The 55,949-nt window shown below is 73.0% G+C and carries 59 protein-coding genes (1 of these 59 running past the window's edge); 15 read left to right on the top strand and 44 right to left on the bottom strand.

What is annotated here, in order from left to right; translation table 11 throughout:
- The 24 genes from GC722_RS12680 to GC722_RS19320 all read right to left on the bottom strand — a co-directional run.
- Positions 1-22 carry the beginning of an adenylate kinase gene (locus tag GC722_RS12680; RefSeq protein ID WP_331714790.1) on the bottom strand. It extends 545 nt beyond the left edge of the window, so 22 of the gene's 567 nt are visible here — the first part of the coding sequence; the start codon lies at positions 20-22; its stop codon lies beyond the left edge, outside the window.
- Positions 23-35: 13 nt separating this feature from the next.
- Complete coding sequence (gene secY / locus GC722_RS12675; protein WP_331714775.1) at positions 36-1,343, bottom strand: preprotein translocase subunit SecY; 1,308 nt, start codon at positions 1,341-1,343, stop codon at positions 36-38.
- A gap of 198 nt (positions 1,344-1,541) precedes the next feature.
- Entirely contained in the window at positions 1,542-1,982 is a 441-nt protein-coding gene (gene rplO / locus GC722_RS12670; protein WP_156610748.1) for a 50S ribosomal protein L15, read from the bottom strand.
- A gap of 1 nt (position 1,983) precedes the next feature.
- Positions 1,984-2,166: a 50S ribosomal protein L30 gene (gene rpmD, locus GC722_RS12665; protein WP_156610747.1), complete on the bottom strand. Its 183-nt coding sequence runs from the start codon at positions 2,164-2,166 to the stop codon at positions 1,984-1,986.
- The gene (gene rpsE, locus GC722_RS12660; RefSeq protein ID WP_156610745.1) at positions 2,166-2,759 is read right to left on the bottom strand and encodes a 30S ribosomal protein S5; all 594 of its coding nucleotides are present in this window, start codon (positions 2,757-2,759) and stop codon (positions 2,166-2,168) included. Before rpsE ends, rpmD begins: the two co-directional genes overlap by 1 nt.
- 28 nt (positions 2,760-2,787) lie before the next feature.
- Positions 2,788-3,171, bottom strand: coding sequence for a 50S ribosomal protein L18 (rplR, locus tag GC722_RS12655; protein WP_156610743.1), 384 nt, complete (start codon positions 3,169-3,171; stop codon positions 2,788-2,790).
- A 2-nt stretch (positions 3,172-3,173) separates the two neighbouring features.
- A complete protein-coding gene (rplF, locus tag GC722_RS12650) occupies positions 3,174-3,716 on the bottom strand; it encodes a 50S ribosomal protein L6 (protein WP_156610742.1) in 543 nt (180 codons plus the stop codon).
- Positions 3,717-3,757: 41 nt separating this feature from the next.
- A complete protein-coding gene (gene rpsH, locus GC722_RS12645; RefSeq protein WP_156610740.1) occupies positions 3,758-4,165 on the bottom strand; it encodes a 30S ribosomal protein S8 in 408 nt (135 codons plus the stop codon).
- A gap of 142 nt (positions 4,166-4,307) precedes the next feature.
- Positions 4,308-4,493, bottom strand: a complete 186-nt coding sequence (locus tag GC722_RS12640; protein ID WP_156610738.1) for a type Z 30S ribosomal protein S14 — start codon at positions 4,491-4,493, stop codon at positions 4,308-4,310.
- A gap of 7 nt (positions 4,494-4,500) precedes the next feature.
- Positions 4,501-5,130 (bottom strand): 50S ribosomal protein L5, encoded by a 630-nt coding sequence (gene rplE / locus GC722_RS12635; protein WP_156610736.1) that lies wholly within the window; start codon positions 5,128-5,130, stop codon positions 4,501-4,503.
- A gap of 1 nt (position 5,131) precedes the next feature.
- Positions 5,132-5,512: a 50S ribosomal protein L24 gene (gene rplX, locus GC722_RS12630; protein ID WP_156610734.1), complete on the bottom strand. Its 381-nt coding sequence runs from the start codon at positions 5,510-5,512 to the stop codon at positions 5,132-5,134.
- A complete protein-coding gene (rplN, locus tag GC722_RS12625) occupies positions 5,513-5,881 on the bottom strand; it encodes a 50S ribosomal protein L14 (protein ID WP_156610732.1) in 369 nt (122 codons plus the stop codon).
- Between the two features lie 78 nt (positions 5,882-5,959).
- Positions 5,960-6,247 (bottom strand): 30S ribosomal protein S17, encoded by a 288-nt coding sequence (rpsQ, locus tag GC722_RS12620; RefSeq protein ID WP_156610730.1) that lies wholly within the window; start codon positions 6,245-6,247, stop codon positions 5,960-5,962.
- Positions 6,248-6,249: 2 nt separating this feature from the next.
- Positions 6,250-6,507, bottom strand: a complete 258-nt coding sequence (rpmC, locus tag GC722_RS12615) for a 50S ribosomal protein L29 (RefSeq protein WP_156610729.1) — start codon at positions 6,505-6,507, stop codon at positions 6,250-6,252.
- Positions 6,507-6,926, bottom strand: coding sequence for a 50S ribosomal protein L16 (gene rplP, locus GC722_RS12610; protein ID WP_156610726.1), 420 nt, complete (start codon positions 6,924-6,926; stop codon positions 6,507-6,509). Before rplP ends, rpmC begins: the two co-directional genes overlap by 1 nt.
- 4 nt (positions 6,927-6,930) lie before the next feature.
- Positions 6,931-7,737 carry a 30S ribosomal protein S3 gene (gene rpsC, locus GC722_RS12605; RefSeq protein ID WP_156610724.1) on the bottom strand — a complete coding sequence of 269 codons (807 nt, stop codon included), beginning with the start codon at positions 7,735-7,737 and terminating at the stop codon, positions 6,931-6,933.
- A 2-nt stretch (positions 7,738-7,739) separates the two neighbouring features.
- The gene (rplV, locus tag GC722_RS12600; protein ID WP_156610722.1) at positions 7,740-8,165 is read right to left on the bottom strand and encodes a 50S ribosomal protein L22; all 426 of its coding nucleotides are present in this window, start codon (positions 8,163-8,165) and stop codon (positions 7,740-7,742) included.
- A 30-nt stretch (positions 8,166-8,195) separates the two neighbouring features.
- Complete coding sequence (rpsS, locus tag GC722_RS12595) at positions 8,196-8,477, bottom strand: 30S ribosomal protein S19 (protein WP_156610720.1); 282 nt, start codon at positions 8,475-8,477, stop codon at positions 8,196-8,198.
- Between the two features lie 16 nt (positions 8,478-8,493).
- Positions 8,494-9,330 (bottom strand): 50S ribosomal protein L2, encoded by an 837-nt coding sequence (rplB, locus tag GC722_RS12590; RefSeq protein ID WP_156610718.1) that lies wholly within the window; start codon positions 9,328-9,330, stop codon positions 8,494-8,496.
- Between the two features lie 70 nt (positions 9,331-9,400).
- Complete coding sequence (gene rplW / locus GC722_RS12585) at positions 9,401-9,712, bottom strand: 50S ribosomal protein L23 (protein WP_331714774.1); 312 nt, start codon at positions 9,710-9,712, stop codon at positions 9,401-9,403.
- Positions 9,709-10,398, bottom strand: coding sequence for a 50S ribosomal protein L4 (gene rplD / locus GC722_RS12580; protein WP_156610716.1), 690 nt, complete (start codon positions 10,396-10,398; stop codon positions 9,709-9,711). Before rplD ends, rplW begins: the two co-directional genes overlap by 4 nt.
- On the bottom strand, positions 10,395-11,051 hold the full coding sequence (gene rplC, locus GC722_RS12575; protein WP_156610714.1) for a 50S ribosomal protein L3: 657 nt from the start codon (positions 11,049-11,051) through the stop codon (positions 10,395-10,397). Before rplC ends, rplD begins: the two co-directional genes overlap by 4 nt.
- Positions 11,052-11,064: 13 nt before the next feature.
- Complete coding sequence (gene rpsJ, locus GC722_RS12570; protein WP_331714773.1) at positions 11,065-11,373, bottom strand: 30S ribosomal protein S10; 309 nt, start codon at positions 11,371-11,373, stop codon at positions 11,065-11,067.
- Positions 11,374-11,655: 282 nt separating this feature from the next.
- Positions 11,656-12,714 carry an RNase H family protein gene (locus GC722_RS19320; RefSeq protein WP_156610712.1) on the bottom strand — a complete coding sequence of 353 codons (1,059 nt, stop codon included), beginning with the start codon at positions 12,712-12,714 and terminating at the stop codon, positions 11,656-11,658.
- A 66-nt stretch (positions 12,715-12,780) separates the two neighbouring features.
- Here GC722_RS19320 and serB point away from each other — a divergent pair, with 66 nt between their 5' ends.
- From serB to GC722_RS12550, 3 genes are read left to right on the top strand one after another with little or no spacing between them, the layout of a single operon-like run.
- A complete protein-coding gene (serB, locus tag GC722_RS12560; RefSeq protein ID WP_331714772.1) occupies positions 12,781-13,656 on the top strand; it encodes a phosphoserine phosphatase SerB in 876 nt (291 codons plus the stop codon).
- Positions 13,653-15,092, top strand: coding sequence for a gamma-glutamyltransferase (locus tag GC722_RS12555; RefSeq protein WP_156610709.1), 1,440 nt, complete (start codon positions 13,653-13,655; stop codon positions 15,090-15,092). Before serB ends, GC722_RS12555 begins: the two co-directional genes overlap by 4 nt.
- 37 nt (positions 15,093-15,129) lie before the next feature.
- Positions 15,130-16,164 (top strand): Gfo/Idh/MocA family protein, encoded by a 1,035-nt coding sequence (locus GC722_RS12550; RefSeq protein ID WP_197430133.1) that lies wholly within the window; start codon positions 15,130-15,132, stop codon positions 16,162-16,164.
- A 4-nt stretch (positions 16,165-16,168) separates the two neighbouring features.
- Here the strand turns inward: GC722_RS12550 and GC722_RS12545 are convergent, their stop codons facing one another.
- On the bottom strand, positions 16,169-19,258 hold the full coding sequence (locus GC722_RS12545) for a glycoside hydrolase family 2 TIM barrel-domain containing protein (RefSeq protein WP_331714771.1): 3,090 nt from the start codon (positions 19,256-19,258) through the stop codon (positions 16,169-16,171).
- A gap of 480 nt (positions 19,259-19,738) precedes the next feature.
- On the opposite strand from GC722_RS12545, the gene GC722_RS17815 reads away from it, so the two are divergent.
- The gene (locus tag GC722_RS17815) at positions 19,739-20,500 is read left to right on the top strand and encodes a TetR/AcrR family transcriptional regulator (RefSeq protein ID WP_197430132.1); all 762 of its coding nucleotides are present in this window, start codon (positions 19,739-19,741) and stop codon (positions 20,498-20,500) included.
- A gap of 33 nt (positions 20,501-20,533) precedes the next feature.
- Positions 20,534-22,837 (top strand): malto-oligosyltrehalose synthase, encoded by a 2,304-nt coding sequence (treY, locus tag GC722_RS12530; RefSeq protein WP_331714770.1) that lies wholly within the window; start codon positions 20,534-20,536, stop codon positions 22,835-22,837.
- 40 nt (positions 22,838-22,877) lie between these two features.
- Here the strand turns inward: treY and GC722_RS12525 are convergent, their stop codons facing one another.
- Both GC722_RS12525 and GC722_RS19315 read right to left on the bottom strand, forming a co-directional pair.
- Complete coding sequence (locus GC722_RS12525) at positions 22,878-23,393, bottom strand: GNAT family N-acetyltransferase (RefSeq protein ID WP_156610706.1); 516 nt, start codon at positions 23,391-23,393, stop codon at positions 22,878-22,880.
- Between the two features lie 52 nt (positions 23,394-23,445).
- Complete coding sequence (locus GC722_RS19315) at positions 23,446-24,129, bottom strand: GNAT family N-acetyltransferase (RefSeq protein WP_197430131.1); 684 nt, start codon at positions 24,127-24,129, stop codon at positions 23,446-23,448.
- Positions 24,130-24,186: 57 nt separating this feature from the next.
- Here GC722_RS19315 and GC722_RS12515 point away from each other — a divergent pair, with 57 nt between their 5' ends.
- Complete coding sequence (locus GC722_RS12515; RefSeq protein ID WP_197430130.1) at positions 24,187-24,618, top strand: MOSC domain-containing protein; 432 nt, start codon at positions 24,187-24,189, stop codon at positions 24,616-24,618.
- 6 nt (positions 24,619-24,624) lie between these two features.
- Here the strand turns inward: GC722_RS12515 and GC722_RS12510 are convergent, their stop codons facing one another.
- The 6 genes from GC722_RS12510 to rpsL all read right to left on the bottom strand — a co-directional run bounded on the left by GC722_RS12510 (position 24,625) and on the right by rpsL (position 31,631).
- The gene (locus GC722_RS12510; protein ID WP_156610702.1) at positions 24,625-25,470 is read right to left on the bottom strand and encodes a polysaccharide lyase family protein; all 846 of its coding nucleotides are present in this window, start codon (positions 25,468-25,470) and stop codon (positions 24,625-24,627) included.
- A gap of 10 nt (positions 25,471-25,480) precedes the next feature.
- Entirely contained in the window at positions 25,481-26,971 is a 1,491-nt protein-coding gene (locus tag GC722_RS12505) for an alkaline phosphatase D family protein (RefSeq protein WP_331714769.1), read from the bottom strand.
- A gap of 245 nt (positions 26,972-27,216) precedes the next feature.
- Complete coding sequence (tuf, locus tag GC722_RS12500; protein ID WP_331714768.1) at positions 27,217-28,410, bottom strand: elongation factor Tu; 1,194 nt, start codon at positions 28,408-28,410, stop codon at positions 27,217-27,219.
- A gap of 203 nt (positions 28,411-28,613) precedes the next feature.
- Entirely contained in the window at positions 28,614-30,710 is a 2,097-nt protein-coding gene (gene fusA, locus GC722_RS12495; protein WP_331714767.1) for an elongation factor G, read from the bottom strand.
- A gap of 79 nt (positions 30,711-30,789) precedes the next feature.
- Positions 30,790-31,260: a 30S ribosomal protein S7 gene (gene rpsG, locus GC722_RS12490; protein WP_156610697.1), complete on the bottom strand. Its 471-nt coding sequence runs from the start codon at positions 31,258-31,260 to the stop codon at positions 30,790-30,792.
- Positions 31,260-31,631, bottom strand: a complete 372-nt coding sequence (gene rpsL / locus GC722_RS12485) for a 30S ribosomal protein S12 (protein ID WP_331714765.1) — start codon at positions 31,629-31,631, stop codon at positions 31,260-31,262. Before rpsL ends, rpsG begins: the two co-directional genes overlap by 1 nt.
- A 475-nt stretch (positions 31,632-32,106) precedes the next feature.
- Between rpsL and GC722_RS12480 the strand changes: the two genes are divergently transcribed.
- Positions 32,107-32,610: a hypothetical protein gene (locus GC722_RS12480; protein ID WP_156610695.1), complete on the top strand. Its 504-nt coding sequence runs from the start codon at positions 32,107-32,109 to the stop codon at positions 32,608-32,610.
- A gap of 10 nt (positions 32,611-32,620) precedes the next feature.
- Here GC722_RS12480 and GC722_RS12475 read toward each other — a convergent pair whose 3' ends face one another.
- The 4 genes from GC722_RS12475 to modA are packed head-to-tail and all read right to left on the bottom strand — an operon-like array spanning position 32,621 to position 35,915.
- On the bottom strand, positions 32,621-33,292 hold the full coding sequence (locus GC722_RS12475) for an MOSC domain-containing protein (protein WP_331714764.1): 672 nt from the start codon (positions 33,290-33,292) through the stop codon (positions 32,621-32,623).
- A gap of 10 nt (positions 33,293-33,302) precedes the next feature.
- Positions 33,303-34,358: an ABC transporter ATP-binding protein gene (locus tag GC722_RS12470; RefSeq protein ID WP_331714763.1), complete on the bottom strand. Its 1,056-nt coding sequence runs from the start codon at positions 34,356-34,358 to the stop codon at positions 33,303-33,305.
- Positions 34,355-35,185, bottom strand: coding sequence for an ABC transporter permease (locus GC722_RS12465; protein WP_331714762.1), 831 nt, complete (start codon positions 35,183-35,185; stop codon positions 34,355-34,357). Before GC722_RS12465 ends, GC722_RS12470 begins: the two co-directional genes overlap by 4 nt.
- Positions 35,175-35,915, bottom strand: a complete 741-nt coding sequence (modA, locus tag GC722_RS12460) for a molybdate ABC transporter substrate-binding protein (RefSeq protein ID WP_197430129.1) — start codon at positions 35,913-35,915, stop codon at positions 35,175-35,177. Before modA ends, GC722_RS12465 begins: the two co-directional genes overlap by 11 nt.
- Before the next feature lie 125 nt (positions 35,916-36,040).
- Between modA and GC722_RS12455 the strand changes: the two genes are divergently transcribed.
- A complete protein-coding gene (locus tag GC722_RS12455) occupies positions 36,041-36,580 on the top strand; it encodes an AAA family ATPase (protein ID WP_156610689.1) in 540 nt (179 codons plus the stop codon).
- A 19-nt stretch (positions 36,581-36,599) separates the two neighbouring features.
- On the opposite strand, the gene GC722_RS12450 is transcribed toward GC722_RS12455, so the two are convergent.
- Positions 36,600-37,049, bottom strand: a complete 450-nt coding sequence (locus GC722_RS12450; protein ID WP_197430128.1) for a hypothetical protein — start codon at positions 37,047-37,049, stop codon at positions 36,600-36,602.
- 183 nt (positions 37,050-37,232) lie between these two features.
- On the opposite strand from GC722_RS12450, the gene GC722_RS12445 reads away from it, so the two are divergent.
- Positions 37,233-37,844, top strand: a complete 612-nt coding sequence (locus GC722_RS12445; RefSeq protein WP_156610687.1) for a GNAT family N-acetyltransferase — start codon at positions 37,233-37,235, stop codon at positions 37,842-37,844.
- 3 nt (positions 37,845-37,847) lie between these two features.
- Here the strand turns inward: GC722_RS12445 and GC722_RS12440 are convergent, their stop codons facing one another.
- From GC722_RS12440 to GC722_RS12430, 3 genes are all read right to left on the bottom strand, one after another.
- A complete protein-coding gene (locus tag GC722_RS12440; RefSeq protein ID WP_156610685.1) occupies positions 37,848-38,525 on the bottom strand; it encodes a response regulator in 678 nt (225 codons plus the stop codon).
- Positions 38,526-38,588: 63 nt separating this feature from the next.
- On the bottom strand, positions 38,589-40,175 hold the full coding sequence (locus tag GC722_RS12435; RefSeq protein ID WP_156610683.1) for a multicopper oxidase family protein: 1,587 nt from the start codon (positions 40,173-40,175) through the stop codon (positions 38,589-38,591).
- A 118-nt stretch (positions 40,176-40,293) separates the two neighbouring features.
- Positions 40,294-41,463 carry a sensor histidine kinase gene (locus tag GC722_RS12430; protein ID WP_156610681.1) on the bottom strand — a complete coding sequence of 390 codons (1,170 nt, stop codon included), beginning with the start codon at positions 41,461-41,463 and terminating at the stop codon, positions 40,294-40,296.
- A 186-nt stretch (positions 41,464-41,649) separates the two neighbouring features.
- Here GC722_RS12430 and GC722_RS12425 point away from each other — a divergent pair, with 186 nt between their 5' ends.
- The 3 genes from GC722_RS12425 (at position 41,650) to GC722_RS12415 (ending at position 44,602) form a co-directional block, all read left to right on the top strand.
- A complete protein-coding gene (locus GC722_RS12425; RefSeq protein ID WP_156610679.1) occupies positions 41,650-42,987 on the top strand; it encodes a Dyp-type peroxidase in 1,338 nt (445 codons plus the stop codon).
- Positions 42,988-43,003: 16 nt separating this feature from the next.
- Positions 43,004-43,861 carry a phosphotransferase family protein gene (locus tag GC722_RS12420; protein WP_156610677.1) on the top strand — a complete coding sequence of 286 codons (858 nt, stop codon included), beginning with the start codon at positions 43,004-43,006 and terminating at the stop codon, positions 43,859-43,861.
- Positions 43,862-44,041: 180 nt separating this feature from the next.
- Positions 44,042-44,602, top strand: coding sequence for a copper resistance CopC family protein (locus tag GC722_RS12415; RefSeq protein WP_197430127.1), 561 nt, complete (start codon positions 44,042-44,044; stop codon positions 44,600-44,602).
- 22 nt (positions 44,603-44,624) lie between these two features.
- Here the strand turns inward: GC722_RS12415 and GC722_RS12410 are convergent, their stop codons facing one another.
- Complete coding sequence (locus GC722_RS12410) at positions 44,625-45,410, bottom strand: DinB family protein (protein ID WP_156610672.1); 786 nt, start codon at positions 45,408-45,410, stop codon at positions 44,625-44,627.
- Between the two features lie 195 nt (positions 45,411-45,605).
- Between GC722_RS12410 and GC722_RS12405 the strand changes: the two genes are divergently transcribed.
- The 3 genes from GC722_RS12405 (at position 45,606) to GC722_RS12395 (ending at position 47,879) form a co-directional block, all read left to right on the top strand.
- Positions 45,606-46,379: a pseudouridine synthase gene (locus GC722_RS12405; RefSeq protein WP_197430140.1), complete on the top strand. Its 774-nt coding sequence runs from the start codon at positions 45,606-45,608 to the stop codon at positions 46,377-46,379.
- A 71-nt stretch (positions 46,380-46,450) separates the two neighbouring features.
- Positions 46,451-46,915, top strand: a complete 465-nt coding sequence (locus GC722_RS12400) for a tRNA (cytidine(34)-2'-O)-methyltransferase (RefSeq protein ID WP_156610670.1) — start codon at positions 46,451-46,453, stop codon at positions 46,913-46,915.
- A gap of 16 nt (positions 46,916-46,931) precedes the next feature.
- Positions 46,932-47,879, top strand: a complete 948-nt coding sequence (locus GC722_RS12395) for a phosphotransferase (protein ID WP_331714761.1) — start codon at positions 46,932-46,934, stop codon at positions 47,877-47,879.
- A 111-nt stretch (positions 47,880-47,990) separates the two neighbouring features.
- Here GC722_RS12395 and GC722_RS12390 read toward each other — a convergent pair whose 3' ends face one another.
- Together GC722_RS12390 and rpoB are read right to left on the bottom strand one after the other, a co-directional pair.
- Positions 47,991-51,839, bottom strand: a complete 3,849-nt coding sequence (locus GC722_RS12390) for a DNA-directed RNA polymerase subunit beta' (RefSeq protein WP_331714760.1) — start codon at positions 51,837-51,839, stop codon at positions 47,991-47,993.
- A gap of 71 nt (positions 51,840-51,910) precedes the next feature.
- A complete protein-coding gene (gene rpoB, locus GC722_RS12385; protein ID WP_156610666.1) occupies positions 51,911-55,408 on the bottom strand; it encodes a DNA-directed RNA polymerase subunit beta in 3,498 nt (1,165 codons plus the stop codon).
- Between the last annotated feature and the right edge of the window lie 541 nt (positions 55,409-55,949).

Below are 55,949 nucleotides of genomic sequence, written 5' to 3'. Positions count from 1 at the left end.
GACCCATGATCAGCATCCTCACTGGCACGACCCTCTCATCTCAGGAATCCCTCGTAGTTGCGTTGCTGCAGCTGGCTCTCGATCTGCTTCACGGTGTCGAGGCCGACGCCGACGATGATGAGCAGCGAGGTGCCGCCGAAGGGGAAGTTCTGGTTGGCGTTGAGCAGGATGAACGCCAGCGACGGGATCAGCGCGATCAGCCCCAGGTAGATCGAGCCCGGCAGCGTGAGCCGGCTCAGCACGAAGGACAGGTAGCGCTCGGTCGGCCGGCCGGCGCGGATGCCGGGGATGAACCCGCCGTACTTGGCCATGTTCTCGGCGACGTCCTGGGGGTTGAACGTGATCGCCACGTAGAAGTAGGCGAAGAACACGATCAGCAGGAACTGGGTGACCATGTAGATCGGGTGCCCGCCGGTGACGAAGTACTGCTGCACCCAGCCGGAGAACTCGCTCTCGGGACGGAACTGGGAGTACAGCACCGGGATGTACATCATCGAGGAGGCGAAGATCACCGGGATGACGCCGGCCTGGTTCACCTTGAGCGGGATGTAGGTGGTGGTCCCGCCGAGCATCCGCCCGCCGACCATCTTCTTGGCGTACTGCACCGGGATGCGGCGCTGGCCCTGCTCCATGAAGATGACCGCGGCCATCACGACCAGACCGACGGCGAGCACCATCAGCAGCACGATCCAGCCGCTGGCGCCGGGGCGGGCGGTCTTGATCGACCACAGCGCGGTCGGGAAGGTGGCCGCGATCTGGGTGAAGATCATCACCGACATGCCGTTGCCGACGCCGCGCTCGGTGATCAGCTCGCCCAGCCACATCACCAGCGCGGTGCCGGCGGTCATCGTCAGCACCATCACGACGACCGGGAAGACGTCCTTGCTGTAGACGATGCCGGGGCAGCCCTGGAAGAGCTGGTCGTTGACGGCCAGGGTGACGAAGGCGGTCGAGTTCAGCACCGCCAGCACCAGCGTCAGGTAGCGCGTGTACTGGGTGATCTTCGCCGTGCCGCTCTGTCCCTCCTTCTTGAGGGCCTCCAGCCGCGGGATCACCACCGTCAGCAGCTGCAGGATGATGCTCGCGGTGATGTAGGGCATGATCCCCAGCGCGAAGATGGCCAGCTGCAGCAGCGCGCCGCCGGAGAACAGGTTGATGAGGGAGTACAGCCCCGCCTGCTCACCCGTCTCGGCCAGCCGCCGGCAGGTGTCGACCTGCTGGATGTTGACGTTGGGCACCGGGACGACCGAGCCCAGCCGGAAGACCGCGATGATCATCAGGGTGAAGAAGATCTTCTTGCGCAGGTCGGCGGTCCTGAACGCGTTGACGAAGGCGGAAAGCACGCGCCTGCCCTCTCTCTCGCTGGTGGTTGGCCATCGGTCGCCCTCCGGCAACCGTCGAACCCTATCAAGGTGGGCCCGCACCGGGGCACCGTGAGCCGGCGGCGCCGGCTCGGGTCCGCAGGTGCACGAAGCGGGGACGGCTCCTGGTGGAGCACGCCCCCGCTCGTGCCGTGCAGTTCCTGGCTGGACGCCTCGGCGTCAGGCCTGGCTGGTGCTGCCGCCCGCGGCGGCGATCTTGTCCCGGGCCGAGGCGGAGAACGCGTGCGCGCTCACCTGGACGGCGACCGAGATCTCGCCGGTGCCGAGCACCTTGACGAGCTGTCCGTCACGGACCGCTCCCTTGGCGACCAGGTCGGCCACGCCGACCTGCCCGCCCTCGGGGAACAGCGTCTGGATCCGGTCCAGGTTGACCACCTGGTACTCGGTGCGGAACGGGTTCTTGAACCCGCGCAGCTTGGGGGTGCGCATGTGCAGCGGCATCTGCCCACCCTCGAAGTTCTCGCCGACGCCCTTGCGCGCGCCGGTGCCCTTGGTGCCGCGGCCGGCGGTCTTGCCCTTGGAGCCCTCACCGCGGCCGACGCGGGTCTTGGCGGTCTTGGCGCCCGGGGCGGGGCGCAGGTGGTGCACCTTCAGTGCCATGTCAGTTGACCTCCTCGACGGTGACCAGGTGGCTCACCGTGCTGATCATCCCGCGGATCTCGGGACGGTCCTGCTGCTCGACCGAGTCGCCGATGCGCTTCAGCCCGAGGCTGCGCAGGGTCTGCCGCTGGTTCTGCTTGCACCCGATCTCGGACCGGGTCTGGGTGACCTTCAGGGTGGACATCAGGACGCCACCTCCTGACGGGCCCGCAGCAGCGCGGCCGGGGCCACGTCCTCGACCCGCTTGCCACGGCGCGCGGCCACGGCCTCGGGCTGCTCCAGCGTCTTCAGGGCCGCCACGGTCGCGTGCACCACGTTGATGGAGTTCGACGAGCCGAGCGACTTGGCGAGCACGTCGTGCACGCCGGCGCACTCCAGCACCGCGCGGCAGGCGCCACCGGCGATCACACCGGTACCCGGGGAGGCCGGGCGCAGCATGACCACGCCGGCCGCCTTCTCGCCCTGCACGGGGTGCGGGATGGTGCCCTGGATGCGGGGGACGCGGAAGAAGTTCTTCTTCGCCTCCTCCACGCCCTTGGCGATCGCGGCGGGGACCTCCTTGGCCTTGCCGTAGCCCACGCCCACCATGCCCTCGCCGTCACCGACGACGACCAGCGCGGTGAAGCTGAACCGGCGGCCACCCTTCACGACCTTGGCGACGCGGTTGATGTCCACCACGCGCTCGAGGTACTGGTTCTTGTCCTGCGCCTGGCCACGACGGTCGTCACGGCCGCGACGCTCACCGCCACCGCTCCCGCGGCGCTGTGTTCCACTCATCGCTCTACCTTCCGTATGTCTGTCGTGGTCAGAGACCGAGGCCGGCCTCGCGGGCCCCGTCGGCCAGCGCGGCGACCCGGCCGTGGTACTTGTTGCCGGCCCGGTCGAAGACGACCTGGCTGACGCCGGCGGCCTTGGCGCGCTCGGCGACCAGCGCACCGACCTGGCGGGCCTTGGCCGACTTGTCGCCCTCGGCGCTGCGCAGCTCGGGCTCCATGGTCGAGGCCGAGGCCAGGGTGTGACCCCGGACGTCGTCGATGACCTGGACGAAGAGGTGCTTCGAGGAGCGGGAGACGACCATCCGGGGACGGTCGGCCGCACCGAAGACCTTCTTGCGGCCACGGACCTGGCGCCGCAGGCGCGAGGCGCGCTTGGGCGCGGTGCCCCGGGGGGCGGACAGGGAGATGCCCATCGTCACTTACCAGCCTTTCCGACCTTGCGGCGGACCTGCTCGCCCGCGTACCGCACGCCCTTGCCCTTGTACGGCTCGGGCTTGCGGATCTTACGAATACGTGCGGCCGTCTCGCCGACGGCCTGCTTGTCGATGCCGACCACGGTGAACCGCGTCGGCGCCTCCACGGTGAAGGTGATGCCCTCGGGGGCGTCGACCGTGACCGGGTGGCTGAAGCCGAGGTTGAACTCCAGCTGGTTCGGGCCCTTGCTGATCACGCGGTAGCCGACGCCGACGATCTCGAGCTTCTTCTCGTAGCCGTCGGTCACGCCGGTGACCATGTTGGCGACCAGGGTCCGGGTCAGGCCGTGCAGCGAGCGGCTCTCGCGCTCGTCGTCGGGCCGGCTGACCTCGATCTCGCCGGACTCGGCGCGGCTGACGGTGATGGGGGCGGCCACCGTGTGCGACAGCGTGCCCTTGGGGCCCTTGACCTGCACCACCTGGCCGTCGAGGGTGACCTCGACGCCGCTGGGGACGGGGATCGGGAGCTTACCGATGCGGGACATGTGCGTTCTCCTTCAGAACTCTGCTCGACAGTCCGGTGCGATCACCAGACGTAGGCGAGCACTTCGCCGCCGACGCTCTTGGACTTGGCCGCGCGATCGGTCAGCAGACCCTGCGAGGTCGAGATGATCGCGATGCCCAGACCACCCAGGACCTTCGGCAGGCCGGTGGACTTGGCGTAGACGCGCAGACCGGGCTTGGAGATGCGGCGCACACCAGCGAGCGAGCGCTCCCGGTTCTGGCCGTACTTCAGCGTCAGGGTGAGGGTCTTGCCCACCTCGCCCTCGGCCGGCTCGGTGACCTCGAAGGAGGAGATGTAGCCCTCCTCGGCCAGGATCTGGGCGATCCCCACCTTGATCTTGCTGTGCGGCATCGAGGTGGTCTCGTGGTACGCCTGGTTGGCGTTGCGCAGACGGGTCAGCATGTCTGCGATCGGGTCGGTCATGGTCATGGCTGATGAGCTTCTTTCTCGCCGTGGTTTCCCTCGGGGACCTTCAGCGGTGCGGTGAAGAAGTGGAGGCGGTGGGCACCCGGACGCCGCTCCCCCTCAGCCGGCCGGGTGGCCGGTGAGGACGGGGCGGACGTCGGCGCACTCACCAGGAGGACTTGGTGATACCGGGCAGCTGACCGGCGTGGGCGAGCTGGCGCACGCAGATCCGGCACAGGTTGAACTTGCGGAACACGGCGCGGGGCCGGCCGCAGCGCTGGCACCGGGTGTAGGCCCGGACGGCGAACTTCTGCTTCCGGGACTGCTTGACCTTCAGAGCTGTCTTGGCCATCTCCTGCTCACTTCTTCCGTGCGTAGGCCGGACCCTTGGCGCGGACCTTGGCCGGCTTCGGGTTGTCGTTGAACGGGAAGCCGAGGTGCTTGAGCAGCGCCCGGCCCTCCGCGTCGTTGGTGGCACTGGTCACGAAGGTGATGTCCATGCCGCGGACCCGGTCGATGCGGTCCTGGTCGATCTCGTGGAACATCACCTGCTCGTTCAGGCCGAAGGTGTAGTTCCCCTGACCGTCGAACTGGTGGGCGTTCAGACCGCGGAAGTCGCGGATGCGCGGCAGCGCCAGCGACAGCAGCCGGTCGGCGAACTCCCACATCCGGCGGTTGCGCAGGGTGACGTGGCAGCCGATCGCCTGCCCCTCGCGCAGCTTGAACTGCGCGATGGACTTGCGGGCCTTGGTCACCTGCGGCTTCTGGCCGGTGATGGTGGTGAGGTCCCGGATGGCGCCGTCGATCACCTTGGAGTCCCGGGCGGCGTCGCCGACACCCATGTTCACCACGACCTTGACCAGGCCGGGGATCTGCATCGGGTTGGCGTAGGAGAACTCCTCCTGCAGCGCGGGCACGATCACCTCGCGGTACCGCTGCTGCAGACGCGGGAGCGCCTGGACGCTCGAGTCCGTCGTCGTGGTCGACATCTCAGATCTCCTTGCCGGTCTTGCGGGCGATCCGCACGGAGCGGAAGCCCTGGTACTCGGTGCCGTCGGGACGACGCTTGGTGACCTCGTCGCGGCGGTGGCCCACCCGGGTCACGACCTCGTTGCCCTCGTCGTCCTTGACCACGAGCTGCACGTTCGAGGCGTGGATCGGGGCCTCGGAGGCGATGATCCCGCCCTCGGTGCGGCGCCCGGCCTGGGTCTGGGTCTCACGGCGGTGACGCTTCACCACGTTGACGCCCTCGACGGTCACCCGCTGGTTGGCCGGGTCGACGGCGATGATCTCGCCGACGGTGCCCTTGTCCTTGCCGGCCACGACCTTGACCCGGTCGCCCTTGCGGACGTGGAGCTTGTGCTGTGCCATTCAGATCACCTCCGGTGCGAGCGACACGATGCGCATGAACTTCTTCTCCCGCAGCTCGCGCCCCACCGGACCGAAGATGCGGGTGCCCCGGGGCTCCCCGTCGGCGCGGAGGATCACCGCGGCGTTCTCGTCGAACTTGATGTACGAGCCGTCCGGACGCCGGCGCTCCTTGACGGTGCGCACGACGACCGCCTTGACGACGTCGCCCTTCTTGACGTTGCCGCCGGGGATGGCGTCCTTGACGGTGGCAACGATGGTGTCACCGATGCCGGCGTAGCGGCGGCCGGAGCCACCGAGCACGCGGATGCAGAGGATCTCCTTCGCACCCGTGTTGTCGGCGACCTTGAGCCGCGCCTCCTGCTGGATCATTGTCTGTCTCCTGGTTGTCTCACCGGTTCCCGGTCACCCCGGACCGGGCCTGGTGGAACGGATGGGTCTGGTGGTGGCTTACTTGGCCCGCTCGATGATCTTCGTCAGCCGCCAGCGCTTGGTCGCCGACAGCGGACGGGTCTCCATCACCTGCACGCGGTCGCCCACGCCGGCGGTGTTCTCCTCGTCGTGGGCCTTCAGCCGCTCGGAGGTCCGCAGGACCTTGCCGTACAGCTTGTGCTTGACGCGGTCCTCGACCAGCACGGTGATGGTCTTGTCCATCTTGTCGCTGACGACGATGCCCTCACGCACCTTGCGCGCGCTGCGCGCGGTGGCGGTCTGGGTGTTCTCGGTGGTCTCGCTCATGCTCAGGCCTTCTCGGTCTCGGTCTCGACGGCAGCATCGACCTCGGGGTCGCTGACGATGCCGAGGTTGCGCTCCTGGATCACGGTGTAGATCCGGGCGATGTCCTTGCGGACCTCGCGCAGCCGGCCGTGCGACTCCAGCTGGCCGGTGGCGGCCTGGAAGCGGAGCGTGAACAGCTCCTCCTTCAGCTCGCGCACCTGCTTGTCCAGCGCCTCACGGCTCAGACCGCGCAGCTCGGTGGCGTTCAGGGCGTTCGCCATCAGTTCTCACCTGCCTCACGCCGGATGAAGCGGGCCTTCATCGGCAACTTGTGGATAGCCAGTCGCATGGCCTCGCGGGCCACGCTCTCCTCGACGCCGGAGAGCTCGAAGAGCACCCGGCCCGGCTTGACGTTGGCCACCCACCACTCGGGGGAGCCCTTGCCCGAACCCATCCGGGTCTCGGCGGGCTTCTTGGTCAGCGGACGGTCGGGGTAGATGTTGATCCACACCTTCCCGCCTCGCTTGATGTGACGGGTCATCGCGATACGCGCCGACTCGATCTGGCGGTTGGTGACGTAGGCGCCCTCGAGGGCCTGGATGCCGAAGTCACCGAAGGCCAGCGTCGTCCCGCCCTTGGCCGCACCGCTCCGCTTGGGGTGGTGCTGCTTGCGGAACTTGACCCTGCGTGGGATCAGCATCTGCTCACGCTCCTGCGTTCTCGGTGGCGGGGGCAGCCTGGGTACCCTCGGCTGCCTCGGCGCGACGACGTCCGCCGCGCTCGGGACGGTCGCCGCGGGCGGGGCGGCGGTCGCCGGCACGCTGGGTGCGCGGACGGCCCGGCGCCTTCTGGCGGGCGGCCTTCTGGGCGGCGCGCTCGGCGCGGGTGCCCGAGACGTCGCCCTTGTAGATCCAGACCTTCACACCGATCCGGCCGAAGGTCGTGCGGGCCTCGAAGAAGCCGTAGTCGATGTCGGCGCGCAGCGTGTGCAGCGGCACCTGGCCGTCGTGGTAGGACTCCGACCGGCTCATCTCGGCGCCACCCAGACGACCCGAGCAGCGGACCCGGATCCCCTTCACGCCGGAGCGCATGGTGGTCTGCAGCGCCTTGCGCATGGCGCGGCGGAACGCCACCCGGGAGGTGAGCTGCTCGGCCACGCCCTGGGCGACCAGCTGGGCGTCGGTCTCGGGGCTCTTCACCTCGAGGATGTTGAGCTGGACCTGCTTGCCGGTCAGCTTCTCCAGGTGGTTGCGGACCCGCTCCGCCTCGGCGCCGTTGCGGCCGATGACGATGCCCGGACGCGCGGCGTAGAGGAAGATCGTGACCCGCTCCGAGCGGCGCTCCACCTCGACCGAGGAGATGCCGGCGCGCTCGAGCGTCTTGGTCAGGTAGTCGCGGATCTTCGCGTCCTCCCCGACCTGGCCGGCGTACTGCTTGTCGGCGTACCAGCGGGTGGTGTGGTCGGTCGTGATGCCCAGCCGGAAGCCGTTGGGGTTGACCTTCTGGCCCATGCTCAGGCCTCCTTGCTGCGGGGCTCGGTGTTCGACTGCGAACGCGGTTCGACGACGACGGTGATGTGGCTGCCGCGCTTGAGGATCCGCGAGGCGGAGCCCTTGGCGCGGGGGCGGATGCGGCGCATGGTGACGCCCTCGTCCACGAACGCCTGGCTGACGTAGAGGTCGTCGGCGCGCAGGTCCGCGGTGCTCTCCGCGTTGGCGGCGGCGCTGGCCACCACCTTGTAGACGGGCTCGCTGGCCGCCTGCGGCGCGAACCGCAGCACGGTCAGGGCCTCGTTCACGTCCAGGCCACGGACCATGTCCACGACGCGGCGGACCTTGGTCGGCGACATCCGGACGTGGCGGGCGATCGCGTACGAACCAGGACGGTCACCGAGCAGGGCCGCGCGCCGCGAGGGGCGCTGCTTCTCCGAGGTGCTCATTCTCTTCCTTATCTGTCGGCTCGCCGCGCGTCAGCGCCGGCGGGCCTTCCGGTCGTCCTTCACGTGGCCCCTGAAGGTCCGCGTGGGCGCGAACTCCCCGAGCTTGTGACCCACCATGGCCTCGCTGACGAAGACCGGGACGTGCTTGCGGCCGTCGTGCACGGCGATGGTGTGGCCGATCATGTCCGGCACGATCATCGAGCGGCGCGACCAGGTCTTGATGACGTTCTTGGTGCCCTTGTCGTTCTGCACCTCGACCTTCTTGGCGAGGTGGTCGTCCACGAAGGGACCCTTCTTCAAGCTGCGTGGCATCTTCCAGAACTCCTGATCAGCGCTTCTTGCCGGACTTGCGGCGACGGACGATGAGGCGGCTGCTCGCCTTGTTGACGTCGCGGGTGCGCCCCTCGGGCTTGCCCCACGGGCTCACCGGGTGACGACCACCGGAGGTCTTGCCCTCACCACCACCGTGCGGGTGGTCGATCGGGTTCATGGCCACGCCGCGGACCGTCGGGCGCTTGCCCTTCCAGCGGTTGCGGCCGGCCTTGCCCCAGTTGATGTTCGACTGCTCGGCGTTGCCGACGGCGCCGATGGTGGCGCGGCAGCGGACGTCGACCATGCGCATCTCGCCCGAGGGCATCCGCAGCGTGGCGTGACGGCCCTCGCGGGCCACCAGCTGGATCGACGCCCCGGCCGAGCGGCCCATCTTGGCCCCGCCGCCCGGGCGCAGCTCCACGGCGTGCACCGTGGTGCCGACCGGGATGTTGCGCAGCGGCAGGTTGTTGCCGGGCTTGATGTCGGCGCCCTCGCCGGAGACGACCACGGTGCCCTGCGCGACCTGCAGCGGCGCCACGATGTAGCGCTTCTCGCCGTCGGCGTAGTGCAGCAGCGCGATCCGCGCGGTGCGGTTGGGGTCGTACTCGATGTGCGCGACCTTGGCCGGCACGCCGTCCTTGTCGTAGCGCTTGAAGTCGATCACCCGGTAGGCCTGCTTGTGGCCACCGCCGATGTGTCGGGTCGTGATGCGGCCGGTGTTGTTGCGGCCCCCGGTCTTGGTGCTGGGGCGCAACAGGGACTTCTCCGGCGTCGACCGGGTCAGCTCGACGAAGTCGGCAACCGACGAGCCACGACGGCCCGGCGTTGTCGGCTTGTGCTTACGGATACCCATAGGTCTTTTCGTCCTTGTCTTCTGTGGTGTCGCGCACCGGGTCCAGACCCGGTGCCGGCAGCCGGTCCGCTCAGGCGGCCGATCCGCCGAAGATGTCGATGCGCTGGCCCTCGGCGACCGTGACGATCGCCCGCTTGGTGTCGGCGCGCTTGCCGGTCCCGAACCGGGTGCGACGGGTCTTGCCGCGCCGGTTCATCGTGTTCACGCTGGTGACCTTGACGCCCCACACCTTCTCGACCGCGATCTTGATCTCGGTCTTGTTGGCGCGCGGGTCGACCAGGAACGTGTACTTGTTCTGGTCCAGCAGCGCGTAGCTCTTCTCGCTCACCACGGGTGCCAGCAGCACGTCGCGGTGGTCGCGGATCTTCAGGCTCTCGGTCACTTCTCGTCCTCTCCGGCCTCGAGCTCGCCCTCACGGGCGACGGCCTTGGCGCCGCGGCCGGCCGAGGGGCCGTCCACGAAGCTCTCCAGGGCGGCGGCGGTGAAGACCACCGCCTCGGCGCACAGCACGTCGTAGGCGTTCAGCTGGTCGACGGCCAGCGTGTGCACGTGCGGGACGTTGCGCAGGCTCAGCCAGGCGGCGTCCTCGTCGCGGTGCAGCACCACCAGGGTGCTGACCGCACCGGCGGCGGCGGTCACCGCGGCCAGCGCCTGCTTGGTGCTGGGGGTCTCCCCCGTCACCAGCTCGCTGACCACGTGCACGCGGCCCTCACGGGCCCGGTCGCTGAGCGCACCGCGCAGCGCGGCGGCGATCATCTTCTTGGGGGTGCGCTGGGCGTACCCGTGCGGCACCGGCCCGTGGACGATGCCACCACCGGTCCACTGCGGGGCGCGGCGCGAGCCCTGGCGGGCGCGGCCGGTGCCCTTCTGGCGCCACGGCTTGGCCCCACCGCCGCGGACCTCGCCGCGGGTCTTGGTGGAGTGGGTGCCCTGGCGGGCGGCGGCCAGCTGGGCCACCACGACCTGGTGGATCAGCGGGACGTTGACCTGGACGTCGAACAGCTCGCCCGGCAGCTCGGTGGTGCCGGACTTGTTGCCGCTGGCGTCGATGACGTCGACGGTGCTCATGCGGCGTCTCCCTTCTTGGCGGCGCTGCGCAGCACGACCAGCCCGCCCTTGGCCCCGGGCACGGCGCCCTTGACCAGGATCAGGCCGCGCTCGGCGTCGACAGCGTGGACGGAGAGGTTCTGCACGGTGACCTTCTCCAGGCCCATCCGGCCGGCCATCCGCATGCCCTTGAAGACACGGCCGGGGGTGGCGCAGCCACCGATGGAGCCGGGCGAGCGGTGCTTGCGGTGCACACCGTGGCTGGCGCGCAGACCGTGGAAGCCGTGGCGCTTCATGACACCGGCGGTGCCCTTGCCCCGGCTCACGCCGGTCACGTCGACCACGTCCGCGGCGGCGAAGACGTCGGCGCCGAGCTCCTGGCCCAGGGTGTACTCAGCGGCGTCGTTCGTGCGCAGCTCGACCAGGTGCTTGCGCGGGGTGACACCGGCCTGGGCGAAGTGCCCGGCGGCGGGCTTGGTGACCTTCTTGGCCTTGACGGCCCCGAAGCCGAGCTGCACGGCGGAGTAGCCGTCCTTCTCGGGGGTGCGGACCTGGGTCACGACGCAGGGGCCGGCCTGGATCACGGTCACCGGGACCACGCGGTTGTTCTCGTCCCAGAGTTGGGTCATGCCGAGCTTGGTGCCCAGCAGCCCCTTCAGCTTGCGGTTGCTCATTGTTCGTCAGTCCTCAGAGCTTGATCTCGATGTCGACACCCGCGGGCAGGTCGAGACGCATGAGCGAGTCGACGGTCTTCGGGGTGGGGTCGATGATGTCGATCAGCCGCTTGTGCGTGCGCATCTCGAAGTGCTCGCGGCTGTCCTTGTACTTGTGGGGCGAACGAATGACGCAGTACACGTTCTTCTCCGTGGGGAGCGGCACCGGGCCGGCCACGCGGGCCCCGGTGCGGGTGACCGTGTCGACGATCGTGCGCGCCGAGGTGTCGATGACCTCGTGGTCATAGGCCTTCAGCCTGATGCGGATCTTTTGTCCCGCCACAGTTCGTCCTAACTATCCGTCCTGCAGTGCCGGCCGCCCACGGCGGGCGACCGTTCGTCCCGTCCCCGACCCACGCGGTCGGGCGTGTCGCGCACTTCGGGCACACAGCGAGGCGGAGTCTTCCCTGCCTGAGCTGAGGCACCCGGCGCAACGCGCCCGGCCTCGATCGGGTCTCTCGGTGCGGTGGCCGGTACCCTGAGGGCACAGCACACCCCGGCGACCACGTCGGAGCAACCCGGCAATACTGTCAGAGATCGCCCTCGAAACCAAATCCCCCGGGGGTCACGCCTCCGGGGTGCCCTGGTGGTGGCGCTGCCGCCAGCCGGAGGGGGTCAGCACCCACAGCGAGCTGCGCAGCGCGGGGGCCGCCGGGCCGCTGCTGCGCCACAGCAGCAGGATCGTCGCTGCGTCCACGCGGGCCACCTCGAGCACCTCCAGCGAGGTCCGGCCCGTCCCGGTCTGGGCCCCCAGGTGCTCGATCATCTCCGCCCGCGTCCACAGCCGGCCCGAGGCGCCGATCTCGCGCCAGTGCGGGTGCAGCAGCTGCTCCAGCCGCTCGGGGTCGGCCCTGACGCGGGGGTCGAGGAGCTCGCGCTCGAGGGCGACCACCACCTCCTCGTCCGTGGGCTCGGTGACGGCGAAGAGGGCGTCCTCGACACCCTCCTCCGCGTCGGACGGCAGCCCGTCCCCCGCCGACCCGTCCACCGCCGGCCCGTCCCCCGCCGACCCGTCCACCGCCGGCCCGTCCACCGTCGCCCCGTCCCCCGCCGCCGCGTCCCCCGTCGCCTGGTCCACGGGTGCGACGTCCTCGGGCTCGCCGTCGTCGACGGTGGCCACCACGGGCGGGCGCCAGTGCGCCAGCCCGGGGCCGGTGTCGGGCTCGGTGCCGCGCTGGTAGGCGGTGGCGGCGGCCCGCGCCCGGGCGTCCGCGGCCTCGTTCATGGCGTGCCCGGCGTGGCCCTTGACCCACTCCAGCTCGACGGTGCGCCCCTGCAGGGCGGCGTCCAGCTCGCGCAGCAGGTCCTGGTTGAGCACCGGCTTGCCGTCGGCGCGACGCCAGCCGCGCCGCTTCCAGCCCGGCATCCACTCGGTGACGGCCTTGATGACGTAGGTGCTGTCGCACAGCACCCGCAGCGGGACGCCCAGCGGCTCGGTGGCCCGCAGCAGGTCCAGCACGGCCATCAGCTCACCCATGTTGTTGGTGCCGTGCGGCCAGCCGCCGGCGGCCCAGGTGTCGTCGTCGACGTACCAGGCCCAGCCGGCCGGGCCGGGGTTGCCCAGGGCGGAGCCGTCGGCGGCGGCGACCAGGGTGGCGCCCCGGCTGCGGGCGTCGCGGCTCATCGGGTCTCCTCGGGTTCGGCGGCTGCGCGCAGGACCCTACCGCCTGTGCGCCCCTAGGATCGGTGCGTGGAACTCGTGCGCATCAGCCTCGTCCGTCCCGAGCCAGCCGGAGGAGCCGCCGCGGTGGCCGAGGCCGCCGCCGCCCTGGTCGCCGACCTGCGGGTCGGCGAGCCGGTGGCCGAGGACGGTCTGGTGGCCGTCGAGCTCGAGGGGCGCACGGACGCCGACCGGGCCGCCGTGCGGGCCGCGGTGGTACCCGCCGCGCGCGCCGCCGGCTGGGAGGTCGCGGTGCTGGACGGCGCCCTGCTGGGCCCGGTCGGGCTGCTGGTGATGGACGTCGACTCCACCCTCATCACCGGCGAGGTGATCGAGATGCTCGCCGAGCACGCCGGCACCCGTGCGGAGGTCGCGGCCGTCACCGAGCGCGCGATGCGCGGTGAGATCGACTTCGCCGAGAGCCTGCGGGCGCGGGTCGCCACCCTGACCGGGGTGCCGGCGACCGCGCTGGCCGAGGTGCTGCAGCGGGTGGAGCTCTCTCCCGGCGCCAGCGCGCTGGTGGCCCGGGCCCGCGAGCACGGGGCCACCGTCGGCCTGGTCTCGGGCGGGTTCGCCGAGGTGGTCAACCCGCTGGCCGCCCTGCTCGGCATCTCCCACGTGCGGGCCAACAGCCTCGAGATCGCCGACGGCCGGCTCACCGGCCGGGTGCTCGGCCCGGTGGTCGACCGGGCGGCCAAGGCGGCCGCGCTGCTGGAGTGGGCGGGGCAGCTCGGCGTGGACCCCGCGGCGACGGTGGCCGTGGGCGACGGCGCCAACGACCTGGACATGCTCGCCGCGGCCGGCCTGGGCGTGGCCTACCGCGCCAAGCCGGTGGTCGCCGCCGCGGCCGACGTCTCGATCGAGGTGCCCCGGCTGGACGTGGTCGCGGGACTGCTGCGGTGGTGAGCGCCGCCGGGTCGCCGGCCGCGGTCGCGCCGGTGCGGCCCGGTGTGGCGGCGGCCCACCCCACCACCGCAGGCGCCGGCGCCAACGTGCTGCGGCACGGCGGCCACGCCGTGGACGCCGCGGTGGCCATGGTGCTGGTCAGCTGCGCGGCCGAGACGCTGTTCACCGGTCTCAGCGGAGGCGGGTTCGCCGTCGTGCACGACGCGGGCACCGGCGAGACCACCTGCGTGGACTTCTTCGTCGCCGTGCCGGGGCTGGGCGAGCGCCGCGCCGGCCGCGGCGTGCCCATCGAGGTCTACCTGGGCGGCCACCCGGTCCCCTACGAGATCGGTCCCGCCACGGTGGCCGTCCCCGGGGTGCCCGCCGGGGTGCGTCACCTGTGGCAGCGCTGGGGGCGGACGGACTGGGCCAGCCTGGTCGAGCCGGCGCTGCTGGCCTCCTACGGCACGCCCTTCCCGCTGACCCACGCCCAGCTGCTGCCCTCGATCACCGAGGCGATGTGCGCCGGGGAGGGGGCGAAGGTCTTCTGCCGCCCCGACGGGACGCTGCTGCAGGCCGGCGACCCGCTGGTCCACCCCGAGCACTGGCGGGCCTTCGAGCTGCTCAAGGACTCCCCCGAGGCCTTCTACTCCGGGCCCTACGCCGACGCCGTGCTGGCGGCGGTGGCCGACGGCGGCGGGCTCAGCGCCACCGACCTGGCCGCGTACCGGGTGCGGGAGTCGCCGGCGGCCGAGGTGGCGCTGGACCTGCCCGACGGCCGGGTCCGCGCGCTCGCCCGTGGCGACGACATGGACGACGTGCTGGCCACCCTCGCCTCCGCCGCCCGGACCAGCCACGGCGACCCGGTCACCGACCCGGCGGCGGCCTGCGCCCTGGTCGAGGCGCTGCGCGCCCACCCGCGGCTGTCCGACACCACCAACGTCTGCGCCGTGGACGCCGACGGCAACGCCTGCGTCGCCACCACCAGCCTGGGCCTGGGCTCCTCGGTCTACGTCCCCGGCTACGGGGTGCACCTGAACTCCATGCTCGGCGAGGGCGAGCTGGTCCGCGGCGAGCCGGTGCCGGGGCAGCGGGTCAACTCCATGATGTCGCCGATGGTGGTGCTCGACGACGCCGGCAGGCTGCGGCTGGTGGCCGGCGCCGCCGGCGGCAGCCGGATCCGTCCGGCGCTGGTGCAGACCGTGCTGCGGATGCTGCGCGGCACGCCGCCGCAGGAGGCCATCGACCGGCCCCGGCTGGCGGCGCTCCCCGGCGGCCACGTCCGGCTCGAGCCAGGCTTCTCCCCGGAGGTGCTGGAGGCGCTGGTCGCCGCCGGCAGCACCGTCTTCGAGACCGAGCGCCAATTGCCCTTCTTCGGCGGGGTGAGCGCGATCAGCCCGCTGGGCGCCGGTGCCGACCCCCGCCGCAGCGGGGAGTGGGTGCTGGTCGAGGACTAGCGCGCCCTCCGGCGACCGGGCTGGCTACCGTGTCCGCGTGGAGACGGTGCGGTGGGGGATCATCGGGGTCGGCGACGTGACCGAGCGCAAGAGCGGACCGGCCTTCCAGCAGGCCGAGCGCTCGGAGCTGGTGGCGGTGATGCGCCGCGACGCCGCGCGGGCCGAGGACTGGGCCCGCCGCCACGGGGTCGGACGGTGGTACGCCGACGCCGACGCGCTGATCGAGGACCCGGAGGTGGACGCGGTCTACGTGGCCACCCCGCCGGACTCCCACGCCGACTACGCGGTGCGGGTGGCCGCCGCGGGCAAGCCGGTCTACGTCGAGAAGCCGATGGCCCGCACCACCGAGGAGTGCCAGGCCATGGTCGAGGCGGCCGAGCGGGCCGGGGTGCCCCTGTTCGTGGCCTACTACCGGCGGGCGCTGCCGCGCTTCCGGGCGGTGGCCGAGCTGCTGGCCGCCGGCCGGATCGGCACACCGCGCTCGGTGCTGGTCCGCACCCAGCAGCCGGCCCGCACCGGGGGCGAGCTGCCCTGGCGGGAGCGGCCCGAGGTGTCCGGCGGCGGCTACTTCGTCGACCTCGGCTCGCACACCCTGGACCTGCTGGACTGGTTGTTCGGCCCCGTCACCCGGGTCAGCGGCTCGGCCAGCAGCCGTGCCGACCGCGACGCCGACCGTCCCGGCCCGCGCGCGGAGGACCTGGTCACCGCCACCTTCGACCTCGCCGGCGGGGTCCGCGGCGTGGGGCTGTGGGACTTCGACGCGGCCGAGCCGCTGGACCTGGTCGAGGTGGTCGGCGACGGCGGGAGCCTCGCCTTCTCCTGCTTCGGCAGCGAGCCCCTGCGGTTGATCGAGCACGGGCGACTCGTCGAGCGCGGGCGGACGGTGGAGATCGGGACACCGCACCCCGCCACCGTCCAGCTGCCGCTGGTGCAGTCGGTGGTGGACGAGCTGACCGGGCACGGGACGTGCCCGAGCACCGGCCGCACGGCGATCCGCACCGCCCAGGTGGTCGACGCCGTGCTGGCCGGGCACCGGGAGGCCGAGGCCGCCCGGCTGGCGGCCTCGGCCTGAGCGCTCAGAGCAGCAGCCGCAGCGTGCGGGCCTCGGGCCGCAGCTGGGAGCTGGGCCACACGTCGGGACCGCAGGCGCGCGAGCCGAGGCCGTGCTGGGCGGCGTCCAGGTAGAGGTAGCTGTGGCCGGAGTCCGGCAGCAGGTGCGGGTGGCTGGCCTCGGACAGCTGCTGGGCGGTGTGCCGCGACAGCGTGAAGCCGGGACGCCGGCCCTGCTCGTCGGCGAGCGCCTCCAGCTTCAGCACCGGACGCCCGGAGCGGGTGAGCACCAGACGCCGCAGACCCGAGCGGTGGCCGTTCTCCTGCGGACGGGCGTAGCGGGTGCCGAGCTCGTCGATACCCAGCTCCCAGCTGCCCACCCGGGCGGCGCGCCGGCTGTCGGGGTAGGACTCGAGCGGGCCGAGCCCGAACCACTCGGCGCCGTCGACCTCGGCGGGCAGGTCGAGGCGGACGCCGAGGCGCGGCCAGTGGGTGCGCCAGCCGCGCGAGGGCACCAGCTCCACGGTCAGCGCCAGCCGCTGCCCCTGCCCGGTCTCGACCAGCCGCCAGCTCGTCCGGCACTCGAGCCGGGCGCGGCCCTGGGCCGCCATGGTGACGGTGCGGGTGACCAGCTGGTCCTCCCCGGCCTCGACCGAGACCACCCGGGTGACCAGGCGGTGCAGACCCTGCTCGCGCCAGACCACCTCCGAGGAGGGGGCGGGACGCCCGGTCCGCTCCTGCCACGGGTCGACGTCGGAGTAGCTGCCGAAGCCCTTGCCCCGGTCGTTGTCGGTGGGCGCCCGCCACAGCTCCGGCAGCGGGCCGGCCACCGCGAGGTCGCCGAGGGCCACCAGCCGGCCGTGCTCGAAGCGGGCCGGGCCCAGCTGCAGCGTGTCCGGCACCGCGGTGGAGGCCGCGACCGGCGCCGGGGCGAACAGCGCCCGACGGGTCTCGGCCGGGGTGACGACCGGGAACTGCGCCCGGGCGACCACGTGCCCGGCGGGAGCCCACGCCGTCGCCTCGACCGTCTCGGCCTGCACGGTCAGCCAGGCCTCGCCGGGCATCGGCGGCGTGCCCGGGTCCAGGGTGACCCGGCTGGTCTTGCCGGGCTGCACGACCGGGACCTTCACCTCGCCGCGGGTGACCACGTCGCCCTCGACCTCCAGCCGCCAGCGCAGCCGCAGGTCGGAGGTGTCGGCGCTGTGGCGCAGGTTCTCCACCGAGAGCCGGTTGGACGCCCAGCTGAGCGCCAGCGGCTGCACCACCGCGGCGTACTCGTGGAGGCCCGGGGACGGCGTGTCGTCGCTGAGGACCATGCCGTCCATCACGAAGTTGCCGTCGTGCAGCACCTCGCCGAAGTCCCCGCCGTAGGCCAGGAAGCGGGTGCCGTCGGGCGCGGTGTGCCACAGCCCGTGGTCGCGCCACTCCCAGATGAAGCCGCCCTGCAGCCGCGGGTGGGTGCGGAACAGCTCCTCGTACTGGTCGATGGCGCCGGGGCCGTTGCCCATGGCGTGCACGTACTCGCAGAGCAGGAAGGGCTTGGTCCGCTGCCGGGCGCCCTCGCTGCTGGTGCAGCCCAGCAGCGGGCTGAGGTCGCCGTCGGTGCCGATGGCGGTCGTCTCGGGGATCGAGGAGTACATCCGCGAGTACACGTCGGTGTAGGCACCGGTGTAGTCGCCCTCGTAGTGCACCGGGCGCTCCGGGTCGCGGGCGTGCACCCAGGCGGCCATCGCCGCCAGGTTGGCGCCGGTGCCGGACTCGTTGCCGAGCGACCACAGGATCACGCTGGGGTGGTTCTTGTCCCGCTCGACGGTCTTGGCGATGCGCTCCAGCAGGGCCGGGCGCCAGGCCGGGTCGTCGCTGGGGTTGCCCTGCCAGTCCTCGGCCCCGAAGCCGTGGGTCTCCAGGTCGCACTCGTCGATCACCCAGAAGCCGAGCTCGTCGGCGAGGTCGAGCACGCGCGGGTGCGGCGGGTAGTGGCTGGTGCGGATGGCGTTGATGTTGAACTGCTTCATCATCGCCATGTCCGCGCGGGCGTGCTCCTCGTCGAAGACGCGGCCGCGCTCGGGGTGGGTCTCGTGGCGGTTCACGCCGTGGAAGAGCACCCGGGAGCCGTTGACCAGCAGCAGGCCGTCGCGGATCTCGATCCGCCGGAAGCCGACCCGCTGGGTGATGGTCTCGGCGGCGTTGCCGACCTGCACCGTGTACAGCCGCGGCTTCTCCGCCGACCAGGGCTCGACCTCCGCCACCGTCAGCGGCGCCACCTGGCCGGCGTCCTGCCAGGTCTCGTCCACGCCGAGCTCCTCGATGCGGACCCGCACCGGGAAGGCGTCGGGGGCCGCGTCCAGCTCGACGGTCAGGGTGCCGGCGCCGGTGCCGGTCGCGGTGCCGTCGTAGCCCGCCCGCAGCCAGACGTCGGTGATCCCGCCGGCGGGGCGGGCGATCAGCGTGACGTCGCGGAAGATCCCGGGCAGCCACCACTGGTCCTGGTCCTCCAGGTAGGTGGCCGCCGACCACTGGTGGACGCGGACGGCCACCAGGTTGGGCTCGCCCGGGCGGACGTGGTCGGTGACGTCGAACTCGGTGGCCAGCCGGCTGCCGGTGCTGACGCCGACCTCGGCGCCGTTGACCCACACCCGGTACATCGACTCCACGCCGTCGAAGCGCAGCACGACCCGCTCGGCCTCGGACCACCCGGCCGGGACGTCCACCCAGCGCCGGTGGTCACCGGTGGGGTTCTCGTCGGGGACGTGCGGCGGGTCCACCGGGATCGGGTACTGCACGTTGGTGTAGATGGGACGGCCCCAGGCGCCGTCGGGGCGCAGCACCCAGTGGGTGGGCAGGGTGATGGTCTCCCAGTCCTCGTCGGGGTGCTCGGGCGAGGCGAAGTCGCAGGGCCCCTCCCCCGCGGGCAGCACGCCGCCGGCGCCGGGCGTCCCGGGTGCGGCCGGCAGCCAGCGGAACCGCCACTCCCCGTCCAGGGAGATGGTGGGGGCGTCGCTGTGCAGCCAGGAGCGGGGAGCGAGCCGCGCCCCGCGACCCGGCGACGGGTCGCTGAGGTAGCCGGCGTCGTCGGGGCCGGCGGGGGCGGCAGGGACGGGGTGGGTCTGGGTCACTTCACGGGTCCTTCGGTCAGGCCGCGGCGCCGGTGGCGCTGCAGCACGATGATGGCGACGGCGGGCGGGAGCACCGGGAGCAGCACGTCCCCGGTGGTGGGCTGGGAGAGCTCGGGCAGCTGGTCGGTCCGACCGTCGGCTGTCGAGCCCCGGGATGATCGGGTGGAGGTCCTGGCCCGACAGCATGGCCACTGGACGCCAGCAGCTGCACCAGGTGCCCACGAGCTGGAACAGGAGCTGCGGGGCCCCCTCCAGCCGGTGGCCGGCGAGCAGCCGACCGAGGTGGTCACGGCTGCGGCGCAGGCAGACGTCGGCGTCCCTGCCGCCCCGAGCGCTCCGAGCCGCGGCAGGTCGCGTCGAGTGATCGCAGGCATCGCACCCCACCTCGTCGTGATCCGGACGCCGACGACCGTACCACTTGAATCTCGTGCGTCTGCACGACATTGGGACCGGCTGTGCCAGACTCGGTCCCGGAGCACCATGACCGAGACCCAGCCCCAGCCGGCACCGCAGCCGGCCCCCCGACGTCGGCGCGGCCGCTACGCCAAGAGCGCCGAGCGGCAGCGTGTCATCGTGGCGGCCGCGATGCGGGTGTTCGCCAGCCGGGGCTACCGGGCGACGTCGCTGCGGGAGGTGGCGGCCGCGGCCGGGATCAGCCTGTCCACCCTGGTGCACCACTTCCCCACCAAGGAGGAGCTGCTGCTGGCCACCCTGCGCGGCCGCGACGAGGCCGGCACCGACGTCGGCGCCGGGAAGCGCGCGGAGGCCGACGCGGGCATCCCGGGAAGCGCGGAGGCCGACGCGAGCACCCTCGAGCGCGCGGAGGCCGACGCGAGCACCCCCCAGAGCGCGGAGGCCGACGCGGGCACCCTCGAGCGCGCGGAGGCCGACGCGGGGCGCTTCCTCGAGCTGGTGCTCGAGCAGGCCCGCGGCAACGAGTCCGTCCGCGGCCTGATCGAGCTGTACACCGTGGTCTGCGCCGAGGCCACCACCGAGGGCCACCCGGGGGCCGACTACTTCCGCGGCCGCTTCGCCCGGCTCCGCGCCGGGTACGCCGCCCACTTCACCGCCCTGGCCGCCTGCGGCCGGCTCCGTCCCGGCGTGGACCCCCGCCGGGCGGCCACCTCGCTGGTCGCGCTGTGGGACGGTCTGCAGCTGCAGTGGCTGCTCGAGCCCGAGGAGGTCGACGTGGCCCAGCACCTCTCCGACTTCCTGCGCCTGGTCACCGGGGAACCTGCCTGAGGGCCGCCGCAGCCCGCCGGTTAGCGTGGTCGCGTGAGCAGCCCAGCAGCGACCACCGTCCCGACCTCCACCTACCGTCTGCAGATCCGTCCCCAGCTGAGCCTGGACGACGCCGCGGCCCTGGTCGACTACCTGGTGGAGCTGGGGGTGGGCGCGGTGTACCTGTCCCCCCTGCTGACCTCCACCCGCGGCAGCGACCACGGCTACGACGTCACCGACCCCACCACCATCGACGTCCCCCGCGGCGGCGAGGAGGGCTGGCGGCACCTGGTCGAGGCGGCGCAGCAGGCCGGGCTCGGGGTCGTGCTGGACATCGTCCCCAACCACCTCGGCGTCGCGGCGCCGGCGGAGAACCCGGCCTGGTGGAGCGTGCTCGCCGAGGGCCAGGACTCCCCCTACGCCCACTGGTTCGACATCGACTGGTCCACCGCGCCGCTGCGCATCCCCGTGCTCGGCGACGAGGTGGGCGCCGACGAGCTGGAGCTGGTGGAGGTGCCCGGCGGGCACGAGATCCGCTACCACGAGCACCGCTACCCGGTCGCCGCCGGCACGGTGACGGAGGGCGCGGGCGTCGAGCAGGTGCTGGAGCGCCAGCACTACCGGCTGGTGAACTGGCGCCGGGCGGCCACCGAGCTCAACTACCGCCGCTTCTTCGCCGTCGCCGACCTGGCCGGGCTGCGGGTCGAGGACGAGCGCGTGTTCACCGCCACCCACGAGCGGGTGGCCCGGATGGTGGCCGAGGGCCAGCTCACCGGCATCCGGGTGGACCACCCCGACGGCCTGGTCGACCCCCGGCAGTACTTCGAGCGGCTGCGCGAGCTGGCCCCGACCGCCTGGCTGGTGGCGGAGAAGATCCTCGAGCCCGGTGAGGAGCTGCCGGACTGGCCGGTGCAGGGCACCTCCGGCTACGACGCGATGACCGAGGTGAACCAGGTCTTCGTGGACCGCGCCGCCGAGGAGGAGATGACCCGGCTCTACACCGACCTCACCGGCGACACCCGGACGATGCACGACGCGGTCCGCGAGGGCAAGCGCCACGTGGTGGCCACCCTGTTCGGCTCCGAGCTGGCCAGGATCGCCGCGCTGGTCCCCGAGCTCGACACCGACCGGGTGCGCACCGCGCTCGGCGAGCTGGCGGTGCACTTCCGGGTCTACCGCTCCTACCTGCCGGACGGGGCTGCCGACCTCGACGCCGCGATCGAGGGCGCCTCGGCCGACCCCGAGGTCGCCGCCACCCTGGCCGAGCTTTCGCCGCGGCTGCACGACGCCGGCGACGAGCTGGCCCGGCGGGTGCAGCAGCTCTCCGGTGCGGTGATGGCCAAGGGCACCGAGGACACCGCCTACTACCGCCAGGCGCGGTTCGTCGCGCTGAACGAGGTGGGCGGCGACCCCGACTCCTTCGGCATCCCGGTGCAGGAGTTCCACCGGGCCCAGCAGCGGCGCCAGCAGCGGCTGCCGCAGTCCATGACGGCGCTGTCGACCCACGACACCAAGCGCGGCGAGGACGTGCGCGCCCGGCTGGCCGTGCTGGCCGAGGTGCCCGGCACCTGGGCCCGCTTCGCCCGCCGCTTCCTCGACCACGCCGGCGTCCCCGGCGACGACGTCGCCGGCCGCGCCTTCGGCTACCTGCTCGCCCAGACGCTGGTCGGGGTCGGCCGGGCCGACCGGGAACGGCTGCACGCCTACGCCGAGAAGGCGATGCGCGAGGCGTCGGCCTCCACCAGCTGGGACGCCCCCGACGAGGCCTTCGAGGCGGCGGTGCACGCGGCCGTCGACCGCGCCCACGACGACCCGTCGCTGGCCGACGACCTCGCCCGCGTCCTCACCGTGGTCGAGCAGCCGGGCTGGTCGAACGCGCTGGGGCAGAAGCTGGTGCAGCTCACCATGCCGGGCGTCCCGGACGTGTACCAGGGCACCGAGCTGTGGGAGGACTCCCTCGTCGACCCCGACAACCGTCGTCCGGTCGACTTCGCCCTGCGCCGGCGGCTGCTCGCCGAGGACCCCTCCCCCGTGGTGGACGCCTCGGGCACGGCCAAGCTGCGGGTCGTGCGCGAGGCCCTGCGGCTGCGTCGGGACCGCCCCGAGCTGTTCACCGGCTACACCCCGGTGCTCGCCGACGGGCCGGCCGCGGACCACCTGCTCGCCTTCGACCGCGGCGGCGCCGTCACCTGCGTGACCCGGCTGCCGCTGACCCTGGCCGAGGCCGGCGGCTGGCGGGACACCGCGATCGAGGTCGGGGCCGTGGTCGACGTGCTGAGCGGACGCCAGCACTCCGGACGCGTGCCGGCCGCGGACCTGTTCGCGAGCCTGCCCGTGGCGCTGCTCGCCCCCCGCTGAGCCGGGCCGGGGACGGCCTGCGCGTCAGCCGACCTCGGCGTCAGCCGGCCTCGGTGAAGCCCAGCGAGCGGCAGAGGCTGACCGCCGCGCCGTCGGCGTCGTCGACGCGCAGACCGATCCGGTCCGCGGACGCGGCGGCGGCACGCATCGACTCGACCAGCAGCGCCCGTCCCAGCCCGCGCCCGCGCCACGGCGGTGCGGTGAACAGGTCGAGCACGCAGGGCGACCCGGCCAGCTCGGGCCAGGGCGAGGAGGCGACCGCCAGCACGCAGGCGACCACCCCGCCCTGCTCGTCGACGGCGACCTGGCACCCGCCCTCCAGCGGCGGGCCGTACCCGCCGCCGAGGCGGGAGCGGACCTCCGAGGTGGCCGTGGCCAGGTCGGCGGCCCCGCCCCCCGACGGGTGGCACTCGAGACGGAGCCGTGCGACCTCCGCGGCGTCGTCCTCCGCCGCGGCCCGAAGCTGCACGCCCAGCGGCAGCGCCGAGGGCGCCAGCCGGGTGGTCAGGGTGATCGGGTCGCCGGAGAGGTCGGCGACGAGGGTCAGCTGGGCCATCTCGGTCCTCCGGCTCGGGTGGTGTGCCGGCTCATCCTGCCACCCCCGGGTCTCACCGCCCGGGCACCGCCACGGTGGTCTGCGCCCCGAAGGGCACGAACCCCAGCCGCTGCGCGAGCCGCTCGCTGACTGCGCTCCCCCGCCGCGCCCGCCACACCGGGACCAGACCCGAGTCGAGGGCGTCGTTGACGGCGATGCCGGCCAGCAGCCGGCCGAGCCCACCGCGACGGGCGTCGGGGGCCGTCAGCACGCCGATGTCGGCGACCAGCCCGGCCCAGGCGCTGTGGCCGGAGCCGGCCAGCGGCGTCCCGTCGGGGGCCGCGTGCACGAACACCTGCTCCATCTCCGAGAGCCCGACCTCGGTGACGTCGTCGGGCGGGCACCGCCGCTCCAGGGCGACCGCGGCCCCCGGGTCCGGCTCGATCTCGAGGCGCCGGAGCTCGGGGTGGGAGTCGAAGTCGACCGCCACCGACAGCTGCGCCTCGCCGAGCAGCCGACCGCCGCCGGAGCGGGCCAGCAGCGCCGAGGGGTCGGTCACCGCCCGGTCGTCCAGCTCGGCGAGCCCCCGCTGGAGGTCCGCCGGCGCGACCACCACCACCGTGCGCCACAGCCGCAGCGTCATCAGCAGGTCGTCGCGGACGACCGCGACCCGGCCCTCTCCCTCGAGGGCGTCGTCGGCCAGCCCCAGCTGGCGGGCGAAGCAGAGCCGGACGATGGCCTCGGTGTTGGCGTCCACCCGCGGGAGCCTAACGACCGCACCCGAACCCGGAGGCGGCAGGAGGAGGATGGGGGCGTGAGCCCCACCGTGCACGCCATCCACATCGCCCCCGCCTCCCGCCTGCCCACCCGCCCGGTGGCGTCGGTGGAGGCCGAGGCCGGCCGGGGGCTGGTCGGCGACCGCTACCACGGCACCCGCCACCGCCACGTCACGGTGCAGACGCTGCCCGACCTCGCCGCGGCCGCGGCCGACCTGGGCTCGCCGGTGGAGCCCGGCGCGACCCGGCGCAACATCACCACCACCGAGGGGCCGCTGCCCACCCGCCCCGGCGAGCGGATCCGGATCGCCGGTGTCGAGCTGGAGGTGGTGCGGATCGCGGCCCCCTGCCGGCTGCTCGACGACTGGATCGGCGACGGCGCCCGCCGGGCGATGCACGCCCGGGGCGGCACCGTCTTCCGGCTGCTGGGGTCGGGGACGATCCGCGTCGGCGACCCGGTGCTGCTCTAGGTGGCCTCAGCGGCGGGCGAACAGACCCACCGCGTCCCAGGCCACCCAGCCGCCGTCGGCGAGCACCAGCTCGACGGTGTTGCGGCCGGCCCGCAGCCGCCCGGCGGGCACCGCCAGCTCGTGGTAGGCGCGGACGAGCGTCGAGCCGGGCAGCGTGGCGTCGCCCTCGCGGGAGCCGCGGGTGGCGCCCACGGCCAGCCGGACCGCCTGCAGCGGCGTGCCGTTGACCGAGACCTCCAGCGTCCCGCCGAGACGGGTGGTGTCGACCAGCCAGAGAGCGAGGTCGTGGTCGGCGGCCGGGGCGGCGGGCAGCTCGAGGTGCCAGCGTGCGGTGTAGGCGCGTCGCCCCGCCCAGGCGTCCCCGGGCCCCGGCAGCAGGTAGGGCCAGCCCTGTCCCGGGGTGTCGCGGCCCTGCACGTACTCCACGACGGCGTCGGGGTGGGCGGTGGGGATGCGGGCGTAGTCGGCGGGGGCGAAGCGGTGCTCCAGGGTGCGGCCGTCGAAGCTGCCGATCGTGGCCACCGGGATGCCGGTGCCCACCACCGAGGGGGCGGAGCGCCCCCGGGTCGCCGCGCTGGGACGTCCCACCTCGCCGGCGTCGCTCACCGCGACCACCGCGTACGTCCAGGTCTCCCCCAGCGGGTCCAGCCCCTGGTGCAGGAAGCGCGGGTACACCGTCTTGCCGACGAGGTTGTCCGGGCGGGGGTCGAGGCCGGCGTGCTCGCCGGGCTCGCCGTGCACCCGGTAGTGGTCGATCAGCGGGTCGAAGCCGAGGGAGCGCCAGCTGAGCGTGGTGCGGGTGATCGCGGCCTCGGTGCGCAGGCCGGTGACGGCCGGGGGTCGGGGGCTCATCGGTTCTCCTTCAGACCCGCTCGAGGCGGGGGTGGCCGGCGGGGGTGACGAAACGGGCCGCCACCTGCCGCGGGGCGGTGTCGTCGGCGCGGACCCAGGGCACGACCACGAAGGTCGAGCGCATCTCCGACGGCGTGAACCGGACGTGCACGTAGCCGCGCCGGCCGTCGTAGAGCTTCACGTGCTCGTGCTGGGTCCAGTCGGGGGTGTAGGCGTCGGTCGGCGCACCGTCGCCGTCGGAGGCCACCGAGGTGCAGATCAGCTCCACGCCGACGTTGCCCGCCGCCGGCCGCGTGAAGTCGGCGCGCAGCTCCGCGGCGACGTGGCGGTGGATGTCGCCGGTGAGCATCACCGCGTTGCGGCTGCGGCCCATCGCGTCCAGCAGCCGCTGCCGGGCCGCCGGGTAGCCGTCCCACTGGTCGGTGCGGTCCTCGGTCACCGCGGTCAGCACCACGCCGCCGGCCAGCACGTTCCAGGTGGCCGGGGAGCCGACCAGCCGGTCGGTGACCCACTGCTCCTGCTCCCGGCCGAGCATGGTGCGCCCGGGCGCGTGCTGCTCCTCACGGTCGGCCGGGACCGGGTCGCGGAACTGGCGGGTGTCGAGCACGGAGAAGCGGGCCAGCCGTCCCACGTCGAAGCCGGTGGTGACGTCCCCGGCCGGCCCCTCGGGCAGGGCGTCGACGTCGAGCGGGAGGTTCTCGTAGAAGGCGCGGTAGGCGACCGCCACCCGGTGGGCGAACAGGTCGTCACCGAGACCGTAGGCCGAGGAGCGGCCGACGTAGTTGTTCTGCACCTCGTGGTCGTCCCACGTCACCACGGCCGGCACCCGGGCGTGCAGCGCCTGCAGGTGCGGGTCGCTCTTGAACAGCCCGTAGCGCAGCCGGTACTGCTCCAGCGTCTCCACCTCGACCGCGTGCGCCGGACCGACCTCGGCACCCTCGCGCCACAGGTTGGCCGCGGTGATGCCGTACTCGTAGACGTAGTCGCCGGCGAAGACCACCAGGTCGAGCTCGTCCTCGGCCACCAGGTGGCGGTAGGCGGTGAAGTGGCCGTGGTACCAGGCCTGGCAGGAGACCAGGCCGACGGCGAAGGAGGCCGGGGTCTCCCCGGGGGCCGGCAGGGTCCGGAAGCGGCCCACCGGGCTGGTGCCCCGCCCCACGCGGAAGCGGTAGAAGTACTCCGTCCCCGGCTGCAGCCCCTCCACGCGCGGGTGCACGGAGTGCGCGAGCTCGGGCTGGGCCAGCGCGTGGCCCCGGCGCACCACGTCCCGGAAGCCGCGGTCCGTGGCCACCTCCCAGCGGACCGGCACCGGACGCAGCGGCATGCCGCCGTGGCCGTCCTCGGCCAGCGGCTCGGGGGCGAGCCGGGTCCACAGCACCATCTGGTCGTGCCGCGGGGCGCCGCTGGCCACGCCGAGGCCGAACAGCTCGTCGCGACCGATGGGGTCCGCGGTGGCCGGGGCGGGGGCGGAGACGCCCAGGGCGATGACGGTGGCACCCACGCCACCGGCCTGGAGCAGTCGTCGTCGGGTCAGGCGCGGCGGCCGGTCGGGCATGGGGCTCCTCGGGGGTCGGGACGGACCCCGACACCCTGCCCGCGCCGGGTGAACGGCCCGGGTCGCCCCGGTGACGCGCCGGGGCTCGTCCGCCGACTCCTGCCGGCCCCTACCCCCCGGGAACGGCAGAGGGCCCCGTGCCGAAGCACGGGGCCCTCTGCGTCGATCAGCAGATCATCGTGACGGGTGGGTCACTTGATGATCTTGGTGACCCGGCCGGCGCCGACGGTGCGGCCGCCCTCGCGGATGGCGAAGCGGAGCTCCTCCTCCATGGCGATCGGCTGGATCAGGTGCACCGTCATGTCGGTGTTGTCACCGGGCATGACCATCTCGGTGCCCTCGGGCAGCTGGACCACACCGGTCACGTCGGTGGTGCGGAAGTAGAACTGCGGCGAGTAGTTGGAGAAGAACGGCTTGTGACGGCCGCCCTCGTCCTTGTTGAGGATGTAGACGCGGGCCTCGAAGTCGGTGTGCGGGGTGGTCGAGCCCGGCTTGATCACGACCATGCCGCGCTGCACGTCCTCCTTCTTGATGCCGCGCAGCAGCAGGCCGACGTTCTCACCCGCCTGACCCTCGTCGAGGAACTTGCGGAACATCTCGACACCGGTGACCGTGGTGGTCTGCTTGCTGTCGCGGATGCCGACGATGTCGACGGTCTCGCCCACCTTGACGATGCCGCGCTCGATGCGGCCGGTCACCACGGTGCCACGACCGGTGATGGTGAACACGTCCTCGACCGGCATCAGGAACGGCTTGTCGATCTCGCGCTCCGGCTGCGGGATGTAGTCGTCGACGGCCTCCATCAGGTCCTCGACCGACTTGACCCACTTCTCGTCGCCGTTCAGCGCCGGGAAGGCGGCCACGCGGACGACGGGGATGTCGTCGCCGGGGAACTCGTTGTCGGAGAGGAGCTCGCGCACCTCCATCTCGACGAGCTCGATCAGCTCCTCGTCGTCGACCATGTCGCACTTGTTCAGCGCGACCACCATGGCCGGCACGCCGACCTGGCGGGCGAGCAGCACGTGCTCGCGGGTCTGCGGCATGGGGCCGTCGGTGGCGGCGACCACCAGGATGGCGCCGTCCATCTGCGCCGCACCGGTGATCATGTTCTTCACGTAGTCGGCGTGACCGGGGCAGTCGACGTGCGCGTAGTGGCGCTTCTCGGTCTGGTACTCGATGTGGGCGATCGAGATCGTGATGCCGCGCTGACGCTCCTCGGGGGCCTTGTCGATCTGGTCGAACGGAGACGCCTCGTTGAGGTTCGGGTACTTGTCGTGGAGCACCTTCGAGATCGCCGCGGTCAGCGTGGTCTTGCCGTGGTCGATGTGCCCGATGGTGCCGATGTTGACGTGCGGCTTGGTCCGCTCGAACTTGGCCTTTGCCACTGGGGCTCCTTCTGGGTGTTCACCGCACGGTCGCGCGGCGATTCGTTGGTCTTACTGACTGCTCGGTCGATCCGAGGACCGGACCAAGTTTTGTGCACGCCGTCTCCGAGGTCAAACTGGGCCACCACCCCCTCGCGGCCCGGTCGAGCCGAGCCGCGAGGAGGGTCGTGGACCCGGTCGTACCGGGCGACGACGCGCCAGGATCACTCGCCGCGGGACTTGGCGATGATCTCGTCGGAGACGGACTTCGGGGTCTCGGCGTAGGAGTGGAACTGCATCGAGTACGAGGCCTGGCCCGAGGTCTTGGACCGCAGGTCGCCCACGTAGCCGAACATCTCCGACAGCGGCACCAGCGCGTTGACCACCTTGTTGCCGTGGACGTCGTCCATCGACTGGATCTGCCCGCGGCGGGAGTTGAGGTCACCGATCACGGTGCCCAGGTAGTCCTCGGGGGTGGTCACCTCGACGGCCATCATCGGCTCCAGCAGAGCCGGGTCGGCGCGCCGGGCGGCCTCCTTGAACACCATCGAGCCGGCGATCTTGAAGGCGAGCTCGGAGGAGTCGACGTCGTGGTAGGCGCCGTCGGTCAGCGTCACCTTGATGTCCTCCACCGGGTAGCCGGCCAGGACGCCGAACTGCATGGCCTCCTGGATGCCGTGGTCCACCGCGGGGATGTACTCCTTGGGGATGCGGCCACCGGTGACGGCGTTGACGAACTCGTAGCCGCTGCCGGCCTCCTGGGGCTCCAGGGTGACGATCACGCGGGCGTACTGGCCCGAGCCACCGGACTGCTTCTTGTGGGTGTACTCGACCTTCTCCACCGGGCGGCGCAGGGTCTCGCGGTAGGAGACCTGCGGCTTGCCGATGTTGGCCTCGACGCGGAACTCGCGCTTCATCCGGTCGATCAGCACCTCGAGGTGCAGCTCGCCCATGCCGGCGATGATGGTCTGCCCGGTCTCCTCGTCGGTGTGGACGCGGAAGGTCGGGTCCTCCTCGGCCAGCCGCTGGATGGCGGTCGACAGCTTCTCCTGGTCGGACTTCGTCTTCGGCTCGATGGCCTGCTCGATCACCGGGGCCGGGAAGTCCATCGACTCCAGCACGACCGGGTTGGCCGGGTCGCACAGCGTCTCGCCGGTGGTGGTGTCCTTCAGACCCATCACCGCCACGATCTGCCCGGCGCCGACGGAGGCGATCTCCTCACGCTTGTTGGCGTGCATCTGGTAGACCTTGCCGATCCGCTCCTTGCGGCCCTTGGTGCTGTTCAGCACCTGGGTGCCCGCCTCCATCCGGCCGGAGTAGACGCGCACGTAGGTCAGCTTGCCCAGGTGCGGGTCCGCGGCGATCTTGAAGGCCAGCGCGGAGAACGGCTCCTCGTCGGACGGGCGGCGGTGGATCTCCACCGTCTCGTCGCCGGGCTTGAACCCGTCGATGGCCGGCACGTCGATCGGCGAGGGCAGGTAGTCCAGCACCGCGTCGAGCAGGGGCTGCACGCCCTTGTTCTTGAACGCGGTGCCGCAGAGCACGGCGGTGATCGAGCTGGACAGCACGGCGCGGCGGATGGCGTGCTGCAGGGCCTCGGCGCTGACGTCCTCGCCCTCCAGGTACAGCTCCATCAGCTCGTCGTCGTGGTCGGCGACGGTCTCCACCAGCTCGGCGCGGGCGGCCTCGGCGGCCTCCTGCATGTCGGCGGGGATCTCCTCGACGACGTAGTCCTCACCGATGGTGGTCTCACCGCGCCAGACCAGCGCCCGCATCCGGACCAGGTCGACGACACCGATGAAGTCGGCCTCGGCGCCGATCGGCAGCTGGACCACGGCGGCGGTGGCGTTCAGCCGGTTGCGGATGGTCGAGACGCAGAAGTCGAAGCTCGCGCCGGTGCGGTCGAGCTTGTTGATGAAGCAGATCCGCGGCACGCGGTAGCGGTCGGCCTGACGCCACACCGTCTGCGACTGCGGCTCCACGCCGGCCACGCCGTCGAACACCGCCACGGCACCGTCGAGCACCCGCAGCGACCGCTCCACCTCGACGGTGAAGTCGACGTGCCCGGGGGTGTCGATGATGTTGATCTGGTGGTCGCGCCAGTGGCAGGTCGTCGCGGCGGACGTGATGGTGATGCCGCGCTCCTGCTCCTGCTCCATCCAGTCCATCGTGGCGCCACCCTCGTGGACTTCACCGATCTTGTAGTTGATGCCGGTGTAGAACAGGATGCGCTCGGTGGTGGTGGTCTTGCCCGCGTCGATGTGGGCCATGATCCCGATGTTGCGGACCTTGCCCAGGTCGGTCTTGATGTCGACAGCCACGAAAGCTTCAACCTCTATCTGTTGATCGTGAGGATTCAGGGGTGCGACCCCGTGCCGGTGGGCACGGGGTCGCGGGGGCTCACCAGCGGTAGTGAGCGAAGGGCTTGTTGGCCTCGGCCATCTTGTGGGTGTCCTCGCGACGCTTGACCGCCGCGCCCAGACCGTTGGAGGCGTCCAGGATCTCGTTCATCAGACGCTCGGACATCGTCTTCTCGCGGCGCTGCCGGGCGAAGCCGACCAGCCAGCGCATCGCCAGGGTGTTGGACCGGGCCGGACGGACCTCGATCGGCACCTGGTAGGTGGCACCACCGACGCGGCGGCTGCGGACCTCGAGGGCGGGCTTGACGTTGTCCAGCGCCCGCTTGAGGGTCTGCACCGGGTCGACACCGGTCTTGGCGCGGGTGCCCTCCAGCGCCGTGTACACGATGCCCTGGGCGATGGTCTTCTTGCCGTCCTGCAGCACCTTGCTGACCAGCTGGGAGACCAGCGGCGAGCCGTAGACGGGGTCGACGAGGACAGGCCGCTTGGGGGCCGGACCCTTGCGAGACATTACTTCTCCTTCTTCGCGCCGTAGCGGCTGCGAGCCTGCTTGCGGTTCTTCACGCCCTGCGTGTCCAGAGAGCCGCGGATGATCTTGTAGCGCACGCCCGGCAGGTCCTTCACACGACCGCCACGCACCAGCACCATCGAGTGCTCCTGGAGGTTGTGACCGACACCGGGGATGTAGGCGGTCACCTCCATGCCGCTGGACAGCTTCACGCGCGCCACCTTGCGCAGCGCCGAGTTCGGCTTCTTCGGCGGCACGGTGTAGACGCGCGTGCAGACGCCACGGCGCTGCGGTGCGCCCTTGAGGGCGGGCGTCTTCTTCTTGCTGGCCTTGTCGGCGCGGCCCTTGCGGACCAGCTGCTGGATGGTGGGCACCTGGTGAATCTCTTTCCTACGTCGGATGTACTCCTGAAGTGGGGCGCAGACCGGCCCCCTGCACCGTGACGGTGACGCGGGGCGGACTGCCGTGCAGGCGCCGCCACACCGGAGGGGCACCAGCCGCCCCCGTGTCAGGGCACGCACACAGGTTCGGGCAGGCCGAACACGAGGGCCAAGACTACCTCGGGGTTCGGGCAGGGTCAAAGCGCGCAGGCTGCCCGGGAGCTGGGCGGTTCGTCGCGACCCCGGTCGCGCCCGCCGGACGGGCAGCCTACCGGAGCAGGCCGCTGCGGCGGGCGCACCGGCACGCCGGCGTGCCGCCCCCGGCGGCTGCCTACACTGGCCGCGTCCCGCCGCCGACGACCCTGGATCCCGCCGTGCCCGTTGCCGCAGCCCCCGGTCGCGCCACCGCGCCCTCCCGGAGACCCGCCCTGCTCCCGGCCGGCCGCGCGGGGCGCCGGGAGGACGGGGCGTGACCGGCGCCGCCCACGTCGACCGGCCGGCGCTGGAGCGGTGGTTCGCCGAGCGCACAGGCTTCCACCCGCTGGGGCCCCGCGACGACGTGCTGCTGGCCTTCGGCGACGGGGAGACGAGCTACGCCGTCCGGGCGGGCGGCGAGGGGTTCGAGCTGCTGCGGGCCAGCCACAGCTCCCTGCGCCCCGTGGCGGGCGCCACCCACCTCGACGACGCCCTCCGGCTGCTGGCCCTGGCGGTGCTGCCCAGCCGGGCGCCGCAGCTGCGGCCGGACGACCTCGGCCCCGGCGTCACCCTCGACCTCGGTCAGGACGGGGCGGGCGCGGCGTGGAGCGACGCCGCCGGCGAGCACCACCGGGTGCGGGTGGGGGCGCTCGGGCAGCGGGAGCAGCTGCTGGTCCGGCTCAGCCGCTGCGCGCAGGCGTCGCTGCCCGAGATCGAGCGGTCGCTGGCCACTCCCGACGGCGCCCCGCTGCTGGTCCCCCGCGCCGCCGCGTCCTGAGCCCGGGCGGTCAGCCCTCCGCGGTCGCCGGCTCGGCCAGACGGGCCGTGGCCGCCCGACGGAGCTCCTCGCTGAGGTCGTCGCCGGCGGCCAGCAGGTCGGGCAGCGTGCCCGGCTCGGTGGTCATGGCCCGGAACGTCTGGCCCACCGTCACCCCGTGGTCGGGCCGGTGCAGCACCTGCACCGGGTCGCCGGGGGCGACGAGCCCCGGCTGGGCCACCGACAGGTAGGTGCCGGGGCGGCCGTCGAGGGTGAAGCGGCGCAGCCAGCCCCGCACCCCGAGCCAGCCGCGGAAGGTGGAGCAGGGGATGCGCGGCACGGTGACCACCAGCTCGGCGGTGCCGACCCGCCACCGCTCCCCCAGCAGGCAGCCGGACAGGTCCAGCCCGGCGGTGGTCAGGTTCTCCCCGAAGGCCCCGGAGGCCAGCTCCCGGCCGAGCTCGTGCTGCCAGCGGTCCAGGTCCTCGCGGGCGAAGGCGTAGACGGCCTGCACGTCCCCGCCGTGGTGGCGGCGGTCGCCGATGTGGTCGCCGACCACGCCGCTGCCCAGCCCGCCGGAGCGGGGGCCGGGGGCGCGCACCTCGACCGGACCCGACTGCGGCAGCTTCTCGATCCCGGTGGTGTGCGCGGCCTTGTAGGGGTTCGGACGCGCCCGTCCGACGTTGACCGAGATCACCTGCACCCGCAGCAGCCTAGATGGGCCCGCCGGCCCGCTCCACCTGGATCTCGCTGGCCTTCACCGCCAGCCACAGCGGGCTGGCCGCACCGAGCCGCAGCTCGGCCACCGCGGCCGGGGTGACCTCGGCCTGGACGCGGTCCCCGGTGCCGAGCTGGACGTCGAGGCGGACGCCGTCGCCGTGCGGGGCCATCCCGCGCAGCACACCGGGCAGCACGTTGCGCGGGCTGCCCTCGGGCCGGCTGGCGAACACCGACACGGCGGAGGGGCGGAACACGCAGTGCACCGGCCCCTGCACGGGTGCGGCGACGGTGAGCACCAGCCCGGAGGGGCACCGCACCGTGGTGCCCTCGGCCCGGCCGCGGAGCAGGTTGAGCCCCACCAGCCGGGCGACGTAGTCGGTGGCCGGCCGGCGGGTGACCTCCGCCGGGGTGCCCACCTGCACCACCCGTCCCCGCTCGAGGACGACCACCCGGTCGGCCAGCACCGCGGCGTCCACCGGGTCGTGGGTGACCAGCACCGACGGCCCCGCGAACTCGCCCAGCCGGACCGCCAGCTCGCCGCGGGTGAGCAGCCGGGTGCGCGCGTCCAGGGCCGACAGCGGCTCGTCGAGCAGCAGCAGGTCGGGCTCGGGAGCCAGCGCCCGCGCCAGCGCCACCCGCTGGGCCTCACCGCCGGAGAGCTGCCGGCCGCCGCGGTCGGCCAGCGGACCCAGCTCCCAGCGCCGCAGCAGCGCCAGCGCGCGCTCCCGCGCCGCCCGGCGGCGCAGGCCCTGGCTGCGCAGCCCGTGGGCCACGTTGTCGACCGCGCTCAGGTGGGGGAACAGCAGCGGGTCCTGGAAGACCAGCCCGACCCGGCGGCGGTGGGCGGGCAGGGTGGCCAGCTCGCGCCCGTCGAGGCGGATGCTGCCGCCGGCCGCCGGCTCCAGCCCGGCCAGCGCCCGCAGCACCGTCGACTTGCCGGCGCCGTTGGGGCCGACCAGCGCCACCACCTCCCCCGGGTCGGCCGCGAGGTCCACGCCCACCTCGAAGTCGGGGCGCGGCACCCGCAGCGACGCCCGCAGCCCGCTCACCACCGGGCCGTCCAGCGTCCGCGCAGCAGCAGCAGCACCACGAGCGGGACACCCATCAGCAGCACCGACAGCACCAGCGCCGCACCGGGGTCGTCCTCCAGCGACAGGTACACCTGCAGCGGGACCGTGCGGGTGGTGCCGGGGAAGTTGCCGGCGAAGGTGATGGTGGCCCCGAACTCGCCCAGCGCCCGCGCCCACGCCAGCACCGCACCCGCCAGCACGCCGGGGGCCAGCAGCGGCAGCGTCACCCGCGTGAAGGTCTGCCAGCCGGTCGCGCCCAGGGTGGCCGAGACCTCCTCGTGGCGGCGGTCCAGGGCCCGCAGGCTGCCCTCCACCGACAGCACCAGGAAGGGCAGCCCGACGAACACCTGGGCCACCACCACCGCCCACGGGGTGAAGGGCAGCGCCCACCCGGTGAGGTCGTGCAGCGGGCCGCCGAGCAGCCCCGAACGCCCCCACACGCTGAGCAGCGCCACCCCGCCGACGACGGGCGGCAGGATCAGCGGGACGGTCACCAGCGCCCGCAGCCACCCCGCGGCGCGGGAGCGGGGCCGGGCCAGCAGCCAGGCCAGCGGCACCCCCAGCAGCACGACGACGACGGTGGCCAGGCCGGCCGTGCCGGCCGACAGCGCCAGCGCCTGGCGGGCGGGGGTCGAGCCCAGCACCTCCCCCAGCCGGGCCCAGGGGGCCCGGGCGACGAGCCCGAGCAGCGGCACGGTCAGCCACAGCAGCGCCAGCCCCGCCGCTGCCAGCAGCGGCCACGGGGCGCGCTCGCGCGGCGGGCGCAGCGGCGTCCCGCGCCCGGCCGGCACCCGGTCAGGGCGCACGGAAGCCGGCTCCGGCGAGCAGCTGCTGGGCCGGCGGGGTGAGCAGGTAGGCCACCAGCTCCCGGGCCTCCTCGGTGCGCTCCCCCGTGGTGACCACGGCGGCGGGGTAGCGGGTGGACGCCGCCTCGGCGCCGGGCACGTCGACGCCCTCGACCCGGCCGGCGGCGGCCAGCACGTCGGTGCGGTACACCAGCCCGGCGTCGGCCTCGTCCGCGGCCACCTTGGTCAGCACGGCGCGGACGTCGCCCTCCAGGCTGTCCAGCCTCGGCTCGACGCCCGCGGTGGTGAACAGCTGCTCGGCCGCCGCACCGCAGGGCACCGAGGGGTCGCAGGCCACCAGCCGCAGCTCGGCGCGGGTGAAGTCGTCGAGGGTGTCGACCGCCGCGGGGTTGCGGGGCGGGGTGGCGATCTGCAGCACGTTGCCGGCGACCACCACCGGCTGCTCCACCAGACCGGTGCCGGCCAGCGACTCCATCACCGGCTCGCTGGCGGAGACGAACACGTCGCCGGGGCTGCCCTGGCGGATGCGCTCGGCCAGCGAGGAGCTTCCGCCGAAGTCGTAGACCAGCTCGACGCCGCCGTGCTCGGCGCTGAAGCGGGACCCGATGCGGGGCAGCACGTCGGTGAGGGAGGCGGCGGCGTGCACCACCAGCGGCTGCGGGCCGGGCGAGCAGCCCGCGGAGACGGTCAGCAGCAGCAGCGCGGCCAGCACCGCCGTCAGCTCCCGCACGCGTCCTCCCGTCGCCCGCGCCTCCCGCACCCGGCGCGCCGTCAGCCTAGCGAGCGGCCCCCGGCGCGCCGGGTCGTCACCACCCCGTCCCCCGGGGTTCACCGGGCCGGGGCAGGATGGTCGACATGACGGGGGACGGCGGCGGTCGGGTGGTCGTGATCACCGGGGCGATGGCGGCGGGCAAGTCCACGGTGGCCGAGCTGCTGGCGTCACGGCTGGAGCGCTCGGTGCACATCCGCGGGGACATCTTCCGCAAGATGGTGGTCAACGGCCGCGCCGACATGACCCCGGAGCCGGACGAGGAGGCGCTGGCCCAGCTGCGGCTGCGCTACGGGCTGGCCACCCACGCCGCCGACACCTACGCCGCGGCGGGCTTCGACGCCATCGTGCAGGACGTGGTGATCGGCGCCGAGCTGGCCCGGTTCGTGGCGCAGATCCGCTGCCCGCGCCGGTACCTGGTGGTGCTCTCCCCCACCGTGTCGGCCCTCGCCGAGCGGGAGCGGCAGCGGGCGAAGGAGGGCTACACGCACTACACCCCGGTGGCCCTGGACGCCACGCTGCGCCAGCAGACGGCCCGCATCGGCTACTGGCTGGACTCCAGCGCGCAGACCCCCGACGAGACCGTCGACGACATCCTCGCCCACCTGGAGGACGCCCGGATCTGAGCCGGGGGCAGCCGGGACGTCACCGCCTGCCCACGGAGCTGAGCCGCTGCAGCCCCCAGGCCACCAGCCCGCCGACCGCACCGGTCACCGCACCCGCGGACAGCCCGCCGAGGACCGCCCCCACCCGGGGCAGCACGGTCGCCGCCGGGCCGACGCCGATCGCGGGCGGCGTCCCCCGGAAGGAGGCCTCCCACAGCAGCTGGTGGCTGACCACCGTCATCACCCCCAGCAGCGTCCCCGTCACCAGCACGGCCAGGAAGGGGTTGGGCACCCGCCTCACCACGGCGACGGCGATCCACAGCACGACCGGCCCGACCGCGAGCAGCAGCGGCACGGGGCCGTCGTCGCCGACGAGGTGGAGCTGGCGCAGCACCGCCCCGGGGAGGCCGACGGCCGCCAGCCCGACCAGCGCGGCGGGTGGCAGACCCAGCGCCTCGCGCGGGCCGGCGGCAGGGGGCGTCGGGTGCACGGCGGACACCGTAGGCGGCCACGGCCGGGGCGCACGTCCTCCGGAGGCGACAGCAGGGTCGCCCCCACTCGACCCGCGACCGGTCCGAGGTCGACTCCCGCAGTCGCCGGCGGCGGGCGGCCGCGGCGGAGGTCCCCGTCCGACGATGCCGGCCCACCCGTTCCCGGCCCAGGAGCAGCCCCCATGGACAGCTGTGACGACCGACCCCGCCTGACCGTGCTGGGAGGCGGCGACCTGGACGAGGTCGCCGCCCTGCTGGGTCGCGGCATGGCCACCAACCCGCTGCACCTGGCGGTCTACGGCGGTGACGAGGAGCACCGGGCCCGCTGCCACGCACGGATGGTGCGCGCCCTGCTCGCCGCCTCACCGGCCGCCTCCCTCGCCGGGGTGGTGCACGGCCAGACGCTGCGGGGCGTCGCCGCGTCGGTGCCGCCCGGACGCTGCCAGCCGGCGGCACCGGTCCGGCTGCGGCTGCTGGCCACCGCGCTGACCCTCGGCCCGCGGACGGCCGCGCGGCTGCTGCGCTGGAACCGGGCCTGGGCCCGTCACGACCCGGCCGAGGACCACGTCCACCTGGGACCGGTCTCGGTCGACCGGCAGCTGGCGGGGAGGGGGTACGGCGGGCTGCTGCTGCGGGGGCACGTCGCCGAGCTCGACGCCGCGGGGCTGGTGGGCTACCTGGAGACCGACCGCCCCGGCGCGGTCGGCTTCTACCGCCGGTTCGGCTACACCGTCGTCGGGCGGGCGGAGGTCCTCGGCGTCCCCACCTGGTTCATGCGGCGCCCTCCGGCCTGACCCTCAGGGGACGACGAGCCCGGACCGGTGCGCGATCACCACCAGCTCGGGGCGGTCGCGGGCGCCCAGCTTGGCGAGGATGCGGCTGACATAGGTGCGTGCGGTCGCCGGGCTGAGGTGCAGCACGGCGGCGATCTCGTCGTTGGTGTCGCCGTGCCCGATGCGGGCCAGGACCTCGACCTCCCGGGTGCTGAGGCGGGCCAGCCGCGGGTCGGGGGTGGGAGCGGCCGGGCCCACCGCGACCATGTCCATCAGCCGTGCGGTGATGGACGGCGAGAGCAGCCGCTCGCCGCGGGCGGCCCGGGCCACCGCGTCGCGCAGGTCGGCCCGGGGGGTGTTCTTGAGCAGGTAGCCGTCCGCCCCGGCCCGGATCGCCTCGACGACGTCGGCGTCGTCGTCGAACGTCGTGAGGACGACGACGGAGGTGCGGACCAGCTGCTCGTCGGCGCGGATGGCCCGGGTCGCCTCGATCCCGTCCATCACCGGCATCCGCAGGTCCATCAGCACCACGTCCGGGCGGTACCGGCGGACGGTGTCCACGCCGCGCCGCCCGTCGGTGGCCTCGGCGACGACGCGGATCGACTCGTCGCGGGTCAGCAGGGCCCGCAGACCGGCACGCACCAGGTCCTGGTCGTCCACGAGGACGACGGAGCACGGCACCGGCCCGGTCACGGTCGCCATGCTAGGTCTGCTCCGCCGGCCGCGGGGTCGTCCGAGGGCGACGACCGACCTGCGCCGGCCCGCTCAGTGACCACCGTGCTCGCTCTCCGGCAGCCGGTCGGGGGCGCTGGAGGCGTCCTCGACCACGATGAACTGCCCCATCATCCCGGCGTCCTCGTGGGCGAGGAAGTGGCAGTGGTACATGTACGGGGTGTCGGGGTCGGTGTAGTCCTCGAAGCGCATGATGATCCGGTACAGCACCCCGGGGCGGGTGTAGATGGTGTCCTTCCACCCGGCCAGCTCCGGCGGGGGCGCCTGCCCGTCGACGTCCAGGACCTGGAACTGCACGTCGTGGACGTGGAAGGAGTGCGCGAACTGCATCTGGTTGCGCACCTCCCAGATCTCGACGGTGTCGACCTCGACGACCTCGTCCACGGTGTGCATCTGCATCGACCGGCCGTTGATCTGCAGGCCGTCCATGTCGAAGCGTCGCCGCTGGCTCGCCGAGCCGGGGTCGATCCGCGGGATGTCGGCGAGCTGGCGCGCGGGCCGCGGGCTCGGGGCGAGACGGTCGGCGGCCCGCAGCTGCAGCACGTCGAGCCGGTCCGCGCCGCCGTTCATCTCCGCCAGCACGGCCGGCATGCCGAGGTCCGGCGCCTCCGAGCGCAGCACGGGCCGCTCACCGGGCTGCAGCCGCACCACGATCTCGGCCCGCTCCCCCGGTGAGAGCTGGACCTGCGCCGTGGGGTGCGGGGCCTCGAGCAGCCCGCCGTCGGTGCCGACGAGGTCGAAGGTGCGCCGGTCGTCGAAGGTGAAGCGGTAGGTGCGGGCCGAGGACCCGTTCAGCAGCCGGAGCCGCACGCGCTCGGTCGTCACGTCCAGGTAGGGCGAGTGGGTGCCGTTCACCAGCACCTGGTCGCCCAGCGAGCCGACGAAGCCGCGGGTGTCGAGCGAGATGGCTCCGTCGGGGCCGAAGTTCTTGTCCTGCACCACGACGGGGACGTCGTCCACGCCGTACTCGTGCGGGAGCCCGGAGCGGTCCGGCTCGGCGGGTTCGAGCAGGAACATCCCGGCCAGCCCCATCTCCACGTGCTCCTCGGTCTCGCCGTGGGGGTGCGGGTGGTACCAGAGCGTCGTGGGCTCCTGGTCGACGCGCCAGGAGGGGGTCCACGTCCGACCCGGCTCAATCATCTGGTGCGGTCCGCCGTCCATCTCCGCCGGCAGGTGCATGCCGTGCCAGTGCACCGTGGTCGCGGTGGCGAGCTGGTTGTCGACCCGCACCCGCACCCGGTCCCCGACCGTCGCCGCGAGGGTGGGACCCAGGTAGCTGCCGTCGAAGCCCCAGGTCCGGGTGCTGATCCCCGGCCGGAACTCTGTGGTCCCCTCGTCCGCGACGAGGTCGAACTCGCGGACGCCGTCGGGGGCCAGGGTGCCGCGGTCCAGCGGCGGGACGGCCAGCCGGTTGTCGAAGTCGACCTGCCCGACGGTGTCGACGACGGGCGCCTCCTGCGCGCCGCTGCAGCCGCTCAGCGCGGCGGCGACCAGGGCGGCCGCGGTCACCACGGCGAGCACCCGTCGCCCCGTCCGGCCGGGACGGGCGGGCGTGCGGTGGGCGGGTCCGGCGGCGGCGGGCGACGTGCGGGGGCCGGCGGTGGTGCGGGTCTGGTCCATGGCCGCGACGCTAGGGACGCGGTGCCGGGCCGCGGATCTGCCGGCGGACGACTGCCGGGTCGCTCCCGGGCGACAACCCGGGTCGCGCCGCGGACCACGGACGGTGCGGGCGACCGCCTCACCGCAGCGGGATGGTGGCCCGCACCTCGAACCCGTGGGCCGACGGCCCGGCGGAGAGGTCGCCGCCGAGGAGCTGGGCCCTCTCGCGCATGCCGACGATCCCGGTGCCGGGCTCGGCCGCGCCTGCGGGTGAGGGCTGCCGGCCGCCACGGCCGTCGTCGGCGACGCTCACCGCCACCGAGCCGTCGGACTCCTCGACCCTGACCTCGACCCGCGTCGCGCGGGCGTGGCGGACCACGTTGGTGATCGACTCCTGCACGATGCGGTAGATGGCCGCCTCCACCGGGGCCGGCACCGCGGACCGGAGGTCCAGGTGCGTGCTCACCTCCACCCCCGCCTGCCGCGCGGGCAGGGTGGCCGACCCGAGCTGTCCGAGGTCGGGCGGGTGCCGGGACGTCCGGGCGCCGTCCCGCAGGCCGAGCACCGTCCGGCGCAGGTCGGCGAAGGTGGCCGAGGTGGTGTCGGTGATGGCGCGCAGCGACCTGCGCACCTCGGGGTCCTCGGAGGTCATCGCCTCCTCCAGCACCTCGCTGTGCAGGGTGATGACGGTCAGCGCGTGCCCGATCGAGTCGTGCAGCTCCCGGGCGATGTCGAGCCGTTCGGCCATGATCCGCTGCTCGGCCTCACGGGCGTACCGGTCGGCGGTCAGCGCGGCGACTTCCTCGGACTTGCGCCGCACCTCGCGACGGGAGCGCACGCTGTCGCCGAAGGCCGCCGCGCCGGCCAGCAGCAGCGCCTGACCGGGCAGCTCGTAGCCGATGACGAAGCCCGGGTCCTGCCCCACCGCGAGCCGGTAGCCCAGGCCGAGCAGGACGACGGCGGCCGAGGTGACCACGGCGACCAGGGCCCGCCCGTGCTCGGCGGCGGAGAACACCGCCGCCGCCAGCGGCACGGCGACCCCGATCGGCGGGTGGTCGGCGGCGTGGTAGGCGATGACCGCCGCGCCGCTCAGCACGACGACGACGCCCGGGTAGCGGCGGCGGACCAGCATGAGGGCGCCCAGCGCGACCGCCCAGGTGTAGGCCCAGGGGTCGGCCCCGGAGCCGCCGACGCCCGCGGCGACGAGCCAGCTCACGGTGAGCGCCACCCCGACGGCGAGCAGCACGTCGAGCAGCCACGGCGCGGCCCGGGGACCGACCCCGCCGCGCACGGCCGCCGCTCGCCCCATGGGCTCATGCTAGGCAGCCGAGCGACGCCAGGCCGTCGCCTGGGGACGACACCTGCCGCCACGCCGGCGCCACCGGCGCCGGCGTCGCCCCGCGATGACCACGGTGTCGATCTCCGACGGCGCCGGCGGTCCCCGTGGCCGACCTAGCGTGCCCGCACGACGACCGGCACCAGGAAGGACGCAGCCATGAGCCAGCACGAGACCCCCGCCGACCCGACCCCCCGCAGCCCGACGAGCACCCGGCGGGTGCTGCTGGGCTCGGCGATCGCCACCGTGGGTGGCGCGGCGGCCATCGGCCTGGCCGGCGGCGGGCTGGGCGCACGCCCGTCGCCGCCGTCGCCGCCCGAGGAGGTGGTGCCGGTCTTCGGGGCGCACCAGGCGGGCGTCGACACCCCGCAGCAGCGCTACGCGATGCTGGTGGCGGCCGACCTGACGGTCGGGGACGCCGGCGCGCTGCGACGGCTGCTGCGGGACCTCACCGCCACGATCGCCCGGATCACCCGGGGCGAGGACCCGCCGCCGTCCCCGCTCTTCCGCGACGGGGCCGTGGTCCCCACCGACTTCGCCACCGGTCTGCCGCCGTCGCGGCTGACCGTCACGGTGGGCGTCGGGCCGGCGGTGTTCGACCTCCCCGGCGTCGGGGAGCCGCCGCCCCGGCGGCTGCGTCCGCTGCCCGAGTTCGAGGGGGACGCCCTCGACCCGCGCTGGGCCGGCGGCGACCTGCTGCTGCAGATCTGCGCGGACGACCCCCAGGTGGTGAGCGCGGCGATGCGGTCGCTGCGGGCACGCATCCCCGGCTACGCCCGGCTGCGGTGGACGCAGTCGGGGTTCCTGAGCACGCCGGTGGACGGCGGGACGCCGCGCAACATGTTCGGCCACAAGGACGGCACGTCGAACCCGCGTCCGGGCAGCGCCGAGCTGGAGCAGACGGTGTGGGCGCGGGACGACGAACCCGCCTGGTTCGCCGGCGGGACCTACCTCGTCTTCCGCAAGATCCGGATGAGGACCGCCGACTGGGACCTGACCCCCCGCGACGAGCAGGACGCGGTGATCGGCCGGCGGCGCTCCGACGGCGCCCCGCTGACCGGTCGTGAGGAGCACGACGAGCCCGACCTCGAGGCGACGGCTGGCGGCCGTCCGGTGATCGCCGCCGACGCCCACGTGCGACGGGTCCGCGGGTTCTCGATGCTCCGTCGCAGCTACAGCTACGACTACGGGCAGCTGATCGCCACCGCCGGCGGGGAACCCGACCCCACGGCCGCGACCCAGGAGCACGAGCACGCGCCCGGGACCCCCGAGCACACCCACGGCGGTCACGGCGCGCTCGACGTCGGCCTGCTGTTCTGCGCCTACGGCAACGACCCGGACGCCCAGTTCGTGGCCGCGCAGCGCCGCAGCGCCGCCGCGGACCGGCTGAACCGGTTCGTCACCCACACCGGCAGCGCGATCTTCGCGGTCCTCCCCGGGTGCTCGCCGGAGGGCTACCTGGGTGAGACGCTGCTCAGGACCCCGACCCTGGGCTGAGCAGGAGGGCAGCACCGTGCAGCTGGAGCAGCAGGAGAGGTCGCTGCTGGCCGCCCTGACCGACGAGCACCGGCTCTGGCCGGCCGGGGCCGAGCCGGTCGTCCTGGCGCGCGGGTCGGAGAACACGACGTTCGCGGTCGGGGACTGCATCGTGCGCCTCGGCGCCGACCGGGATGCGGTCGCCCGCGAGGTCGCGCTGCTGCGGGCCCTCGGGAGCCGCACCGCCGTCGCCGTCCCGGCCCCGCTGGTGCACCGCCCCGAGCTCGGCCTGCTCGTCTACCGGCGGGTCCCGGGGACGCCGCTGATCAGCCGGCAGGACCGGAGCTCCCCGTCGCTCGTCCGCGGTCTGGTCGAGGTGCTCGGCGCGCTGCGCAGCGTGGGGGCCGGGCTGGAGCTGCCCACCGACGACTACGCCGCACAGGAGTGGCACCGGGACGCGGTCGAGGCGTTCGGCCGGGTCCGTTCCCACCTCGGGGCCGGCGAGGCCTCGCTGGTGGCCGCCTTCCTGGACCGCGAGCCGCCTCCGCCGCGGGTCGGCAGGGTCCCGCAGCACAACGACCTCGGGGCCGAGCACCTGCTGGTGGACGCGCGTGGGCACCTCACCGGGGTCATCGACTGGAGCGACGCGGCCCGCACCGACCCCGCCCGCGACCTCGGCTCCCTCTACCGCGACCTCGGCGGAGCCACCGCCCACCGGGTGGCCGAGGCGCTCGGCCAGCCGCTGACGGAGGACGAGGCGGGTCGCGTCCGCTTCCACGCCCGGTGCCGCTGGCTGGAGGACGTGGCCTACGGCCTGCAGGACCCCGCCGGGCGCGGCGTCTACCTCGAGAACGCCCGGCGCACGTTCGCCCACACCTTCGGCGAGCGCGGCTGAGCCGCGGAACCCGGCCGGGAGCACCCGCGACGGGGACCGGGGGACCCCAGCCCCACCGGTCGCCCCCGGGCGACTGCCGCTACGTCGCAGCACGACCGCCGGTGCCGACCCCGGACGCTGCCGGGACACCGGGGCCCGCCACCAGCATGGGCGGGACCCATCGACCACGAGGAGGTTCCCGTGCCCGCAGTGCGGCAGCTCGTGCTGGTGCTCCTGCTCGCCCTCGTCGCCGCCCTCGCGGCGGCGCCCGGGGCACTGGCCCACGGCTCGCTGGTGGGCAGCGCCCCGGCGGCGGGCCAGTCGGTGCCCGACCCGCCCCGGGAGGTGGTGCTCTCCTTCTCCGACCCCCTGCTCGGCGGTGGGGCGGCGGTCGTGGGCGCCGACGGACGTGACCGCGTCAGCGGGGAGCCGCGGCTGGACGGCAGGACGCTGGTCGTCGAGCTCGGCGACGCCCTGCCGGACGGCGAGTACGAGGTGCGGTGGCAGACGACGGGGTCCGACGGGCACCCGGTCTCGGGGGTCTTCTCCTTCACCGTCGGTCACGGGTCGACGCACGCCGCTGCGGACCCCGCACCGCACGAGGAGCCGCCACCGGCCCGGGAGGGGCAGCGGTCCTCCGCCGACGCCGTGGCCCTCAGCGCCCTGCTCACCGCCGCCGGCACCGTCGTGGTCGGCGGCACCCGCTGGCTGCTGCGGCACCGCCGCCGGGGAGCCGGCAGCGGCCGGGGCGTGCCGGGCTGACCGGTGGGGCCGACCGGTGCCCTCAGCTCTCGCGGGCGCCGGCCTCCTCGGCCACCCGCTGCAGCCCGGCGAGGTAGTCGCTCCACCACCGCTCGTCGCGGTCGGGGAGGTTCGTGCCGCCCTCGCGCAGCCCGCTGCGGCCGTCGTGGAGCTCGCGCAGCACGTCGGCGTGCCCGGCGTGGCGGGCGACCTCGACCGCGACGTGCACCAGCACCGTGTGCAGGGTGACGTCCTCGCCCTGCGGACCCCACCACGGGACGTGCCCGGTGGCGTCGAGGCCGAGCGCCTCGATGGTGGCGTCGCAGTGCGCCCAGGCCCGCTCCGCGAGCGCGAGGACGGAGGCGGTCGTCTCCTCCGGGCCCGCCCACATGTCGGCGTTGTCCTCGGCGTCCTCGGCCGCCCAGGGCAGCTCCTCGGGGAAGGGGCGGGCGAAGACCGCGCCGAAGTACTCCGCCTCCACCGTGGCCACGTGCTTGACCAGCCCGAGCAGGTTGGTGCCGGTGGGGGTGCGGGGCCAGCGGGCGTCCCGCTCCCCCAGCCCCTCCAGCTTCCACAGCAGGGCCCGGCGCGAGGCGCGCAGGTAGCGGTGCAGCAGCGCCTTGCGCTCCTGGTCGGCGTCGCCGGCCGGAACCGGGTCGACCTCGAGGGTGCCGACCACGGCCTGCGAGGAGCCCCGCAGCTCGTGCCGGGCCGGGGTGGCGAGGTCGGCCCGCTCCACCACGTCGGCCCAGGAGCGCAGGATCCGCGCGGCCTCACCGCCGGGGTCGGTGGGCAGCCGGTCGAGGTCGATCTCCAGGCGCAGTCGCATGCGTGCCAGTCTGGCAGCGCGACCCGGCCACCTACCATCACCTCCGTGCCCCCGCGTTCACCGCTGCCGACCCGTCACGGCCTCGCCGCCGCGTGGTTGCGCACGCCCGACCGGGACCCGGCGGCCGCGCCCCGCTGGCGCACCTTCGGCGGGTGGCTGGTCGAGCGGCTGCCCGCCGAGGTCGACGTGGCGGCGATGCTGGCCGAGGGACGCTTCGTCCACGCCGACGGCTCCGCCGTGCTCGCCGAGGAGCCCTACCGCCCGCACACCTTCGTCTGGTTCCACCGCGAGCTGCGGGCCGAGCCGGAGGTGCCCGGCGGGCTGACGGTGCTGCACCGCGACGACCGTGTGGTCGTGGTGGACAAGCCGCCCTTCCTGTCCTCCATCCCGCGCGGGCGCCACGTCACCCAGAGCGTGGTGGTCCGGCTGCGCGACCAGCTCGGGCTGCCCGAGCTGACCCCGGCGCACCGGCTGGACCGGATCACCTCCGGGCTGCTGCTGCTGACCACGGCCCGGCGCTGGCGCGGGCCCTACCAGTCGCTGTTCGAGCAGCGGGCGGTGGGCAAGGTGTACCGCGCGCTGGCCCCGCTGCGCACCGACCTGGCCGAGCCGGTGCTGGTCCGCAGCCACATCCGCAAGCAGCGGGGGGTGCTGCAGGCCGAGGAGGTGCCCGGCGCGGCGGTCAACGCCGAGACCCTGGTCCAGCTCGACCGGGTCCACGGGGCCCACGGCGAGTACCGCCTCGAGCCCCGCACCGGACGCACCCACCAGCTCCGGCTGCACCTGTGCTCGCTGGGGATCCCCATCGTCGGGGACCCGCTCTACCCGACCGTCCGCGACGTGGAGGTCGACGACTTCAGCGACCCGCTGCAGCTGCTCGCCGCGGAGCTGTCCTTCCGCGACCCCGTGGACGGGCGCCCGCGCAGCTTCCGCAGCGAGCGCACCCTCCCCCTCCCGGCGGCGGGCTGAGACCGCGCGGGGCGGGTCTCGGCTGCCGGCGGGGCACCCGGGGCGGCCGGGCAGCCGACAGACTGGGCGCCATGGCCTGTCCGGTGCGCATCCTCTTCCACTCACCGCGGATCCCGCAGAACTCCGGCAACGCGATCCGGCTGGCCGCGGTCACCGGGGCCGAGCTGCACCTGGCCGGACCGCTGGGGTTCGAGCTGACCGACGCCCGGCTCAAGCGCGCCGGGCTCGACTACCACGAGCTCGCCAGCTTCACCGTCCACGACGACCTCGAGGCCGCCTACGCCGCGCTGCTGCCGGCCCGGGTGTTCGCCTTCACCGCCCACGCCACGACCACCTTCACCGACCTCGCCTACCGGGCCGGGGACGTCCTGCTGTTCGGCCCCGAGCCGACCGGGCTGGACGAGGAGGTGATGGCCGACCCGCGCGTCACCGACCGGGTGCGCATCCCGATGCTGCCCGGACGCCGCTCGCTCAACCTGGCCAACGCCGCCTCGATCGCCGTCTACGAGGCCTGGCGCCAGCACGGCTTCGGCTGAGCCGGGGAGGGAGCGCGTGCACGCGGACCAGATCGACCTCTCGCCGGCCACGGCGGCCCGGCTCGTCCGCGAGCAGCTCCCCCGCTGGCGGCACCTGCCGGTCACGCCGCTGCCCCCGTCGGGGACGGTGAACCGGATCTTCCGGATCGGGGACGACCTGGCGGCCCGCTTCCGGCTGCGCCCGGGCGACCCCGACGCCGTCGAGGCCGAGCTGCGGGCCGAGCGCGCCGCGGCCGAGCAGCTGGCGGCCTCGTGCCCCGTCCCGGTGCCCCGGGTCGTCGCCCTCGGCTCGCCCGGCCACGGCTACCCGCTGCCGTGGTCGGTGCAGACCTGGTTGCCGGGCCGGACGGTGACCAGCACCTCCTGCGCCGGCTCCCAGGAGCTGGCCGAGGACCTCGCCGCGCTGGTGGCCGCGCTGCGGCGCGCCGACACCGGTGGCCGGTCCTTCTCCGGCCCGGGCCGGGGCGGCAGCCTGCCCCGGCACGACGGCTGGGTGGAGCAGTGCCTCGCCGAGAGCCGGCAGCTGCTCGACGTGGGCCTGCTGCGCGAGCTGTGGCAGGGCTTCCGGGAGCTGCCCGCCGCCGGTGCCGACGTGATGAGCCACACCGACCTCATCCCGGCCAACCTCCTCACCGACGGCCGGCGCCTCACCGGCGTCCTGGACGTCGGCGACTCGGGCCCCGCCGACCCCGCCCTCGACCTGGTCGCCGGCTGGCACGTGCTCGACGCCCGGCCGCGGGCCCGCTTCCGCGAGCTGCTGGGCTGCGGCGACGTCGAGTGGCGGCGGGGCGCGGCCTGGGCCTTCGAGCAGGCGCTGGGAGCCTTCTGGTGCTACCTCGGCAGCAACCCGACGATGGCCGAGCTGGGCGCCTGGACGCTGCACCGGGTCGTCGCCGCGGAGACCGGGCAGCCGCACCGGCTGGCCCCGCCCGCCAGCCCCGTCTGGCGCGTCCTCGGCCTCTGACACCCGCGGCACCCCCGCCAGGGAACGCCGCAGAGGCGGCGGAAGCCCAGGAACGCCGCAGGGGCGGCCGGGAGATCCCGACCGCCCCTGCGGTGACTGCTACGACCTGCCTCAGCGGTAGTCGCCGAGGTCGAACTCCTCCAGCGGCACGGCCGCACCGGAGCCGGACCCGAAGTCGTAGTCGTAGGGCTCGTAGCTCATCGAGTACGCCATGGCCTTGGCCTCCGCGGTGGGCTCCACCTTGATGTTGCGGTACCGCTCCAGGCCGGTGCCGGCCGGGATCAGCTTGCCGAGGATGACGTTCTCCTTCAGACCGAGCAGCGAGTCGGACTTGCCCTGGATCGCGGCGTCGGTGAGCACCTTGGTGGTCTCCTGGAAGGAGGCCGCCGACAGCCAGGACTCGGTGGCGAGCGAGGCCTTGGTGATGCCCATCAGCACCGGCCGGCCGGACGCCGGCTGGCCGCCCTCGGCCACCACGCGCCGGTTCTCCGACTCGTAGGACTGACGGTCGACCAGGTCACCGGCCAGCAGGTTGGTGTCCCCGGACTCGATCACGGTGATCCGGCGCAGCATCTGCCGGATGATGATCTCGATGTGCTTGTCGTGGATCGGAGCGCCCTGCGTCCGGTACACGGCCTGCACCTCGTCCACCAGGTGCTCCTGCACCTTGCGGATGCCGAGGATGCGCAGCACGTCCTGGGGGTCCTGGGTACCGGCGGTGAGCTGCTGGCCGACCTGGACGTGGTCGCCGTCCTCGACCAGCAGACGGGCACGACGGCCCACCGGGTACTCGATCTCCTCCGAGCCGTCGTCGGGGACGAGGACGACCTTGCGGGTGCGGTCCCCCTCCTCGATCTTGACGCGGCCGGTGGTCTCCACGATCGGCGCCTTGCCCTTGGGCTGACGGGCCTCGAAGAGCTCCACCACACGCGGCAGACCCTGCGTGATGTCGTCACCGGCCACACCACCGGTGTGGAAGGTCCGCATCGTCAGCTGGGTGCCGGGCTCACCGATGGACTGCGCCGCGACGATGCCCACGGCCTCGCCCACGTCGACCAGCTTGCCGGTGGCCAGCGAGCGGCCGTAGCACATCGCGCAGGTGCCGGTGGCGGCCTCGCAGGTGAGCACGCTGCGCACCTTGACCGTCCGGACGCCCTGGCGGACCAGCTTGGCGATGTTGACGTCGCCCAGGTCGACCCCGGCCGGCAGCAGCACCTCGCCCTGCTCGTCGACCACGTCGACGGCGAGGGTGCGGGCGTAGGCCGCGCTCTCGACGTTCTCGTGGACGACCAGCTGGCCGTTCTCCTCCACGGCGATGACCTTGGTCAGGCCGCGCTCGGTGCCGCAGTCCTCCTCGCGGATGATCACGTCCTGGGAGACGTCGACCAGACGACGGGTCAGGTAGCCCGAGTCCGCCGTGCGGAGCGCGGTGTCGGCCTGGCCCTTGCGGCCACCGTGGGTGGAGATGAAGTACTCCAGGACCGAGAGGCCCTCACGGAAGTTGGACTTGATCGGCCGCTCGATGATGTCGCCCTTGGGGTTCACCACCAGGCCACGCATGGCCGCGATCTGGCGCATCTGCACCATGTTCCCGCGGGCACCCGAGTGGACCATCATGAAGATCGGGTTGGTCCGCTCGAAGTTGGCCTCCATCTCCTGGCCCAGCTTCGCCGTGGCGTCGTTCCACAGCTCGATCAGCTCGCCGCGACGCTCCTCGTCGGTGATCAGACCGCGCTCGTACTGCTTGTCGATCTTGGTGGCGCGCTCCTCGTAGCCGGCCAGCAGCTCGGGCTTGGTCGGCGGGGTGGAGACGTCGCTGATCGACACCGTCACCCCGGAGCGGGTGGCCCAGCGGAAGCCCAGGTCCTTCAGGTTGTCCAGGGTGTTGGCCACCTCGACCTTCGGGTACCGCTCGGCCAGGTCGTTGACGATGACGCCCAGCTGCTTCTTGCCGACCTCGTCGTTGACGTAGGGGTAGTCCTCGGGCAGGGCCTCGTTGAACAGGGCCCGACCCAGCGTCGTCTCCAGCAGCACCGGCTTGGCCGAGGGCTCGGCACCCGTGGTGGGCACGTAGCCGTTCAGCCGGATGCGGACCGGGGCACCGATCGCCAGCTCGCCGCGGTCGAAGGCCATCAGGGCCTCCGCGGTGCTGGAGAACACGCGCCCGGACCCCTTCTCGCCCTCGCGCAGCATGGTGAGGAAGTAGTGGCCGATGATCATGTCCTGGGTGGGCATGGTCACCGGACGACCGTCCGCCGGCTTGAGGATGTTGTTCGTCGACAGCATCAGGATCCGGGCCTCGGCCTGGGCCTCGGCGCTCAGCGGCAGGTGGACCGCCATCTGGTCGCCGTCGAAGTCGGCGTTGAAGGCGGTGCAGACCAGCGGGTGGATCTGGATCGCCTTGCCCTCGATCAGCTGCGGCTCGAAGGCCTGGATGCCCAGGCGGTGCAGCGTGGGAGCACGGTTCAGCAGCACCGGGTGCTCGGCGATGACCTCCTCCAGCACGTCCCAGACGACCGGGCGCTGACGCTCGACCATCCGCTTGGCGGACTTGATGTTCTGGGCGTGGTTGAGGTCGTCCAGCCGCTTCATGACGAACGGCTTGAACAGCTCCAGGGCCATCGCCTTGGGCAGACCGCACTGGTGCAGCTTGAGCTGCGGGCCGACGACGATGACCGAACGGCCCGAGTAGTCGACGCGCTTGCCCAGCAGGTTCTGGCGGAACCGGCCCTGCTTGCCCTTCAGCATGTCCGAGATGGACTTGAGCGGGCGGTTGCCCGGCCCGGTCACCGGACGGCCACGGCGGCCGTTGTCGAACAGCGAGTCGACGGCCTCCTGCAGCATCCGCTTCTCGTTGTTGACGATGATCTCGGGCGCCCCGAGGTCGAGCAGCCGCTTCAGCCGGTTGTTGCGGTTGATGACGCGGCGGTACAGGTCGTTCAGGTCCGAGGTGGCGAAGCGGCCACCGTCGAGCTGGACCATCGGACGCAGGTCCGGCGGGATCACCGGGACGCAGTCCAGCACCATGCCGGTCGGGCTGTTCTGGGTGGTGAGGAAGGCCGAGACCACCTTCAGCCGCTTCAGGGCGCGGGTCTTGCGCTGGCCCTTGCCGGTCTGGATGGTGTTCTTCAGCGCCTCCGCCTCGGCCTCCAGGTCGAAGGACTGCAGACGCTTCTGGATCGCGTCGGCACCCATCGAGCCCTCGAAGTAGCGGCCGAAGCGGGTCTTCATCTCGCGGTAGAGGATCTCGTCGCCCTCGAGGTCCTGGACCTTGAGCGACTTGAAGCGGTCCCACACCGCGTCGAGGCGGTCCAGCTCGCGCTGGGCGCGGTCACGCAGCTGCTTGACCTCGCGCTCGGCCCCCTCGCGCACCTTGCGCTTGGCGTCGGCCTTGGCACCCTCGGCCTCGAGGGCGGCCATGTCCTCCTCGAGCTTCTTCATCCGGGTCTCGATCTCGGCGTCGCGGCGCTGGGCGCGGTTCTTCCGCTCGACCTCGACCTTGCTCTCCAGCGACGGCAGGTCGCGGTGACGCGCCTCCTCGTCGACGGAGGTGATCATGTACGCCGCGAAGTAGATGACCTTCTCCAGGTCCTTCGGGGCGATGTCGAGCAGGTAGCCGAGCCGGCTCGGGACACCCTTGAAGTACCAGATGTGGGTGACCGGGGCGGCCAGCTCGATGTGGCCCATCCGGTCGCGCCGGACGTTGGAGCGGGTCACCTCGACGCCGCAGCGCTCGCAGATGATGCCCTTGAAGCGGACCCGCTTGTACTTGCCGCAGTAGCACTCCCAGTCCCGGGTCGGACCGAAGATCCGCTCGCAGAACAGGCCCTCACGCTCGGGCTTGAGCGTGCGGTAGTTGATGGTCTCGGGCTTCTTGACCTCACCGTGCGACCAGCCACGGATCTCGTCGGCCGTGGCGAGGCCGATACGCAGCTTGTCGTAGAAGTTCACGTCGAGCACGTTGCTTGATCTCTTTCCCCTGTGGCCGAGCCACAGAAACTCATACTGATCGTCAGGGGGACTGAGCAGACTCAGACTTCGTCGACGCCGGCGAAGGACTCACCGGGACGGCGGGAGAGGTCGATGCCGAGGTCCTCGGAGGCGCGGTAGCTGTCCTCCTCGGAGTCGCGGAGGTCCACCAGGCTGCCGTCGGAGCTGAGCACCTCGACGTTCAGGCAGAGGGACTTCATCTCCTTCACCAGCACCTTGAACGACTCCGGGATCCCGGGCTCGGGGATGTTCTCGCCCTTGACGATGGCCTCGTAGACCTTGACCCGGCCCGCGACGTCGTCGGACTTGATGGTGAGCAGCTCCTGCAGCGCCCAGGCGGCGCCGTAGGCCTCGAGGGCCCACACCTCCATCTCGCCGAAGCGCTGACCACCGAACTGCGCCTTACCACCCAGCGGCTGCTGCGTGATCATCGAGTACGGACCGGTGGAGCGGGCGTGGATCTTGTTGTCGACCAGGTGGTCGAGCTTCAGGATGTACATGTAGCCGACGCCGACCGGGTCGGGGTAGGGCTCGCCGGAGCGGCCGTCGAACAGCCGCGCCTTGCCCGTCCCGTCCACCAGCTTCTGGCCGTCCCGGGTGGGCAGGCCGTGGGCGAGCAGCCCGCTGAGCTCCTCCTCCGTGGCGCCGTCGAACACCGGGGTGGCGAGGCGCTGGTTGCCCTCGACCCGGCCCAGGCCGACCGAGCGCAGCCGCTCGGCCCACTCGCCCTCGGCCTCGGTGACGTCCCAGCCGGTCTTGGCCGCCCAGCCCAGGTGGGTCTCCAGCACCTGGCCGACGTTCATCCGGCTCGGCACACCCAGCGGGTTCAGCACGATGTCGACGGGGGTGCCGTCCTCGAGGAACGGCATGTCCTCCACCGGCAGGATCTTGGCGATGACGCCCTTGTTGCCGTGGCGGCCGGCGAGCTTGTCACCGTCGGAGATCTTGCGCTTCTGGGCCACGTAGACCCGCACCAGCTGGTTGACGCCGGGGTTCAGCTCGTCGTCGTCCTCGCGGTCGAAGACGCGGATCCCGATCACGGTGCCGGACTCGCCGTGGGGCACCTTCATCGAGGTGTCGCGGACCTCGCGGGCCTTCTCGCCGAAGATCGCGCGCAGCAGCCGCTCCTCCGGGGTCAGCTCGGTCTCCCCCTTGGGGGTCACCTTGCCGACCAGGATGTCGCCGGTGCTCACCTCGGCGCCGACGCGGATGATGCCGCGCTCGTCGAGGTTGGCCAGCATCTCCTCGCTGACGTTGGGGATGTCGCGGGTGATCTCCTCCGCACCCAGCTTGGTGTCGCGGGCGTCGACCTCGTGCTCCTCGATGTGGATCGAGGTGAGGACGTCGTCCTGGACCAGGCGCTGGCTGAGGATGATCGCGTCCTCGTAGTTGTGGCCCTCCCACGGCATGAACGCCACCAGCAGGTTGCGGCCCAGCGCGATCTCGGCACCGTCGGTGCAGGGGCCGTCGGCGATCGGGTCGCCGGCCTCGAGCCGGTCGCCGTCGCGGACGATCGGGCGCTGGTTGATGGCGGTGCCCTGGTTGGAGCGCTGGAACTTGGCCAGCTTGTAGGAGGAGTAGGTGCCGTCGTCGTTGGCCACCTCGACCAGGTCGGCGCTGACCGAGGTCACTACGCCGGCCTTGGCCGCCACCGTCACGTCACCGCCGTCGACGGCGCCGCGGTACTCCATCCCGGTGCCCACGAACGGGGCCTCGTTGCGGATCAGCGGCACGGCCTGGCGCTGCATGTTCGCCCCCATCAGGGCGCGGCTGGCGTCGTCGTGCTCCAGGAACGGGATCAGCGACGTGGCCACCGAGACCATCTGGCGCGGCGAGACGTCCATGTACTGGACCTCGGAGCCGGGGATGGTGTCGACCTTGCCGTGGCGCTGGCGGACCAGCACGCGCTCCTCGGCGAAGGTGCCGTCGGGGTTCAGCTTGGCGTTGGCCTGCGCCGTGACGTAGCGGTCCTCCTCGTCGGCGGTCAGGTAGTCCACCTCGTCGGTGACCCGGCCGTCGACGACCCGGCGGTAGGGGGTCTCCACGAAACCGAAGGCGTTCACCCGGGCGAAGGAGGCCAGCGAGCCGATCAGACCGATGTTCGGGCCCTCAGGGGTCTCGATCGGGCACATCCGGCCGTAGTGGCTGGGGTGGACGTCGCGGACCTCCATGCCGGCGCGGTCGCGGGACAGACCGCCGGGGCCCAGCGCCGAGAGCCGGCGCTTGTGCGTCAGGCCGGCGACCGGGTTGGTCTGGTCCATGAACTGCGACAGCTGCGAGGTGCCGAAGAACTCCCGCATCGCCGCCACCACCGGGCGGATGTTGATCAGGGTCTGCGGCGTGATCGCCTCGATGTCCTGGGTCGTCATCCGGTCGCGGACCACGCGCTCCATCCGGCCCAGGCCGGTGCGCAGCTGGTTCTGGATCAGCTCACCGACCGTGCGCAGACGGCGGTTGCCGAAGTGGTCGATGTCGTCCTCCTCGACCAGCACGGTGGCGCCCTCGGTCAGCCCGGGGAGCTCGGTGCGACCCTCGTGCAGGGCGACGATGTAGCGGATGGTCGCCACGACGTCGTCCATGGTCAGGGTCTGGGTGTCGAAGGGGAGGTCGAGGCCCAGCTTCTTGTTGATCTTGTAGCGACCGACCTTGGCCAGGTCGTAGCGCTTGGCGTTGAAGTAGTAGTTCTGCAGCAGCGTCTCGGCCGCGTCGCGGGTCGGCGGCTCGCCGGGGCGCAGCTTGCGGTAGATGTCGAGCAGGGCCTCGTCCTGGGTGGAGGTGTGGTCCTTCTCCAGGGTGAGCCGCATGGACTCGAACTCGCCGAACTCCTCGAGGATCTTCTCGTCGGACCAGCCCAGCGCCTTCAGCAGCACGGTGACGTTCTGCTTGCGCTTGCGGTCGAGCCGGACGCCGACCATGTCGCGCTTGTCGATCTCGAACTCGAGCCAGGCGCCGCGGGAGGGGATGATCTTCGCGGTGAAGATGTCCTTGTCCGAGGTCTTGTCCGGGGTCTGCTCGAAGTAGACGCCCGGGGAGCGGACCAGCTGGGAGACCACGACGCGCTCGGTGCCGTTGATGACGAAGGTGCCCTTGGGGGTCATCAGCGGGAAGTCGCCCATGAAGACCGTCTGGCTCTTGATCTCGCCGGTCTCGTTGTTCATGAACTCGGCGGTGACGAACAGCGGCGCCGAGTAGGTGGCGTCGCGCTCCTTGCACTCGTCGACGGAGAACTTGGGGTCCTCGAACCGGTGGTCGCGGAAGGACAGCGACATGGTCTGGTTGAAGTCCTCGATCGGGGAGATCTCCTCGAAGATCTCCTCCAGGCCCGAGCGGGGGTTGACGTCGGTGCGCCCCTCGGAGAGGGCCTCGTCGACGCGCTGGCGCCACACCTCGTTGCCGACCAGCCAGTCGAAGGAGTCGATCTGGAGGTCCAGCAGGTTAGGGACTTCGAAGGGTTCGGCGATCTTGGCGAACGAGATGCGGCCGGTGCGGGAGATGACGTTGGTGTTCGAGGTGTTCGAGGCGGTGCGCGAGGCGGCCAACTGTTGGGTCCTTCCGAGACTCGCTGAGCGATACGTGGGCACGAAGACGGACCCGTGTCGAAGAGACGGGTCGTCAGCACACATGGGGCAAGTAAGCAGGTTACCCCGGGGCCATCGCACACGCAAGCCGTGCGGGCAGGAGTCAGCGGAGCGGTCAAGCCCCTCGCGGGACGATCGCTGGGCGTCAGCATAGTCAGCCCCGACCGGGTGACCAACCACAACGGCGGACCAGTTCGGCGTGTCGCGCCCGGATCGCTCCCGGGGCCGGCGGCGGCGCCACCAGGACCCGCGGCCCGGCAGCTCCTCCGGACAGGCGAATGGCCCCTGGCTTCGGGGGTGCCAGGGGCCATTCTCGACAGCGCGCGTACAGCAGCTCGACGTCCGCCGAACCACCTCGCAGCGGTCCTGCCGTCACGGGGTCTAACCCGATGACTCAAGCAAACACCCTCCGGAGCATCCTGTCAACATTCTTGACAAGATTCTTCCGGTCAGGCCAGGACGCCGGCGTGCCGGCGCCACATCTGCACCGAGCGCTTGTAGG

Source organism: Auraticoccus cholistanensis, assembly GCF_009742705.1.
Taxonomy (GTDB): Bacteria; Actinomycetota; Actinomycetes; order Propionibacteriales; family Propionibacteriaceae; genus Auraticoccus; species Auraticoccus cholistanensis.
Note: the sequence above shows the minus strand (reverse complement) of the source record. Positions and strands in the feature narration are given on the sequence as shown.

Coding starts and splice junctions, on each gene's coding strand:
- rplO (WP_156610748.1), bottom strand. CDS start 1,982: ATGGCACTGAAGGTGCACCACCTGCGCCCCGCCCCGGGCGCCAAGACC.
- rpmD (WP_156610747.1), bottom strand. CDS start 2,166: ATGTCCACCCTGAAGGTCACCCAGACCCGGTCCGAGATCGGGTGCAAG.
- rpsE (WP_156610745.1), bottom strand. CDS start 2,759: ATGAGTGGAACACAGCGCCGCGGGAGCGGTGGCGGTGAGCGTCGCGGC.
- rplR (WP_156610743.1), bottom strand. CDS start 3,171: ATGGGCATCTCCCTGTCCGCCCCCCGGGGCACCGCGCCCAAGCGCGCC.
- rplF (WP_156610742.1), bottom strand. CDS start 3,716: ATGTCCCGCATCGGTAAGCTCCCGATCCCCGTCCCCAGCGGCGTCGAG.
- rpsH (WP_156610740.1), bottom strand. CDS start 4,165: ATGACCATGACCGACCCGATCGCAGACATGCTGACCCGTCTGCGCAAC.
- GC722_RS12640 (WP_156610738.1), bottom strand. CDS start 4,493: ATGGCCAAGACAGCTCTGAAGGTCAAGCAGTCCCGGAAGCAGAAGTTC.
- rplE (WP_156610736.1), bottom strand. CDS start 5,130: ATGTCGACCACGACGACGGACTCGAGCGTCCAGGCGCTCCCGCGTCTG.
- rplX (WP_156610734.1), bottom strand. CDS start 5,512: ATGGCACAGCACAAGCTCCACGTCCGCAAGGGCGACCGGGTCAAGGTC.
- rplN (WP_156610732.1), bottom strand. CDS start 5,881: ATGATCCAGCAGGAGGCGCGGCTCAAGGTCGCCGACAACACGGGTGCG.
- rpsQ (WP_156610730.1), bottom strand. CDS start 6,247: ATGAGCGAGACCACCGAGAACACCCAGACCGCCACCGCGCGCAGCGCG.
- rpmC (WP_156610729.1), bottom strand. CDS start 6,507: ATGGCGAACGCCCTGAACGCCACCGAGCTGCGCGGTCTGAGCCGTGAG.
- rplP (WP_156610726.1), bottom strand. CDS start 6,926: ATGCTGATCCCACGCAGGGTCAAGTTCCGCAAGCAGCACCACCCCAAG.
- rpsC (WP_156610724.1), bottom strand. CDS start 7,737: ATGGGCCAGAAGGTCAACCCCAACGGCTTCCGGCTGGGCATCACGACC.
- rplV (WP_156610722.1), bottom strand. CDS start 8,165: ATGAGCACCTCGGAGAAGCAGCGCCCCTCGCGGCGCGCGGCCCTGCTC.
- rpsS (WP_156610720.1), bottom strand. CDS start 8,477: ATGCCACGCAGCTTGAAGAAGGGTCCCTTCGTGGACGACCACCTCGCC.
- rplB (WP_156610718.1), bottom strand. CDS start 9,330: ATGGGTATCCGTAAGCACAAGCCGACAACGCCGGGCCGTCGTGGCTCG.
- rplD (WP_156610716.1), bottom strand. CDS start 10,398: ATGAGCACCGTCGACGTCATCGACGCCAGCGGCAACAAGTCCGGCACC.
- rplC (WP_156610714.1), bottom strand. CDS start 11,051: ATGAGCAACCGCAAGCTGAAGGGGCTGCTGGGCACCAAGCTCGGCATG.
- GC722_RS19320 (WP_156610712.1), bottom strand. CDS start 12,714: ATGAGCCGCGACGCCCGCAGCCGGGGCGCCACCCTGGTCGCCGCCGCC.
- GC722_RS17815 (WP_197430132.1), top strand. CDS start 19,739: ATGACCGAGACCCAGCCCCAGCCGGCACCGCAGCCGGCCCCCCGACGT.
- GC722_RS12525 (WP_156610706.1), bottom strand. CDS start 23,393: ATGGCCCAGCTGACCCTCGTCGCCGACCTCTCCGGCGACCCGATCACC.
- GC722_RS12510 (WP_156610702.1), bottom strand. CDS start 25,470: ATGAGCCCCCGACCCCCGGCCGTCACCGGCCTGCGCACCGAGGCCGCG.
- rpsG (WP_156610697.1), bottom strand. CDS start 31,260: ATGTCTCGCAAGGGTCCGGCCCCCAAGCGGCCTGTCCTCGTCGACCCC.
- GC722_RS12455 (WP_156610689.1), top strand. CDS start 36,041: ATGACGGGGGACGGCGGCGGTCGGGTGGTCGTGATCACCGGGGCGATG.
- GC722_RS12445 (WP_156610687.1), top strand. CDS start 37,233: ATGGACAGCTGTGACGACCGACCCCGCCTGACCGTGCTGGGAGGCGGC.
- GC722_RS12440 (WP_156610685.1), bottom strand. CDS start 38,525: ATGGCGACCGTGACCGGGCCGGTGCCGTGCTCCGTCGTCCTCGTGGAC.
- GC722_RS12435 (WP_156610683.1), bottom strand. CDS start 40,175: ATGGACCAGACCCGCACCACCGCCGGCCCCCGCACGTCGCCCGCCGCC.
- GC722_RS12430 (WP_156610681.1), bottom strand. CDS start 41,463: ATGGGGCGAGCGGCGGCCGTGCGCGGCGGGGTCGGTCCCCGGGCCGCG.
- GC722_RS12425 (WP_156610679.1), top strand. CDS start 41,650: ATGAGCCAGCACGAGACCCCCGCCGACCCGACCCCCCGCAGCCCGACG.
- GC722_RS12410 (WP_156610672.1), bottom strand. CDS start 45,410: ATGCGACTGCGCCTGGAGATCGACCTCGACCGGCTGCCCACCGACCCC.
- GC722_RS12405 (WP_197430140.1), top strand. CDS start 45,606: ATGCTGGCCGAGGGACGCTTCGTCCACGCCGACGGCTCCGCCGTGCTC.
- GC722_RS12400 (WP_156610670.1), top strand. CDS start 46,451: ATGGCCTGTCCGGTGCGCATCCTCTTCCACTCACCGCGGATCCCGCAG.